The organism is Mycobacterium neumannii (assembly GCF_048452905.1).
Classification (GTDB): Bacteria; Actinomycetota; Actinomycetes; order Mycobacteriales; family Mycobacteriaceae; genus Mycobacterium; species Mycobacterium neumannii_B.
In genome coordinates, this window is sequence record NZ_JBCGVF010000007.1 from 85,260 (window position 1) to 142,745 (window position 57,486).

General features: G+C 67.6%; 50 protein-coding genes and 1 pseudogene. 18 read left to right on the forward strand and 33 right to left on the reverse strand.

The window, feature by feature from the left end:
• Positions 1–410: 410 nt before the first annotated feature.
• Positions 411–1,685, reverse strand: coding sequence for a tyrosine--tRNA ligase (gene tyrS, locus AAHH99_RS20720; protein ID WP_418770381.1), 1,275 nt, complete (start codon positions 1,683–1,685; stop codon positions 411–413).
• 18 nt (positions 1,686–1,703) lie between these two features.
• Positions 1,704–2,315, reverse strand: a complete 612-nt coding sequence (locus tag AAHH99_RS20725) for a DNA-3-methyladenine glycosylase (RefSeq protein WP_418770382.1) — start codon at positions 2,313–2,315, stop codon at positions 1,704–1,706.
• An 84-nt stretch (positions 2,316–2,399) separates the two neighbouring features.
• Here AAHH99_RS20725 and AAHH99_RS20730 point away from each other — a divergent pair, with 84 nt between their 5' ends.
• The 3 genes from AAHH99_RS20730 to AAHH99_RS20740 are packed head-to-tail and all read left to right on the forward strand — an operon-like array spanning position 2,400 to position 4,545.
• The gene (locus tag AAHH99_RS20730) at positions 2,400–3,173 is read left to right on the forward strand and encodes an ABC transporter ATP-binding protein (protein WP_418770383.1); all 774 of its coding nucleotides are present in this window, start codon (positions 2,400–2,402) and stop codon (positions 3,171–3,173) included.
• Entirely contained in the window at positions 3,098–3,925 is an 828-nt protein-coding gene (locus AAHH99_RS20735) for an ABC transporter permease (RefSeq protein WP_418770384.1), read from the forward strand. Before AAHH99_RS20730 ends, AAHH99_RS20735 begins: the two co-directional genes overlap by 76 nt.
• A gap of 5 nt (positions 3,926–3,930) precedes the next feature.
• On the forward strand, positions 3,931–4,545 hold the full coding sequence (locus tag AAHH99_RS20740) for a TetR/AcrR family transcriptional regulator (RefSeq protein WP_418770717.1): 615 nt from the start codon (positions 3,931–3,933) through the stop codon (positions 4,543–4,545).
• Here the strand turns inward: AAHH99_RS20740 and AAHH99_RS20745 are convergent.
• The 3 genes from AAHH99_RS20745 to AAHH99_RS20755 form a co-directional block, all read right to left on the reverse strand.
• On the reverse strand, positions 4,538–4,753 hold the full coding sequence (locus AAHH99_RS20745) for a Trm112 family protein (RefSeq protein ID WP_418770718.1): 216 nt from the start codon (positions 4,751–4,753) through the stop codon (positions 4,538–4,540). The genes AAHH99_RS20740 and AAHH99_RS20745 overlap by 8 nt on opposite strands.
• Complete coding sequence (locus tag AAHH99_RS20750) at positions 4,753–5,298, reverse strand: hypothetical protein (RefSeq protein ID WP_418770385.1); 546 nt, start codon at positions 5,296–5,298, stop codon at positions 4,753–4,755. The genes AAHH99_RS20745 and AAHH99_RS20750 overlap by 1 nt, the downstream gene beginning before the upstream one ends.
• A gap of 103 nt (positions 5,299–5,401) precedes the next feature.
• Positions 5,402–8,365 carry an acyl-CoA synthetase gene (locus AAHH99_RS20755; RefSeq protein ID WP_418770386.1) on the reverse strand — a complete coding sequence of 988 codons (2,964 nt, stop codon included), beginning with the start codon at positions 8,363–8,365 and terminating at the stop codon, positions 5,402–5,404.
• A 101-nt stretch (positions 8,366–8,466) separates the two neighbouring features.
• On the opposite strand from AAHH99_RS20755, the gene AAHH99_RS20760 reads away from it, so the two are divergent.
• Positions 8,467–10,245: an ABC-F family ATP-binding cassette domain-containing protein gene (locus AAHH99_RS20760; RefSeq protein ID WP_418770387.1), complete on the forward strand. Its 1,779-nt coding sequence runs from the start codon at positions 8,467–8,469 to the stop codon at positions 10,243–10,245.
• A 123-nt stretch (positions 10,246–10,368) separates the two neighbouring features.
• Here the strand turns inward: AAHH99_RS20760 and AAHH99_RS20765 are convergent, their stop codons facing one another.
• From AAHH99_RS20765 to AAHH99_RS20820, 12 genes are all read right to left on the reverse strand, one after another.
• Positions 10,369–11,244 (reverse strand): alpha/beta hydrolase, encoded by an 876-nt coding sequence (locus AAHH99_RS20765; RefSeq protein WP_418770388.1) that lies wholly within the window; start codon positions 11,242–11,244, stop codon positions 10,369–10,371.
• Positions 11,241–12,653, reverse strand: a complete 1,413-nt coding sequence (argH, locus tag AAHH99_RS20770) for an argininosuccinate lyase (protein WP_418770389.1) — start codon at positions 12,651–12,653, stop codon at positions 11,241–11,243. Before argH ends, AAHH99_RS20765 begins: the two co-directional genes overlap by 4 nt.
• Before the next feature lie 99 nt (positions 12,654–12,752).
• Positions 12,753–13,952 carry an argininosuccinate synthase gene (locus AAHH99_RS20775; protein ID WP_418770391.1) on the reverse strand — a complete coding sequence of 400 codons (1,200 nt, stop codon included), beginning with the start codon at positions 13,950–13,952 and terminating at the stop codon, positions 12,753–12,755.
• Positions 13,952–14,476 (reverse strand): arginine repressor, encoded by a 525-nt coding sequence (locus AAHH99_RS20780; protein ID WP_197505904.1) that lies wholly within the window; start codon positions 14,474–14,476, stop codon positions 13,952–13,954. Before AAHH99_RS20780 ends, AAHH99_RS20775 begins: the two co-directional genes overlap by 1 nt.
• Positions 14,443–15,387 (reverse strand): ornithine carbamoyltransferase, encoded by a 945-nt coding sequence (gene argF, locus AAHH99_RS20785; RefSeq protein WP_418770392.1) that lies wholly within the window; start codon positions 15,385–15,387, stop codon positions 14,443–14,445. Before argF ends, AAHH99_RS20780 begins: the two co-directional genes overlap by 34 nt.
• Positions 15,384–16,565, reverse strand: a complete 1,182-nt coding sequence (locus AAHH99_RS20790; RefSeq protein ID WP_418770393.1) for an acetylornithine transaminase — start codon at positions 16,563–16,565, stop codon at positions 15,384–15,386. The genes argF and AAHH99_RS20790 overlap by 4 nt, the downstream gene beginning before the upstream one ends.
• Positions 16,562–17,434, reverse strand: a complete 873-nt coding sequence (gene argB / locus AAHH99_RS20795; protein WP_418770394.1) for an acetylglutamate kinase — start codon at positions 17,432–17,434, stop codon at positions 16,562–16,564. Before argB ends, AAHH99_RS20790 begins: the two co-directional genes overlap by 4 nt.
• Positions 17,431–18,636, reverse strand: a complete 1,206-nt coding sequence (argJ, locus tag AAHH99_RS20800) for a bifunctional glutamate N-acetyltransferase/amino-acid acetyltransferase ArgJ (protein ID WP_418770395.1) — start codon at positions 18,634–18,636, stop codon at positions 17,431–17,433. Before argJ ends, argB begins: the two co-directional genes overlap by 4 nt.
• Positions 18,633–19,667 (reverse strand): N-acetyl-gamma-glutamyl-phosphate reductase, encoded by a 1,035-nt coding sequence (gene argC, locus AAHH99_RS20805; RefSeq protein ID WP_418770396.1) that lies wholly within the window; start codon positions 19,665–19,667, stop codon positions 18,633–18,635. Before argC ends, argJ begins: the two co-directional genes overlap by 4 nt.
• 47 nt (positions 19,668–19,714) lie before the next feature.
• Positions 19,715–22,213 carry a phenylalanine--tRNA ligase subunit beta gene (gene pheT, locus AAHH99_RS20810; RefSeq protein ID WP_418770397.1) on the reverse strand — a complete coding sequence of 833 codons (2,499 nt, stop codon included), beginning with the start codon at positions 22,211–22,213 and terminating at the stop codon, positions 19,715–19,717.
• On the reverse strand, positions 22,213–23,256 hold the full coding sequence (gene pheS / locus AAHH99_RS20815) for a phenylalanine--tRNA ligase subunit alpha (RefSeq protein ID WP_418770398.1): 1,044 nt from the start codon (positions 23,254–23,256) through the stop codon (positions 22,213–22,215). The genes pheT and pheS overlap by 1 nt, the downstream gene beginning before the upstream one ends.
• A gap of 76 nt (positions 23,257–23,332) precedes the next feature.
• Entirely contained in the window at positions 23,333–24,187 is an 855-nt protein-coding gene (locus tag AAHH99_RS20820; RefSeq protein WP_418770399.1) for an adenylate/guanylate cyclase domain-containing protein, read from the reverse strand.
• Positions 24,188–24,406: 219 nt separating this feature from the next.
• Between AAHH99_RS20820 and AAHH99_RS20825 the strand changes: the two genes are divergently transcribed.
• Positions 24,407–25,420, forward strand: coding sequence for an oxygenase MpaB family protein (locus AAHH99_RS20825; RefSeq protein WP_418770400.1), 1,014 nt, complete (start codon positions 24,407–24,409; stop codon positions 25,418–25,420).
• 5 nt (positions 25,421–25,425) lie between these two features.
• Positions 25,426–26,670 (forward strand): acyl-CoA dehydrogenase family protein, encoded by a 1,245-nt coding sequence (locus AAHH99_RS20830; protein WP_418770401.1) that lies wholly within the window; start codon positions 25,426–25,428, stop codon positions 26,668–26,670.
• Here the strand turns inward: AAHH99_RS20830 and AAHH99_RS20835 are convergent.
• Genes AAHH99_RS20835 through infC form a run of 4 tightly spaced genes read right to left on the reverse strand, consistent with a single transcriptional unit; the run spans position 26,667 to position 28,678 of the window.
• On the reverse strand, positions 26,667–27,425 hold the full coding sequence (locus tag AAHH99_RS20835; protein WP_418770402.1) for a TrmH family RNA methyltransferase: 759 nt from the start codon (positions 27,423–27,425) through the stop codon (positions 26,667–26,669). The genes AAHH99_RS20830 and AAHH99_RS20835 overlap by 4 nt on opposite strands.
• A 23-nt stretch (positions 27,426–27,448) precedes the next feature.
• The gene (gene rplT / locus AAHH99_RS20840; RefSeq protein WP_064346258.1) at positions 27,449–27,838 is read right to left on the reverse strand and encodes a 50S ribosomal protein L20; all 390 of its coding nucleotides are present in this window, start codon (positions 27,836–27,838) and stop codon (positions 27,449–27,451) included.
• Between the two features lie 37 nt (positions 27,839–27,875).
• Positions 27,876–28,070, reverse strand: a complete 195-nt coding sequence (gene rpmI, locus AAHH99_RS20845; RefSeq protein WP_418770403.1) for a 50S ribosomal protein L35 — start codon at positions 28,068–28,070, stop codon at positions 27,876–27,878.
• 20 nt (positions 28,071–28,090) lie between these two features.
• The gene (gene infC, locus AAHH99_RS20850) at positions 28,091–28,678 is read right to left on the reverse strand and encodes a translation initiation factor IF-3 (RefSeq protein WP_418770719.1); all 588 of its coding nucleotides are present in this window, start codon (positions 28,676–28,678) and stop codon (positions 28,091–28,093) included.
• A gap of 214 nt (positions 28,679–28,892) precedes the next feature.
• Between infC and AAHH99_RS20855 the strand changes: the two genes are divergently transcribed.
• The 3 genes from AAHH99_RS20855 (at position 28,893) to AAHH99_RS20865 (ending at position 34,116) form a co-directional block, all read left to right on the forward strand.
• Positions 28,893–29,291, forward strand: coding sequence for a DUF1844 domain-containing protein (locus AAHH99_RS20855; RefSeq protein ID WP_418770404.1), 399 nt, complete (start codon positions 28,893–28,895; stop codon positions 29,289–29,291).
• A 43-nt stretch (positions 29,292–29,334) separates the two neighbouring features.
• Positions 29,335–32,658: a bifunctional lysylphosphatidylglycerol synthetase/lysine--tRNA ligase LysX gene (gene lysX, locus AAHH99_RS20860; protein ID WP_418770405.1), complete on the forward strand. Its 3,324-nt coding sequence runs from the start codon at positions 29,335–29,337 to the stop codon at positions 32,656–32,658.
• Between the two features lie 96 nt (positions 32,659–32,754).
• Positions 32,755–34,116, forward strand: a complete 1,362-nt coding sequence (locus tag AAHH99_RS20865; RefSeq protein ID WP_418770720.1) for an alpha/beta hydrolase-fold protein — start codon at positions 32,755–32,757, stop codon at positions 34,114–34,116.
• A gap of 138 nt (positions 34,117–34,254) precedes the next feature.
• Here AAHH99_RS20865 and AAHH99_RS20870 read toward each other — a convergent pair whose 3' ends face one another.
• Positions 34,255–34,551, reverse strand: a complete 297-nt coding sequence (locus AAHH99_RS20870) for a DUF732 domain-containing protein (protein ID WP_418770406.1) — start codon at positions 34,549–34,551, stop codon at positions 34,255–34,257.
• A 116-nt stretch (positions 34,552–34,667) separates the two neighbouring features.
• On the opposite strand from AAHH99_RS20870, the gene AAHH99_RS20875 reads away from it, so the two are divergent.
• Positions 34,668–34,985: a hypothetical protein gene (locus AAHH99_RS20875; RefSeq protein ID WP_418770407.1), complete on the forward strand. Its 318-nt coding sequence runs from the start codon at positions 34,668–34,670 to the stop codon at positions 34,983–34,985.
• Here the strand turns inward: AAHH99_RS20875 and AAHH99_RS20880 are convergent.
• Together AAHH99_RS20880 and AAHH99_RS20885 are read right to left on the reverse strand one after the other, a co-directional pair.
• Positions 34,979–36,058 (reverse strand): hypothetical protein, encoded by a 1,080-nt coding sequence (locus tag AAHH99_RS20880; protein ID WP_418770408.1) that lies wholly within the window; start codon positions 36,056–36,058, stop codon positions 34,979–34,981. The two genes, AAHH99_RS20875 and AAHH99_RS20880, sit on opposite strands and share 7 nt — an antisense overlap.
• Complete coding sequence (locus tag AAHH99_RS20885; protein ID WP_418770409.1) at positions 36,055–37,368, reverse strand: hypothetical protein; 1,314 nt, start codon at positions 37,366–37,368, stop codon at positions 36,055–36,057. The genes AAHH99_RS20880 and AAHH99_RS20885 overlap by 4 nt, the downstream gene beginning before the upstream one ends.
• A gap of 83 nt (positions 37,369–37,451) precedes the next feature.
• Here AAHH99_RS20885 and AAHH99_RS20890 point away from each other — a divergent pair, with 83 nt between their 5' ends.
• Entirely contained in the window at positions 37,452–37,907 is a 456-nt protein-coding gene (locus AAHH99_RS20890; protein ID WP_418770410.1) for a hypothetical protein, read from the forward strand.
• On the opposite strand, the gene AAHH99_RS20895 is transcribed toward AAHH99_RS20890, so the two are convergent.
• The 3 genes from AAHH99_RS20895 to AAHH99_RS20905 all read right to left on the reverse strand — a co-directional run bounded on the left by AAHH99_RS20895 (position 37,908) and on the right by AAHH99_RS20905 (position 41,253).
• The gene (locus AAHH99_RS20895; protein WP_418770411.1) at positions 37,908–39,116 is read right to left on the reverse strand and encodes a CHAT domain-containing protein; all 1,209 of its coding nucleotides are present in this window, start codon (positions 39,114–39,116) and stop codon (positions 37,908–37,910) included. It lies immediately after the preceding gene.
• Positions 39,098–40,717, reverse strand: a complete 1,620-nt coding sequence (locus AAHH99_RS20900; protein WP_418770412.1) for a hypothetical protein — start codon at positions 40,715–40,717, stop codon at positions 39,098–39,100. The genes AAHH99_RS20895 and AAHH99_RS20900 overlap by 19 nt, the downstream gene beginning before the upstream one ends.
• Positions 40,718–40,779: 62 nt before the next feature.
• Positions 40,780–41,253 (reverse strand): lipoprotein LpqH, encoded by a 474-nt coding sequence (locus AAHH99_RS20905; RefSeq protein ID WP_064395685.1) that lies wholly within the window; start codon positions 41,251–41,253, stop codon positions 40,780–40,782.
• Between the two features lie 120 nt (positions 41,254–41,373).
• On the opposite strand from AAHH99_RS20905, the gene AAHH99_RS20910 reads away from it, so the two are divergent.
• Positions 41,374–42,540: a winged helix DNA-binding domain-containing protein gene (locus AAHH99_RS20910; protein ID WP_418770413.1), complete on the forward strand. Its 1,167-nt coding sequence runs from the start codon at positions 41,374–41,376 to the stop codon at positions 42,538–42,540.
• Between the two features lie 56 nt (positions 42,541–42,596).
• Here AAHH99_RS20910 and uvrA read toward each other — a convergent pair whose 3' ends face one another.
• Positions 42,597–45,506: an excinuclease ABC subunit UvrA gene (gene uvrA / locus AAHH99_RS20915; RefSeq protein ID WP_418770414.1), complete on the reverse strand. Its 2,910-nt coding sequence runs from the start codon at positions 45,504–45,506 to the stop codon at positions 42,597–42,599.
• A gap of 85 nt (positions 45,507–45,591) precedes the next feature.
• Here uvrA and AAHH99_RS20920 point away from each other — a divergent pair, with 85 nt between their 5' ends.
• The 4 genes and pseudogenes from AAHH99_RS20920 to lnt form a co-directional block, all read left to right on the forward strand.
• Positions 45,592–46,263 (forward strand): MBL fold metallo-hydrolase, encoded by a 672-nt coding sequence (locus tag AAHH99_RS20920; protein ID WP_418770415.1) that lies wholly within the window; start codon positions 45,592–45,594, stop codon positions 46,261–46,263.
• Positions 46,257–47,117, forward strand: a complete 861-nt coding sequence (locus AAHH99_RS20925; RefSeq protein WP_418770416.1) for an SDR family NAD(P)-dependent oxidoreductase — start codon at positions 46,257–46,259, stop codon at positions 47,115–47,117. Before AAHH99_RS20920 ends, AAHH99_RS20925 begins: the two co-directional genes overlap by 7 nt.
• A 93-nt stretch (positions 47,118–47,210) precedes the next feature.
• Positions 47,211–48,092, forward strand: coding sequence for a fructose bisphosphate aldolase (locus AAHH99_RS20930; protein ID WP_418770417.1), 882 nt, complete (start codon positions 47,211–47,213; stop codon positions 48,090–48,092).
• Positions 48,089–49,540 (forward strand): annotated as a pseudogene (gene lnt, locus AAHH99_RS20935) (apolipoprotein N-acyltransferase); the annotation flags it as partial. The gene AAHH99_RS20930 and the pseudogene lnt, both read left to right, overlap by 4 nt.
• On the opposite strand, the gene AAHH99_RS20940 reads toward lnt, so the two are convergent.
• Positions 49,494–49,934, reverse strand: coding sequence for a universal stress protein (locus AAHH99_RS20940; RefSeq protein WP_418770418.1), 441 nt, complete (start codon positions 49,932–49,934; stop codon positions 49,494–49,496). The pseudogene lnt and the gene AAHH99_RS20940 sit on opposite strands and share 47 nt — an antisense overlap.
• Positions 49,935–50,191: 257 nt before the next feature.
• On the opposite strand from AAHH99_RS20940, the gene AAHH99_RS20945 reads away from it, so the two are divergent.
• Positions 50,192–51,733, forward strand: coding sequence for a glycosyltransferase family 39 protein (locus AAHH99_RS20945; protein ID WP_418770419.1), 1,542 nt, complete (start codon positions 50,192–50,194; stop codon positions 51,731–51,733).
• Positions 51,734–51,771: 38 nt separating this feature from the next.
• The gene (locus AAHH99_RS20950) at positions 51,772–52,431 is read left to right on the forward strand and encodes a UdgX family uracil-DNA binding protein (protein WP_418770420.1); all 660 of its coding nucleotides are present in this window, start codon (positions 51,772–51,774) and stop codon (positions 52,429–52,431) included.
• Positions 52,432–52,464: 33 nt separating this feature from the next.
• Here the strand turns inward: AAHH99_RS20950 and AAHH99_RS20955 are convergent, their stop codons facing one another.
• The 4 genes from AAHH99_RS20955 to uvrB all read right to left on the reverse strand — a co-directional run bounded on the left by AAHH99_RS20955 (position 52,465) and on the right by uvrB (position 57,443).
• Positions 52,465–52,740, reverse strand: coding sequence for a hypothetical protein (locus AAHH99_RS20955; RefSeq protein ID WP_418770422.1), 276 nt, complete (start codon positions 52,738–52,740; stop codon positions 52,465–52,467).
• 181 nt (positions 52,741–52,921) lie between these two features.
• On the reverse strand, positions 52,922–54,358 hold the full coding sequence (locus AAHH99_RS20960) for an MFS transporter (protein WP_418770721.1): 1,437 nt from the start codon (positions 54,356–54,358) through the stop codon (positions 52,922–52,924).
• A 65-nt stretch (positions 54,359–54,423) separates the two neighbouring features.
• On the reverse strand, positions 54,424–55,218 hold the full coding sequence (locus AAHH99_RS20965) for a ribosome hibernation promotion factor (RefSeq protein ID WP_418770423.1): 795 nt from the start codon (positions 55,216–55,218) through the stop codon (positions 54,424–54,426).
• Between the two features lie 65 nt (positions 55,219–55,283).
• Positions 55,284–57,443 (reverse strand): excinuclease ABC subunit UvrB, encoded by a 2,160-nt coding sequence (gene uvrB / locus AAHH99_RS20970; protein WP_418770424.1) that lies wholly within the window; start codon positions 57,441–57,443, stop codon positions 55,284–55,286.
• Positions 57,444–57,486: the final 43 nt, after the last annotated feature.

Consider the following 57,486-nt stretch of genomic DNA (forward strand, 5'->3'; position numbering starts at 1 on the left):
CAAACAGACACCAAAAACTGGCATCAAAAAACACCACACCCACAAACGGGAAAACAGGGCATGGCAAAAAACAACAACAAACAAAAACCACCAAACACACTATTGAGTTCTCAAACAACACACCCGCACGGCCGCGCCACTAGTCCGCGGCTTTGTAGCCGCGTACTCGTAGTGCGGACGCTCAGGAACCCACCGAAGTGGGATTTCCCTCTGGGAGTCGCCGCGCTCTTCGGGCTTGGCCCGTGTCGCAGCGACGAGTCCATAAGTTACGTGAGGGAAAAGTAGGAGTCAAATGGCCTGATAGAACGGGTTTTTCAAATCGATACCCGTCGCGCGCACCGGGGTGCGTTGCTCCTACCGGGTGGTTCAACGCTTCCCCCCGCGTTATTGTTCCCGCCTCGCTCGAGCCCTCAAGCCACCCGTTCGATGCCGGCGATGTTGCGCTTACCGCGACGCAGCACCAGCCATCGCTCATGGAGGAAGTCGGTCGGCTGTGGAACCCATTCCTCGCTATCGACCCGGGCGTTGTTGACGTAGACGCCGCCTTCGGCGACGGTGCGCCTGGCCGCCCCCTTGCTCGGCGAGAGCCCACTGGCCACGAGCAGATCGACGATGGTATCGGGCCCGCCGGGCTTCAGCTGAGCTACGGCGGCCTCGCGCAGCGCGGCACCGAGTGTCGGCTCGTCCAGCTCTGCCAGTTCGGCCCGTCCGAAAAGGGCCTGGCTGGCATGCTCGACGGACTGCGTCGCGGCCTCGCCGTGCACCAACGTGGTGAGCTCGCGTGCGAGGCGTCGCTGTGCGGCACGTTCGTGGGCGCGCTCCGCGGTCGCCTGTTCCAGCTCGGTCAACTCGTCGGGCGATAGGAAGGTGAACCAACGCAGATAGCGGACGACATCGGCGTCGGCGGTGTTGATGAAGTACTGGTACCAGGCGTACGGGCTCGTCATGTCCGGGTCCAGCCACAGGCTGCCGCCTCCGGTCGACTTACCGAACTTCTTGCCTTCGGAGTCGGTCACCAACGGGGTGGTCAGGGCGTGGACCGTGGCTCCGTCCTTCTGACGAACCAGCCGGACGCCGGCGATGATGTTGCCCCACTGATCGGAGCCACCGATCTGCAGAGAACAGTGGTAGCGCCGGTGCAGCTCCACATAGTCGTTGGCCTGCACCAGCATGTAGCTGAACTCGGTATAGGAAATGCCCTCGCCCTCGAGGCGGCGCCGGACGGTGTCGCGGTCGAGCATGACGTTGACAGAGAAGTACTTGCCGACGTCGCGCAGGAACTCGATCGCCGACAGCGGGCCAGTCCACGACAAGTTGTTCTCGATGACGGCCCCGGTGTCGGTGTCGTCGAACTCGACGAAGCGCTCGAGTTGCCCGCGAATACGGTCCGCCCATTCCGCCACCGTGTCGGCCGTGTTCAGCGTGCGCTCTCCGGTATCGCGGGGGTCACCGATCATGCCGGTCGCGCCGCCTGCGAGAACGATGGGCCGATGGCCCGCCTGCTGGAAGCGGCGCAGTGTCAACAGCGGGATGAGATGGCCCGCATGCAGGCTTGGAGCGGTCGGGTCAAAGCCCGAGTAGACGGTGACCGGCCCGGCCCCAAGTGCTTCGGCCAGCGCGTCACGGTCGGTGGATTGCGCGATCAGCCCGCGCCACTCCAATTCGTCGAGGATCGACGTACCCATGCGTGCGATCTTTCCGTACTAGTCACTTCCTCCGGGAGCGGGTGCCCGTGGGCTCCGCCGATACGCCGACACCTCGGGCCGGCCTTCCAGCCAGAATCGCCAGGGACGGTCGGCGGCCTTGCTCACGCCGACGCGCGGCCCTTCGGCGGCCACATGCCGCTCCCCCAGCGTCAACTGGATCGGGCTGTCGGGGTCGAAGATGTCGATCCCGTTGTCTTCCATCGTGATTCCCAGTGCCGAGCACAGGTTGCCCGGCCCTCGGGCCAGCGCGGCGGGGCGGACCGACTCTCCGCGGCGGGCGTGCGCGGCGCTCAAACCCGCCTCGATGGCGGCGGCCCTGAGCAGCACGGCACCTGCCACGCCGTCGGTCGCGCACACGACGTTCGCGCAGACGTGGATGCCGTGGCTGCGATAGGTGTACAGCCGCCCCGGCGGGCCGAACATCACGCGATTGCGCGGCCCTGGTCCGCGGTACGAATGGGCGGCAGCGTCGGGCCACGGTCCGTCCGGTGGCCCGCCGTAGGCCTCGACCTCGACAATCATTGCGCTGACCCCCCGGCAGGTGAGGTCGGCGCCGAGCAGTCGATGGGCAGCGGTCAGCGGGTCGACCGACAACAGATCAGTGGCCACCGTCGACCGGGCCTTTTCGATTCATCGATGGCGATCCTACGGAGGCTCTTGACACGACAGCGCAGCGCGAGGATATTTCATCACATGATGACTTCATCGGCGGATGAATTATTCGACCGGCATGTCGCACCGGCCGTTGAGATCAAGAACCTGCGGGTCACCCGCGGTAATCGCCTGGCCGTCGATGACGTCAGCGTGGCGATCGCCCCCGGGACGATCACGGGCCTGCTGGGTCCGTCCGGCTGCGGGAAGACGACGCTGATGCGAAGCATCGTCGGTACCCAGATCGTCAGTTCCGGCACGGTGACGGTGCTCGGGAAACCGGCCGGCTCGGCCGGGCTACGTCACCGCGTCGGCTATGTCACCCAGAACCCCACCATCTACGACGACCTACGGGTCATCGACAACGTCCGCTACTTCGCATCGCTGTACGGCACCGGTGCCGACGCCGCCAACGATGCCATAACTGCCGTTGGGCTCAACGACCACCGAACAGCGTTGGGCGCCAACCTTTCCGGAGGCCAACGTACCCGGGCGTCTCTGGCGTGTGCGTTGGTCTCGCATCCCGATCTGCTGGTGCTCGACGAACCCACCGTGGGACTGGATCCCGTTCTACGCGTCGAGCTGTGGGCCCATTTTCAGCGCCTGGCCAGCCAAGGGACCACTCTCCTGGTCTCCAGCCATGTCATGGACGAGGCCGATCACTGCGGCGACCTCCTGCTCATGCGTGAAGGCCGAGTGCTCGCCCACACCACGCCCTCGAAACTACGAGAGGACACGAGATGTCAGTCACTGGAGGAAGCGTTTCTGTCCGTCATCAAGCACAGCACCGCAGCGAGCGCAGCCGGAGCCGGCTGAGCCCGCAGGCGTATCTGGCCACCACCGGTCGCATCCTGCGCCAACTCGCCACCGATCACCGAAGCGTCGCGATGATTCTCGTCGTGCCGAGCGTCGTCGTCGCCCTGATGTACTTCATGTTTCAGAACCTTCCGCACCCGCCCGGCGCACCGAGTCCGTTCAACACTGCGTGCCTGATCATGCTGGGGCTGTTCCCCCTTGTGGTGATGTTCCTCATCACGTCGATAACGATGCAGCGGGAACGGGTTTCGGGCACGTTGGAGCGGATCCTGACCACTCCCCTGCGTCGGCTCGACCTGCTGGCGGCGTACGGCACCGCGTTCTCGCTTGCAGCCGCAGCCCAGGCGACGATCGCGTGCGTCGTGTCCTACGCGTTTCTCGGCCTGCACACCGAAGGCAGCCCTGTGTGGGTCTTCACGATCGCGATCATCAACGCCATCCTCGGAGTCGGGCTGGGGTTGCTGTGTAGTGCTTTCGCGCGCACGGAGTTTCAGGCCGTGCAGTTCATGCCAGTAGTGATCGTCCCGCAGCTTCTGCTGTGCGGGATCATCGTGCCGCGGGCCATGCTGCCGGAGTGGCTGCAGTGGATCAGCAACGTGATGCCGGCAAGCTACGCTCTGGAGGCGCTGCAACAAGTCGGAGCATATGCGGAGCCGACGTTCACCGTCGTGCGCGACGTCGCGGTGGTCATCGGCTTCGCGAGCGTCTCCCTCTGCCTGGCGGCGGCCACTCTACGACGAAGGACACTGTGACCACGTTGACCACCAACGCCGAACGCAAGCGACCGGGGCGGCCGCCCGGGCCGTCCGATACCCGCGAACGGATCCTGAACAGTGCACGAGAGCTGTTCGCGCGCAACGGTATCGACAAGACGTCTATTCGCGCGATCGCCGCGGCGGCGGACGTCGACCCCGCGCTGGTACATCACTACTTCGGAACCAAAACCCAGCTGTTCGCCGCAGCGATCCACATTCCGATCGATCCCATGCAGGTCATCGGCCCGATACAGCAGGTCCCCGTCGAGGAGATCGGCCGCACGCTGCCGTCCCTTCTGCTGCCGCTGTGGGATTCGGAACTGGGTAAGGGTTTCATCGCGACACTGCGGTCGATCATCGCCGGCAACGACACCTCGTTGGTGCGGTCGTTCCTGCAGGAGGTGATCGCCAGAGAAGTCGGTTCGCGCGTCGACGATCCCCCGGGCAGCGGGCCGGTCCGTGTGCAGTTCGTCGCCTCGCAACTGGTGGGCGTGGTGATGGCCCGCTACATCCTCGAACTCGAGCCGTTCAAATCGCTGCCGGTGGAACAGATCGTCGACACCATTGCCCCGAACCTGCAGCGCTACCTCACCGGAGAGCTACCCGGCTTCACCTGACAGCGCGCTCCAGCATCCGCTGATGCTCGGCGTCGTCGGTGATGTCGATGGCCTCGTCGATCAGCAGCACCGGGATGCCGTCGTCGATGCGATACGCCCGGCGCAGCCGTGGGTTGTAGAGGAATTCGTCGCCGATGAGCAGCAAGGTGCCCCGGTCCTGCGGGCATACCAGGATGTCGAGCAGTTTCTCGTCGAGGGCCACGGCGATCAGCCGGCCGGGACGGGGACGGCGGGCGTGACGGGAATCCCGGCGATCGATCCGCCGCCGGCAGCGGCCTGCTGCGCGGCGCGCGCCTGCATCTTGCGCTGGTGGGTGATCGTTTCCTTGAGCGCTTCGACGAGCGGCGTCTGATTCGGCCGGTCCTCGAGGGCCTCCTTGAGCGCGGTGGCGTTCGCGTTGGACGGGCGGAAGCCCAGCTTGCGCAGCTTCACGGCGTCGTCGATCAGCACAGAGACCTGGCCGCCGCCGTCGCCCTGCCGGTACTCCTCGTGGATCATCTGCAGTACCTGGTCAGCGTTGACCTTCGGTGCTGTCTCTTCGGCCCTATTGCAGTCGTCGCCGGTGCACGGTCTCTTCGGGCTATCGGCTTGCGGCTCGGGCGCCTCGGTCTGAACGGTCGGCTCGGCGGGCTGCGCCAACGCCGTCGGACCCGCAACACCGGTGAGCACACCGACTGTCAACACGCCTCCGGCCATACCGCCGATGACGAGGCGGCGCCAGATGTCGCGTGGGCTACCGGTTCGCGATGTCATCAATCCTCCAGCTCGGTGGCGCGGTCGCCAGGCTGCCGACTTACCGCCAGCGGGAGCCTAACAGCGCTCGGCCTCGCCGGCAGGTCGTCATGACCGACCTTCGCTACTGGCCTTCGGCGATCTCGGAACGGACCGCCACGGTCAGCCGCTTGTACCGATTCGTATCGGGGTCGAGGTACCACGCGTTACGCGACGGCTTCGGAACGCCCTCCGCTTGCAGCGGGCTGACCAGCGGCCGGTATGACGCGCTGAGCGCCATTCCCGGCACCACGTGGACGATGTCGGGTGGTTCGCCGACGGCCAGGTTCGCGAGGGCCTCGGTAAGGTCGGCAGACGGAATGCTGCCGCCGGGCTGCAACTCCAACGCCGTGATGGCCAGCTGGCGTCCGTTGGCTTGCACCCCGTAGGTGACCGCGAGGTCGACCGCGCCGAGGCAGCCGACCGCATCGTTGACGGTCGATGAGTAGACGCAGCCACGGTCGGTCTGGATGACCAGTCCGCGGCTGTCGACAAGCCAGTAGTCGCCGTCGTCGTCGCGGCGGAACAGGTACTCCGTGGACACCCAGGTGTCGGCCGGGGCGAAAACGCCCCGCTTGATCGGGGCGGTCGGGTCGACCGGCCCGCGTGGACGGGCGAGCAGCACACCGACCTCGTTGGCCTCGGCACGGCGGACGAAGCCCTGTTCGTCCTCCAGAATCAGGTCCTCGGAGGGGTCGTAGGCCGCCAGCGCCAGTTCGCGTGCACCCGGCAGCGGGCGGCCCTTGCTGCCGATCTTCGCGCCGGACACGTTGGCCAGCACGGCTTGTCCGTCGGTGGTCGCGAAGAACTCGACGACGTGGGCGGGCTGGAAGATCTCGACCACACGCTTCCACAGTCCGGTCGGCATGCCCGAACCGATGAACAGCCGAACCGGGTGGCTGCCGTGCAGCGCGAACGACGGGTCGTCGATGACGTCGCGCAGCATCGCCCACGTGTAGCTGACGACCGTGACGCCGTACTGGCGAAGCTCGTTGAGGAACCGGTCCGGCCGCAGACTGCGCGACAGCGCGATCCGCGAGCCGCCGACGGTGGCGCCGCCGATCGCCACCAACAGGGCGGACTGGTGGTGTAGAGGCGTCAGGCAGTAAACGGTATCGCTGCGGCTGAGATTGGCCGCCGACGCGGTGCCGAACGCCGAGATCGCCCACCGAGCGTTGGTGATCTGACGAGCGACCAGGTCGCCGCTGATCGAGCTGAAACCGATGAAGGCGAGGTCGCGGGCCAGACCGGGGTTCGGCCGGTACCACCCGGGCAGGTCGACCGCTTCCGGATCGATCTTCTCCATGTCGATGACATCGCTGTCCTCGGGAACGTCGAGGTCGCGTGCCTCACCGCCGCCGAGCACCAGCACACGCATGTCGAGTCGCCGGGCGGCTTCGAGGTTGCTGGGGTCGGCGATGATGTCGGACACCGAGCCGAGCCGGGCAGCGGTGGGCAGATCGACATCCGGCGGCATGAGCACCGCCACCGCACCCAATCGCGAGAGCGCGGCGATCGCCACCAGCGCGCTGGGCCGGGTCTCCATCAGGACGCCGACGCGCGTGCCTTGGCGTACCCCGACCTCGATAAGGCCACGGACGACGTTGTTGATGCGCCGGTCCACGGCTTCGTAGGTGTGGACTCGGCCGTCGAACAGCAGGCAGTCACCGCGGGGGAAGTCGCGGGCCTGTTCGGACATGATGCGGCCGAACGAGATCCGGGTGTGCTCGTTGATCTGGCCGAGCCGGGCCAGGCGCGGCAGCGTGCGCGCCGTTTCGACGGCCAGGGCTCTGGCCGACTTGTTGGCGCTCACCACGGCATCGGCAGCCGAGCGGGCCAGGGTCCAAGCCATCTCGGTCGCCGCGGCGGTGCCGTGCGCCAGGCGTGAGCTGATCGAGACGCCGGTCTCGTTGGGTTCGGCTTGCTGCAGGGCCATCGCGTTGACGCCGTCGGGCCGCTCGCCGGTGCCGTCGAGCCACTTGACCCACTGCGCCACCGCCGGCCACGTCTGGCTTGATGCCTTCGATCCGACGACAAGCCCGAAATGGCCTGCGCGAATGAGGAATTCGTAGACATCGGCCTTCGGGGCGGCGCGCTTGATACCGCGCACCGAAGCCGGCTGGCCGATGTCGTCGACTTCACCCACCACGGCCAGCACCGGGCACTCGATATCCGACAGCGTGACCAGGTCACCGTGAATCGAGAAGCCGCCGCTCATCATCCGGTTGTGCGCGATGAACTGTTTCAGCAGCTCGGCAATGGCGGGGCCCGACCACGCGATCCAGCCCTCGGAGGCCAGGAACCGGCGTTGCTGCTCGCGGGGCAACAGGGCTTCGCGATCGTGTAGTTGACGCAGGAAGTCGAGGCGCGACTGGGCGGTCTTGATCGGGTCGAGCATCTGGAAGCCGGTGCGGGCGAGCCAGCCCGGGATGTCGATCCGGCTGAACACGTGGTCGGCCATGAAATCGGCGGCCGCGGGCGCGACGCTGGCGGGCAGGTTCATCGGTAGCGCGGCCAGGGTGTCGACCGGCGAGCCGAACGCGATGATGCTCGCCAGATCCTTCGACCTGCGGTAGGCGGCGACCTGGTAGGCGAACATTCCGCCCTGCGAGTAGCCGGCCAGGTGCACGTCGCGACCGGTGACCTCTTTGACGGTGTCGATGGCCTCGCTGAGCGCGACGACGTGGTCGGCCAGCGTGCGTTCCATACCGCCTTCGACCTTGTCGGGTGAGCCGAAGTCGATGACCCACGGGTCGATGCCCGCGTTGTGCAGGATGCCGACGGCGCCGTCGTCGCGGGTGACATCCCACATGTCGGCAGACATCATCATCGGATGCACCATCAGCACGGGTGGGCCGGGTTGCTTGGTTCCCGGCCTGGTATCCGGCGGGAAATAGCGCCGCAGCCGGTACATCGGCACGCTCTGGATGATCTGGAACGGCGAGGGCACGGCGCCGGTCTCCAGGCCGCCGTAGCGCAGCACTTCCAGCCCGTTCTGGGCGGTCGCCACCAGTCGTCCGACCGGCTTGGTTATCGCCGACAGATCCACGCCGCACGCTCCCCTTCTGGCCGCCACAGAACCCCCGATTCGGCCGACGTCATCATGGCACAGGGGCCCGGCCCGCAGGGCCGACCTATCATCGGCGGCTGATGGCGAACCTGATCAATGTCGAGCGCGCGACCGTCGGCTACGGCACCCGCACGCTTCTCGATGCGATCAGCCTGGGCATTGACGAGGGTGACGCGATCGGCGTCGTCGGGCGCAACGGCGACGGTAAGACCACGCTGCTGCAGATCTTGACGCTCACCCGCGAGCCGGATTCGGGTCGGGTGACCCACACTTCGGGGTTGTCGGTGGGCTATCTGCGGCAGAGTGACGACTTCGCTGCCGACGCCACCGTGCGCGACGTGATCGTCGGTGGCCGTCCCGATCACGTCTGGGCGGCCGAATCCGAGACCCGCGAGGTCGTCTCGCATTTGTTGGCCGACGTCTCCCTTGACAGTGCGGTCGGCCGGCTCTCCGGCGGCGAGCGGCGCCGGGTGGCGCTGGCCGCGGTGCTGATCGCCGGTCATGACGTCCTTGTGCTCGACGAGCCGACCAACCACCTCGACGTCGAGGTGATCGGATGGCTGGCCGCACACCTCAATCGGCGTCGGGCCAAGGCACTGGTGGTGGTGAGCCACGACCGCTGGTTCCTCGACGCGGTGTGCACAAGGACGTGGGAGGTGCATGCGGGCAGCGGAAAAGGGAAGGTGGACGGCTACGAAGGCGGTTACGCGGCCTACGTGCTCGCGCGGGCAGAGCGAATGCGGCTGGCGGCCGGCGCCGAGGCGCGCAGGCAGAACCTCATGCGCAAGGAGCTGGTGTGGCTGCGGCGCGGACCGCCGGCGCGGACGTCGAAACCGAAGTTCCGCATTCAGGCCGCCAACGAGTTGATAGCCAACGAGCCGCCGCCGCGGGACTCCCTGGTCCTGCAGCGGTTCGCCACCACCCGGCTGGGCAAGGACGTGTTCGACCTGCACCGGGTGCGGCTCGAGGTGGGGGACACCGTGGTGTTGGACCAGGTCGACTGGTCGATCGGCCCCGGTGCCCGGATCGGGCTGGTCGGCGTCAATGGCACCGGCAAGACGTCGGTGCTGCGACTGCTGGCAGGTGAGCTCGCGCCGGCGGCGGGCACGATCAAGCGGGGCGCGACGCTGCGGATCGGGCACCTCAGCCAGGCCATTGCCGAACTCGACGGCGCCGCTCGGGTGCTCGACGCGGTCGAGGACCGGCGAAGGATCACCCAACTGGCGGGTGGCGGCGAGATCAGCGCCGACACGCTGCTGCGGGACTTCGGGTTCACCGGCGACAAGCTGACGACGCGGGTGTCGGAGCTCTCAGGTGGTGAACGGCGCAGGCTGCAGTTTCTGCGGCTGTTGCTCGATGAACCGAACGTGCTGCTGCTCGACGAGCCCACCAACGACCTCGACATCGACACGTTGACCGTCATCGAGGATTACCTCGATGGCTGGCCCGGCACGCTGATCGCCGTCACCCACGATCGCTACTTCCTCGAACGGGTCTCCGATGTCACCTACGCCCTGACGGGAGGTGGCCGCTGCGAGCTGTTGCCGGGCGGAATCGAGCAGTACCTGGCGGACCGCGCCGCGGCCGCGTCACCAGCACCTGCATCGACGGCAAGTGCAGCGACGGCAGGTCCGCAAGGCGAAACGGCGTCGGCGCGGGAGCGACGCACCGGCAAGGAGATGGCGCGCATCGAGGGGCAGCTGGAAAAACTGGAGTCGCGCATCGCCGCACTGCACGAGTCCATGGCCGAGGCCGCCGCGGACCACGTCCGGTTGGGTGAACTCAACGTCGAGCTCCAAGAGCTGTTGAACCGCAAGGAATCTCTCGAAGAAGCGTGGCTGGCCGCCGCGGAGGGCTGACGCCGTAGTAGGAGGTCGAGATCTCGTTCCGCAGAGGGGCTGAGAACCTCGGCCTGGAAATCGAGGTCGACGACGGTCGTCTCGAGGTCAGCATCTGCAACGACGACGACTGATGCCGGGCGGCTAAGCGAGGACCCGGCGCAGGAACGCGATCTGATCCGCGATCACGCGCTGCCGGACGTCGTCGCGGTAGAAGTCGAAATGGGCGAGGTCGTAGCTCTTTAGCTCACCTCGGGGCGCGAGTTCGGCCAGTCGTGCCGCGTCGGCCTCTTGAGTTTCCTTGTCCCGCTTGCCGATGCACACCAACACGGGCGCACGCACGCGCGGTGCCTGGTCGTCGGGCTTGTACCGCATCATCGCGAACAGCGCTCGCGGTGCGACCTCGTTGCGCCACATCGCGCTCTGCATGCCCTCGATGGTCTGGTGCGCCTCGGAACTGGCAATGACCGCGAGCTCACCCGGATCGCCGATCGCTTTGATGTAAGCGGGCGATGCGCCCAGAGCGCCGCGGACGGTGTCGGTGGTCATCGCCCACAGCAGCCGCAGCGTGGCCGCCGTCGACCGGCCCTCAACCTTCTTCGGAAATCCGTTGAACGGGATCTGGGCGATCACGGCCGCGATCCGTGGGTCCCGTGCCGCCGCCGTGACCACATGGCCGCCACCGAGCGAGCTGCCCCACAGCACAATACGGTCGGGGTCGATACCGTTGCGGCCGCGCGCGAACGCGACCGCTGCGGCGATGTCGTCGAGTTGGCCGCCGATGTCGACCAGTTGCCTTGGCTCCCCTTTGCTTTCACCGAAGTTGCGATAGTCGAACGTAAGGGCCGCGTAACCGGAGTCGGCAAAACTCCGCGCGTTCGCCGTCAACGCCGGGGTGTCCTGTGTGCCGCCGAAGCCCTGACACAGCACCACGCACGGTCGGGGCTCGTCCTGGTCGCCGTTGTAGAGGTGGCCGACCAGAGTCGTCGCACCGGAGCTGAACTCGACGCGTTCGGTCATCTCCTCAACCGTAGCCGCAGCTGCTCAGCGGTCTCGTGCACGGTGCCGAGCTGCCGGGCGACCTGCGTCGGTGCGGTGCCGCCGCGGGCGTCGCGGGAGTCCACCGATCCCTCGACGGTGAGGATCTCACGCACCTGCGGGGTGAGTTCGGGATGGATCGTGGCGAGTTCGGCGTCTTCGAGTTCTTCCAGCCCGATCCCGCGCGTTTCGGCCGCGCGCACCGCGGCACCCGCAGCCTCATGCGCCACCCGGAACGGCACTCCCCTGCGCACAAGCCATTCGGCGACATCGGTGGCCAGGGTGTAGCCGAGCGGCGCGAGCTCGGTCATCCGATCGACGTCGAAGCGTAACGTCGCCACCAGCCCCGCCATGGCCGGCAGCAGGAGTTCGAGCTGCGCGACGGAGTCGAACACCGGTTCCTTATCCTCCTGCAGATCCCGGTTGTAGGCCAGCGGTTGCGCTTTGAGCGTCGCCAGCAGCCCGGTGAGGTTGCCGATCAACCGGCCGGACTTGCCGCGGGCGAGTTCGGCGATGTCGGGGTTTTTCTTCTGCGGCATGATGGAGCTACCGGTCGACCAGGCGTCGTGCAGGGTGACGTAGCCGAATTCGGTTGTGCTCCATAAGACGATGTCCTCGGCTAGCCGGGACAGGTCGACGCCGATCATCGAGAACACGAATGCCGCCTCCGCGGCGAAGTCGCGCGACGCGGTGGCATCGATCGAATTGTCGGCGGCGGTGTCGAAACCGAGATCCTCGGCGATCGCATCGGGATTCAAGCCCAGGGACGACCCGGCCAGCGCGCCGGACCCGTAGGGCGACACCGCCGCCCGTTTGTCGAAGTCGGCCAGTCGGTCGACGTCGCGCAGCAGCGGATGCGCATGCGCGAGCAGGTGATGCGCGAGGAGTACGGGTTGCGCGGATTGCAGATGCGTCTTGCCCGGCATGATCGCGGTCGGGTGAGCGGCTGCCTGGGTGGCCAACGCGTCGACGACCTGCAGAGCGCCGTCGGCGACGCGCCTGATCGCGTCGCGCAGCCACATCCGAAACAGCGTGGCCACCTGATCATTTCGCGACCGGCCCGCCCGCAACCGGCCACCGAGCTCCGCACCGACCCGATCGATCAGGCCGCGCTCGAGGGCGCCGTGCACGTCTTCGTCCGTCACCAGGGGTTCGAAGCTGCCGTCGGCGACGTCGACAGCCAGGCTGTCGAGGCCCGCGAGCAGCCCGTCGCGCTGATCGTCGGTCAGCAGCCCGGCGCCGTGCAGTACCTGCGCGTGCGCTTTGGATGCCCGGATGTCGTAGGGCGCGAGCACCCAGTCGAAGTGGGTCGACTTCGACAGGGACGCGAGCGCGTCGGACGGCCCGTCGGCGAACCGTCCGCCCCACAGCGAACCTTCGTTCGTGCTCATCTCAGGACCCTCGCTTCCCGCGAGTGACCGCGTTTGTACGCCCGAACCCGGCGTGTCGCCGTACAGACACGGTCGCTCGCGGTAGTGGATCGGAGGGCATCACGTGCTGAGGTCTCGGCGGGCCGCGATGCTCGACGACAGACCGTGGATCTGCACGAAACCGCGGGCCGCCGACTGGTCGAACGTATCGCCCTCGTCGTAGGTAGCGAGGTTGAAGTCGTAGAGCGACTCGGCGCTGCGACGGCCGTTCACGGCGATGTGTCCGCCGTGCAGCACCAGCCGGATCTCCCCGGTCACATGCTCCTGGGTCTTGGCGACGAAGGACTCGAGCGCGGTCTTCAGCGGCGAGTACCAGAGCCCGTCGTAGACCAGCTCCCCCCACTTCTGGTCGGTGTGGCGCTTGAACCGGCCGAGTTCGCGCTCCAGCGTGACATGCTCGAGTTCGGTGTGCGCGGTGATCAACACCATCGCGCCCGGCGCCTCGTAGATCTCGCGGCTCTTGATGCCGACCAGCCGGTCCTCGACGACGTCGAGCCTGCCGACACCCTGTTCACCGGCCCGGCGGTTCAACTCCTCGATCGCCTGCAGCACCGTCACCTGCCGACCGTCGATCGACACCGGCACGCCACGCTCGAAACCGATGATCACCTCGTCGGGTGTACTCCAGTTGACCGTCGGATCCTCGGTGTAGTCGTAGACGTCCTTGGTCGGGGCGTTCCACAGATGCTCGAGAAAGCCGGTCTCCACGGCGCGACCCCAGACGTTCTGATCGATCGAGAACGGCGAACGCTTGGTGACGTTGATCGGGATCGCGTTCTCCTCGGCGAACGCGATCGCCTTCTCCCGCGTCCACGCGTAGTCACGCACCGGCGCCAGCACCTTGAGATCCGGTGCCAGCGAAGCAAATCCGACTTCGAAGCGGACCTGGTCGTTGCCCTTGCCGGTGCAGCCGTGCGCGACAGTGCCGCCGCCGTGCTCCCGGGCCGCGGCCACGAGATGCTTGACGATCAGCGGTCGGCTCAACGCCGACACCAGTGGATAGCGGTCCATGTACAGCGCGTTCGACTGGATCGCGGGCAGGCAGTACTCGTCGGCGAACTCGTCTTTGGCGTCGACGACGACGGCTTCCACGGCGCCGCAGTCGATGGCGCGCTTGCGCACCACCTCCATGTCCTCGCCGCCTTGGCCGAGATCGATTGCGACAGCGACGACCTCGCGCCCGGTCTCCTTGCCGATCCAGCTGATCGCCACCGAGGTGTCCAGGCCCCCGGAATAAGCCAGGATGACGCGTTCGGACATCAGCAGGTCTCCTTTTGTCTAATGCTCTCGAGTTTCGTTGCCAGTTCGGCGCCGGTCATCGGCTCACGCGCGACGACCAGGATGGTGTCGTCGCCCGCGACGGTACCGACGACGAACGGAAGGGCCGCGCGGTCCATCGCGCTGGCAAGGTAGTGCGCCGCCCCGGGCGGGGTGCGCAGGATGGCCAGGTTGCCGCTGGAGTCGGTCGACACGAGCAGTTCGGCCAGCAGCCGCGACATCCGCTCGGTGCCACCGGAAACGCCGCGCACCGGACTGCCGTCCTCGGGGACGATGTACACGCCGACGCCGCCGTCGGCGCCGCGCAGTTTCACCGCGCCGAGTTCTTCCAGATCGCGCGACAGCGTGGCCTGCGTGACCTCGATGCCCTCCTCTGCCAGCAGGGCGGCCAGCTCGGTCTGGCTGTGCACCGACCGCGACGACAGGATCGCCACGATGCGGGCCTGCCGCCCGGCACGAGTCGCCGCGGAAGTCACTGCCCGGCTCCCGCCCGCTCCAGCAGCCACACCAGCAGCGCCTTCTGCGCGTGCAGGCGGTTCTCAGCTTCATCCCACACCGCGCTCTGCGCCCCGTCGATCACCTCGTCGGTGATCTCTTCACCGCGGTGCGCCGGAAGGCAGTGCAGCACGACCGCATCGGCGTCGGCACGGCCCAGCAGGGCTTCGTTGACCTGATACCGCCGGAACGGCCCCACTCGGTCGAGGCCGTCGTTCTCCTGACCCATCGACGTCCACGTGTCGGTGACCAGGACGTCGGCGCCGTCGGCTGCTGCGTTCGCATCGTCGGTCACGGTGACCGTCGCACCGGTTTCCGAAGCCCGTTTCTGTGCGGCGTCGACGAAGTCCGGATGCGGTTGGAAGCCGTCCGGTGCCGCGATCGTCACATCCACGCCCGCCGTGACACCGCCCAGCATGAGCGAGTGCGCCATGTTGTTGGCGCCGTCGCCGAGGTAGGTCATCCGCAAGCCCGCCAGCCTGCCCTTGCGCTCGGCCAGCGTCTGCAGATCGGCCAGCACCTGGCACGGGTGGAACTCGTCGGACAGCGCGTTGACGATCGGCACGCTCGCACCCACGGCCATCGCGGTCAGCCGGTCTTGTGCGAAAGTGCGCCACACGATCGCCTTGACGTAGCGCGACAGCACCCGGCCGGTGTCCTCCAACGTCTCGTCTCGACCCAGCTGAGTGCTGCGACCGTCGACCACGACGGCGTGGCCACCGAGTTGAGCGACGCCCAACTCGAAGGAGAACCGGGTCCGCGTGGAGTTCTTGTCGAAGATCACCGCCACCCCGCTCGGACCTTCCAAAGGGCGACGGCTGAACGGCTGGGCTTTCAATTCGGCTGCCAGAGCGAGCACCTCGGCCTGCTCGGCGGGGTTCAGATCGTCGTCACGCAGGAAGTGCCGGATGGTTGCGGTCATGAGGCGGCGCCTTTGTCGAGGACGGCGGGAAGCGCGGCGAGGAAGTCGTCGACCTGAGCCTCACTGATCACCAGCGGCGGGGCCAGCCGCACCACATCGGGAGCCGCGGCGTTGACCAGGAAGCCGGCGTCGCGGCCCGCGGCCTCGACGGCTTTGGCAGTTTCGGCGGTCAGCACAACGCCGAGCAGCAGGCCGCGGCCGCGGACGTGGTCGATCAACGGATGCCCGGTGGCCTCGATGCCCGTCGACAGCGTTTTGCCGAGCACGTGGGCGCGGTTGATCAGGTCGTCGTCGGCCAGCACCCGCAGCACCGCGAGTGCGGCGGCGGTGCAGACGGGGTTGCCGCCGAACGTGCTGCCGTGCAATCCAGGCGTCAGCAGCTCCGCGGTGGCGCCCGTCGCGATGCATGCGCCGATCGGCAACCCGCCGCCGAGGCCCTTGGCCAGGGTCACGACGTCCGGAGTGATCCCGTCGTGCTGATGCGCGAAAAACGCTCCGGTGCGGCCCATTCCGGTCTGCACCTCGTCGAGCACCAGCAGCGCGTTGTGCTGCGCGGTGATCTCGCGGGCGGCGACGAGGTAGCCGGCGGGCGGAACCACGACCCCGCCTTCGCCCATGATCGGCTCGAGGAACACCGCGGCGGTTTCGTCGTCGACGGCGGCTCGCAACGCATCGATGTCGCCGAACGGCACATGGGTCACGTCACCCGGAAGCGGCGCGAATGGCGCCTGCTTGGACGGCTGACCCGTGAGCGCAAGAGAGCCCATGGTGCGACCGTGGAAGGCGCCTTGCGCCGCAACCAGTTTCGTGCGCCCGGTGAGTCGTGTGATCTTGAACGCGACTTCGTTGGCTTCGGTGCCGGAGTTGCAGAAGAACACCTTGGCCGGCGCAGCAGGGCCCGCGCCGAGCAGCCCGACCAGCGCTTCGGCCAGCGCGACACCGGGTTCGGTCGCATACAGGTTAGACGTGTGGCCCAGCGTGTTGAGCTGAGCGGTGACGGCTTCGATGACCGCGGGGTGGCGGTGGCCCAGGATGTTGACCGCGATGCCACCGAGCAGGTCGACATAGGTCTTGCCGTCGACGTCGGTCACCACCGCACCGTCACCGCTGGACAACGCCAGCGGCGGGGTGCCGTAGTTGTTCATCATCACGGTCTGCCACCGCTGCAGCAGGGTCATGACGGCACCACTTTCGTTCCCGTCCCCTCGTCGGTGAGCAGTTCGACCAGCACGCAGTGCTCGACGCGGCCGTCGATGACATGTGCGCTCGGCACGCCGCCGGCCACCGCGCGCAGGCACGCCTCGATCTTGGGCACCATCCCGGCCTCCAGTGTGGGCAGCATTTGAGTCAGTGCGGCGGAGTCGATCTCGCTGACGAGTGACCCGCGGTCGGGCCAGTCCGTGTACAAACCCTCGACATCGGTGAGCATCAGCAGCTTCTCGGCACCCAACGCCTCGGCAAGTGCTGCGGCGGCCGTGTCGGCGTTGATGTTGTGTACCACCCCGCCGACGTCAGGAGCGATGGTCGACACCACCGGAATCCGGCCCGCGGAGATGAGATCGAGCAGCGAACCGGCGTTGACCCTCTCGACGTCGCCGACCAGGCCGATGTCGGTGGCCACACCGTCGACGGTCACGCTGCGCCGTACCGCGGTGAACAACTGGGCATCCTCGCCGGTGACCCCGACGGCGTACGGGCCGTGGGCGTTGATCAGCCCGACCAGTTCCCGGCCGACCTGACCGAACAGCACCATGCGCGCCACGTCCAGTACCTCGGGTGTGGTGACCCGGAATCCGCCCTTGAAGTCACCTTGAATGCCGAGGCGTTTGAGCATCGCGCTGATCTGCGGACCGCCCCCGTGCACGACGACGGGATGGACGCCGCAGTTGCGCAGGAAGACCATGTCGGCGGCGAACGCGGCCTTGAGCACGTCGTCGGTCATCGCATTGCCGCCGTACTTGATCACGACGATCTTGCCGTGCAGTTGTTTCAGCCACTCCAGTGCTTCGGCCAGAACCTTCGCCTTGACCGGGGTTTCGACGCTCATGAGCTGTACGCCGAGTTCTCTTCGACGTAACCGTGGGACAGGTCGGTGGTGCGGACGGAGGCCTGGGCCGACCCGTCGCCGAGGTCGATGGTGACGGCGATGTCGGCACCGGACAGATCCACGTCGCGTGAACCCGGCTGCGGCGCCCCGTCCCGCCAGACTGCAAATCCGTTGAAGGATACGGTGACCCGCTCCGGATCCACTTTGAACGGCGCCATGCCGATGGCTGCCAGCACCCGGCCCCAGTTCGGGTCCGAGCCGAACAGCGCGGTCTTGACCAGGCTGTCCCGCGCGACGATGCGGGCGCCGAGCAGTGCGTCGTCCTCGGAGGCCGCACCGGCCACCGTGATGGCGATCCGTTTCGTCACACCCTCGGCGTCGGCCTGCAGTTGCTGGCACAGGTCGTCGCACACCCGCAGGATCGCCTCGTCGAGTTCGCTCTGGCTGGGCTTGACCGCGCTGGCTCCGGACGACAGAAGCAACACCGAGTCGTTCGTCGAACAGCTGCCGTCGACGTCGAGGCGGTCGAAGGTGAGCGAGGTGGCCTTGCGCAGCGCCTCGTCGAGTGCGGCGGAATCGGCGACGGCGTCGGTGGTGATCACGCACAGCATGGTGGCCAGCGACGGGGCGATCATGCCTGCGCCCTTGGCCATTCCGCCGACAGTCCAGTTGTCGGCGTGGTGCAGCGCGACCTGCTTGGGCACGGTGTCGGTGGTCATGATGGCCCGTGCGGCCTCCTCGCCGCCGTGGAGTCCACCCGACAGCTCGTGCACGATCTCGGTCACGCCGGGGAGCACTTTGTCCATCGGCAGCCGGTCGCCGATCAGCCCGGTCGAACAGACCGCGACCTCGATCGCGCCGGTTTCGGTGCCCCAGTCGCTCAACGCCGCCGCAACCGCCTCGGCGGTGGCGTGAGTGTCCTGGAAACCCTGCGGTCCTGTACAGGCGTTGGCGCCGCCGGAGTTCAGGATCACCGCGCGCAGGCGGCCGGTGGTGAGCACTTGGCGGCTCCACAGCACCGGCGCGGCCTTGACCTGATTGCGGGTGAACACCCCCGCGGCGGCGTAGTCGGGTCCCTCGTTGAACACCAGCGCCAGGTCCAGCGCACCGGATGCCTTGATGCCAGCGGCGATTCCGGTCGCGCGGAAGCCTTCTGGGGCCGTGACGCCCTGGGTGCGAAGCAACCGGGTTCCGGAGGTCACGGTGCCATGCCCACGATCGAAAGCCCCTCGGTCTCGGGCCAGCCCAGCGCCAGGTTCATCGACTGCACCGCAGCGCCGCCGGTGCCTTTGACGAGGTTGTCGATCGCGGCGACGGCGACCAACGTCTTCGCGTCCTCGTCCAGGGCGACGGCCAGCTGGGCGGCGTTGCTGCCCAGCACCGAACCCGTCTTCGGCAGTTGCCCTTCGGGAAGCACATGGACGAACGGCTCGGCGTCGTAGGCCTTTTCGTAGGCGGCGCGGATCTCCGGAAGCGAGGCGTCCGTGCGCGCGGTGCACGTGGCCAGGATGCCGCGAGAGGTCGGTATGAGCACCGGCGTGAACGACACCGTCACGTCCTTATTGCCGACCGCGCGGAGCCCCTGGGCGATCTCCGGTGTGTGCCGGTGCTTACCGCCGATGTTGTACGCGCGTGCCGAGCCGATCACCTCGGCGCCCAGCAGATCGGGTTTGGCGGCCCGGCCCGCCCCCGACGCGCCGCTGACCGACACCACGGTCACGGCCGGCTCGATGAGGTCTTCTGCCACCGCGGGCCACAGCGCCAGCAGAGCCGCGGTCGGATAGCACCCGGGCACGGCGATCCGCTTCGCACCGCGCAGTCGGTCGCGCGCACCCGGAAGCTCCGGCAGCCCGTAGGGCCAGGTACCGGCGTACTCCGAGCCGTAGAACCGTTCCCAGGCCGCGGCGTCGGTGAGCCGGAAGTCGGCGCCGCAGTCCACTATCAGCGTGTCGTCGCCGAGTTGTTCGGCAAGCTGAGCGGAATGCCCGTGCGGCAACCCCAGGAAGACCACGTCGTGCCCCCGCAGCACCTCTTCGTCGGTGGCATCCAGCACGCGGTTGGCCAGGGGCAACAGGTGCGGATGGTGCTCGGCCAGGGAGGTGCCCGCACTCGCCGCCGCGGTCAGCGCACCGATCGTCATCCGGCCGTCGGCGTACGCGGGATGTCCGAGAAGCAGGCGTAGGATCTCACCGCCGGCGTATCCGCTGGCGCCCGCTACCGCAACTGAAACCATGCAGACGATTCTGCATGTTTATGCATACCCATGCAAATTCATTACGATCAGCGGCGTTGTTCGGCGCCGACCTGCTCTGTCGCGGCCTGCACGGCCGCTTCGCGCGCCGCGCTGGCCTCATCCTCGGTGAGCGTGCGATCGGCGGCACGGAACCGCAGCGCGAACGCCAGCGATTTGCGGCCCTCGCCGACCTGCGGGCCGGTGTAGACGTCGAACAACCGCACGTCTTCGAGCAGCGGCCCCGCGCCGGTCCGTACCGCCTCGACCACGGCGGCCGCTGCGACGTCCTCGTCGACAACGAGGCTGATGTCTTGAAACACGGCAGGAAACGGCGACACCCTCGGAGTCGGGAGTCGCTCGACGATGGGTATGGCGTCCAGATCCAGTTCGAGCGCACAGGTGCGCTTGGGCAGACCCGACCGCTCGACGACCGCCGGGTGCAGTTCACCGGCGTGGCCGACGACGGCCCCGCTCTGCCGGTCGCCCAGCACCACTTCGGCGCAGCGGCCCGGATGCCACGGCAGGTGCTGAGCGGCGCGCAGGGTCAGCTCGACACCGGCGGCGCGAGCGATCACGTGCACTGCCTCGAACACATCACCGGGCTGCGCCGCGCGACCCGGACCCCATGGGCCCGCGGGCTCGCGCAACCCCGCCACCACCAGGGCGACGTGCTGGGGCTGTCGCGGAAGCGACGCGTTCAGGGCGGCGATCTCGTCGTCGCTGGGCCGCCGGTCGGTCGGTATCCGTTCGAGGGAACGGCTGTCCGGCGTCGGTTGGACGACCTGCTGGATCGCGAACAAACCGACGTCCACGGTTCCGCGAGACACGTTGCGGCTCAGTGCCTCCAGTAGCCCTGGAAGCAGGGTGGTGGCCAACTGCGGGCGGTCGGAATCCAACGGGTTGAGCACGTTGGTCGTGGTCCGGCGGGTGTCGTTGGCGGGCAGGCCCCACTGCTCGAAAACGCCCGCCGGCAGAAACGGGGTGGGCAGGATCTCCACATACCCGTTGAGTCCCAACGACTTACCGATCGCACGCCGTCGCCTCTGCACCGGGGTAAGCCCGCGACCGGCCGGGGCCAGCGGCAACACCGACGGAATGGTCTCCAGATCCTCGAGGCGCAGCACCTCTTCGACGAGGTCGGCGGGCTGAACCAGGTCGGGACGCCAGCTCGGCGGGGTGACGGTGAGCGTGCCCTCGGCGGCGACGACCCGTGCGCCGATCTGGGTGAGCCGCCGTTCTGCGGTGCCTGGGGCGTAGTCGACACCGGCGGTGCGGTCGGGCAGGTCGGCCGCCATCGTGACGGGCGGTCGCGACCAGTCGTCTCGGGGTGGCTCGCCGCGCCAGTCGGTCAGCGTGGGTTCGACCGTGCCGTTGGTGATCTCGGCGAGCAGCGCGGCGCAGCGGTCCAGCGCGGCGACCGAGATCGCCGGATCGACGCTGCGTTCGTAGCGCCGGCCAGCCTCGCTGTACAGGCGCAGCCGTCGCTGCGTGCGCGAGACGGCGGCCGGGTCCCACACGGCGGCCTCGAGCAGGACGTCGGTGGTGGTCTCGCGCACCTCGGTGGTGCCCGCACCCATCACGCCGCCGATCGCGGCGGTCGCTTCGTCGTCGACGATCAGCACATCGGCCGGGTCGAGGCGGCGTTCGACGTCGTCGAGGGTGACCACGGTCTCCCCCGGTTCGGCGAACCGCACGCGGAATCCGCCGGTGATCAGGCTGCGGTCGTGGGCGTGCATCGGGTGGCCGAGCTCGAGCATCACGTAGTTGGTGACGTCCACGGCGGGAGAGATGGCCCGGATGCCGGACAACAGAAGCCGTCGCTGCAGCCACCACGGCGAGACGGCGCCGGGATCGATGCCGGTCACCGGGCGCAGTCCGAAGCGCTGGACACCAGTGCCCGGGTCGATCGACACGGGCAGCGCCTCGCCCTCGGCCGGTAGCGGGGCGACGTCGGCGGGGTCCACGTAATCGAGGTCGTAGGCGGTGGCGATCTCGCGGGCCAGACCGCGCACCGACAGGCAGTAGCCGCGGTCCGGCGTGATGGCCAGGTGGAAGACGACGTCGTCAAGGCCGAGGAGATCGGCGGCGGCGGCGCCCGGCTCGGCGGTGCCGGCAGGTAGCACCAGGATTCCCGAATGGTCGGTGCCCAGGTTCATTTCGGCCGTCGAGCAGATCATCCCGTCGGAGATCCGGCCGTAAGTCTTGCGGCTGGCGATGGTGAAGTCGCCGGGCAGCACCGTACCGGGCAGTGCCACCACGACCAGATCACCGACGGTGAAGTTGGTTGCGCCGCAGACGATGTCACGTGGCTCGGCTTCTCCGACGTCGACCTTGACGGCGCGGATCGGCTTCTTGAACTCGGTGAGCTCCTCGATGGCGGCCACCCGCCCCACCGTCAGCGGGCCCGTGACGGGGCCGACCGGGATGACCTCCTCGACCTCATGGCCGATGCGGATCAACGTCTCTTCGAGGTCGGCAGGGTTCACGTCCCAACCCGGCGCGCTGGCCCGCACGACGTCGCGCAGCCAGCTGTACGGCAGCCGCATCAGGCCCCTACCCCGAACGGCAAGGAGAACCGTACGTCACCTTCGACCATGTCGCGCATGTCCGGAATTCCGTTGCGGAACTGCAGGGTTCGTTCCAGACCCATACCGAACGCGAAGCCGGAGTAAGCATCGGGATCGATCCCGCAGGCGCGCAGCACGTTCGGATTGACCATGCCGCAGCCGCCCCACTCGACCCAGCCGGCTCCGCCCTTCTTGTTCTCGAACCAGATGTCGACCTCGGCCGACGGCTCGGTGAACGGAAAGAAGTGCGGACGGAACCGGGTGCGGGCCTGCGGGCCGAACTCGGAGCGGGCGAACGCATCTAGCGTGCCGCGCAGATGGGCCATCGTCAGTCCCTTGTCCACCGCGAGGCCTTCGACCTGATGGAAGACGGGAGTGTGGGTGGCGTCGAGTTCGTCGGTGCGAAACGTACGGCCGATCGAGACGATGTAGACCGGCGGCTCGCGTTCCAGCAGGGTGCGGATCTGTACCGGTGAGGTGTGCGTGCGCAACACCTGCCGCGACCCCTCGGGCGCGATGTGGAAGGTGTCCTGCTCGCTGCGCGCGGGATGGTCGGGAGCGAAGTTCAGCGCATCGAAGTTGAACTGCTCGGTTTCGACCTCGGGTCCCTCGGCGAGTTCCCATCCCATCGCGACGAACGTGTCGGCGATGCGCTCGCCCAGAATCGTGATCGGGTGCCTGGCGCCGACCGGTTGCCGGGTCGTGGGCAGCGTCACATCAATACGCTCGGCCACCAGCACCGCGGCATCGCGCTCTGCCCGCAGCGCCGCCAGCCGCTCGTCGTACGCGCTCTGCGCCTGTGTACGGGCGACGTTGACCCGTTTACCCGCGTCGGCCCGATCGGCCTTGGCCAGCGACCCAAGCGACTGGCGCGCCAACGCGATCGGAGACCGGTCGCCGAGATGCTCGGTTTTCGCCCGCGCGAGCGCATCGAGGTCGGCGGCCGCGTCGAACGCACGCCGAGCAGCGCTGACGGCCTCGGTCAGCGCTTCTTCGGACAGGTCTGCGGGCTGATCAGCCACCCGGCGATCATAGGCGATGCGCCCGATGGCCCTCGAACGCATGCCGAGGCCGGCACGCGCCGCAGGCCGCCGACCGCTATTCCGCTGCGGGCTGCTCCGCGTCGTCTCTGCCATCCGGCGGGTGCCTGAGAGTTTTCAGTCGATACATGACGAAATCGGCCGGGACACCGTCATGTTTCGAAGCGAAGAGCTGTCGACGGAGGCGTTTGGCCTCGACGCCGAGCGAATCGAACTTCTCGGCGGGGATGCGGTCCAGTGTGGTCTGCGACACCACCAGCTCCCCGCGGGTCGCGCGGTCCATCACGCGGGCGGCGATGTTGACGTCAACTCCGACCCAGTCCGACCCGATGCGTTGGGGATGGCCGGTATGCACACCGACCCGCATCCGCGGTGTAAACCCGTCGACGTCAATGCTTTTCACCCCGTCGCGCGCTGCGATCGCGGCCTGCACCGCCGTCATCGGGTCGAGGAAGACCGCCATGAGGCCGTCTCCCATGCGCTTGACGATCTGCCCGCCGGCCTCCAACAGGGGCGGTTCGGCCACCTGGGACACGCGGCGCAGCAGCCGCAGCGTGGCCTCGTCGCCCGCGTCGAGTGACCACGTCGAGAAGCCCACGAGATCGGTGAAGACCAGCGTCGCCTCGCGGTTGGCCGGTTTCCCGGACACGCGCTCGGTGAGGGCCTGCCACACTTGCAGCGCGCCGAGGCTCACCTCGCGGGTGGCGACGTTGTGTTGAAGCAGTCGATCTGCGGCGCGGGCGGCAGCGCGAGGTCCGCCCACCCCGTCGACCGACAAGGGATCCCCGAACTCCGGATCACCGGGCAACGCGCGCCGCGTACGTCGCAGGAACGCGATGATGTTCTCGTTGCGATTGGTGTTCTTCAGCCAGCCCAGGGGTCCGGTCGACCGCTCGAACGGCTCGACATCCACGCCCGCAAGCCTAAGCGGGCCGCTTGGCGCCGAGCAATCTCCTAATGCGAAGCGGTCGTCCGAATGACGAAACCGGAGCCAGCGAAGGGGCTGGTCACGGGTTTGTGGCGGGCCAGTAGCCGCTGCATAACGTTGTCCGGCAACGCGCCCCGCAAATCGTAGACAACGTTGGTTGTCAACATTATCGTGGAGTTTGACCCCGATTCAGCGAGGAATCAGATGACCGTGAGCAGCACCGCCAATCCCCTGGGTCCCGAGTCGTTGACCTGGAAGTACTTCGGCGACCTGCGCACAGGGCTGCTGGGTGTGTGGATCGGCGCCGTCCAGAACATGTACCCGGAACTGGGCGCGGGCGTCGAGGACCATTCGATCCTGCTGCGCGAACCGCTGCAGCGTGTCGCACGCTCGGTGTATCCGATCATGGGTGTGGTCTACGACGGCGAACGCGCGCCGCAGACCGGCGAGCAGATCAAGAGCTACCACACCACCATCAAGGGTGTGGACACCGAGGGCCGGCGCTACCACGCGCTGAACCCCGAGACGTTCTACTGGGCGCACGCCACCTTCTTCATGCTGATCATCAAGACCGCCGAGTACTTCTGCGGCGGGCTGACCGAGGCCGAGAAACGCCAGCTGTTCGACGAACACGTGCAGTGGTACCGGATGTACGGCATGAGCATGCGGCCGGTGCCCGAGAGCTGGGAGGAGTTCCGCGAGTACTGGGACCGCAAGTGCCGCGAGGAGCTCGAGATCAATCGTGCCACCCTCGACATCTTCTCGATCCGGATTCCCAAGCCCTGGTTCGTGTTGATGCCCACCGGGCTGTGGGATCAGCTCTTCAAGCCGATGGTCGGTGCGCAGCGCTGGATCGCGGCGGGCGTGTTCGACGACGCCCTTCGCGAGAAGGCCAACATGCGCTGGACGCCCGGAGACGAGGTACTTCTTCGCCTGTTCGGCAAACTGGTGGAATTCGCGTTCGTGGCGGTGCCCGACGAAATCCGTTTGCACCCAAGGGCTTTGACGGCCTATCGGCGTGCCCAGGGCCGGCTTCCCTCCGACGCTCCACTGGTCGAGGCGCCTGCGTTCATGGCGCCCCCGAGCGACCGGCGCGGGCTGCCGATGCACTACGTCCCCCCGCGCAAGTCGCTGCTCGATCGGGCCGGGTCGCTGGTGCACACGACGTTCTCTTTGGCGGGGCTGCGTCCGGCCCGCGGACGCCATAAGGCAGCCTAGAGGGCATGCTCGAATGGTCTGATGTCGATCTCGCCGTGCGCGATGCCGTCCGCGAGTTCGTCGACAAGGAAATCCGCCCGCACGTCGACGCGCTGGAAAGCGGCGAGATGGAGCCCTACCCCATCGTCCGCAAGCTGTTCGCGACGTTCGGCATCGCCGATATGGCGCGCGAGTCGCTGAACAAGCGCCTGGCCCGGCTGCGTGACGGTGGCGGCTCATCGGAGAAGTCCTCGGGCGGCGGGATGTTCGGCGAGGGTTCCGGCGGCATGGGGTTCGTTGTGGTCAGCGAGTTGTGCCGGGTGTCGATGGGCCTCGTCACCGGCATGGGCGTCAGCCTAGGGCTGACGGTGCCGACGATCATGAGCCGCGGCACGCTGGCCCAGCAGGAGCGCTGGCTGCCCGATCTGGTCACTTACGACAAGGTCGGCGCATGGGCGATCACCGAGCCCGATTCGGGCTCCGACGCGTTCGGCGGCATGAAGTCCTACGTCGTGCGCGACGGCGACGACTACATCCTCAACGGCCAGAAGACGTTCATCACCAACGGCCCCGACGCCGACGTCGTCGTGGTCTACGCAAAGCTCAGTGAAGATGAAGCGGGCGACGCCAGCGTCGACAAGCGCGACCGCAAGGTGCTCACCTTCGTGCTCGACCGCGACATGGAGGGTTTCGTGCAGTCGAAGCCGTTCCGCAAGATGGGAATTCACAGCTCACGCACCGGCGAGCTGTTCTTCAACAACGTGCGGTTGGGCCGGGACCGGTTGCTCGGCGAGACCGAGGACAACTCCGCCGGTGACGGGCGCGCCAGCGCGCGGTCGAGCTTCAGCGCCGAACGCATCGGCGTCGCCGCGATGTCGCTGGGCGTGATCGAGGAATGCCTACGGCTGTGCGTCGACTACGCCAAGAGCCGCACGCTGTGGGGTCAGGAGATCGGCCAGTTCCAGCTGATTCAGCTCAAGCTCGCGAACATGGAGGTGGCGCGGATGAACGTGCGCAACATCCTGTTTCGCGTGATTGAGGCGGCGCAGGCCGGTGTGTCGATCTCACTGCCGGAGGCGTCGGCGATCAAGTGGTACTGCTCGCAGGCCGCCACCGACGTCGCGATGGAGGCGGTGCAGCTGTTCGGTGGCAACGGCTACATGACCGAGTACCGCGTCGAACAGCTTGCGCGCGACGCCAAGTCGTTGATGATCTACGCCGGCAGTAACGAGGTGCAGATCACCCACGTGGCGCGGGGCTTGTTGAGCTAGGAGCGGCGGTGCGCGCGTGCGCTCTGGTACAGGCAGATCGCCGCGGCCGCCGCCACATTGAGGCTCTCAGCGGCCCCCGGCATCGGGATGTGAACGCGACGGGTGGCCGACGCCGCCAGTCCCGCGGGCAGACCATGGGCCTCCGGCCCGAACAACCACGCCGTCGGTTCGACCATTGCGGCCTCCAGAGCGGGACTGTCCAATGACATCTCGCCGTCGACGGTCGTCGCCAATATCTGCAGGCCGGTGCCGGCGAGCTCCGACACCGCCGAACCGGGATCGTTCTCGGTGACAACGGGTATCGAGAAGATGCTGCCTGCGGACGCGCGCAGGCACTTGCCGTTGTAGGGGTCCACGCTGTGCCCGGCGAACACGACGGCGTCCGCCCCCATCGCGTCGGCGATCCGGATCAGCGTGCCCGCGTTGCCCGGCTCGGAAATTTCGACCGCGACCGCAACCAGACGCGGCGAGGCGGCCACCACCTCGCCCAGCGACGTCTCCGGTGTCGCGCACACGGCGACCAGGCCGACCGGAGTCACCGTCTCCGACAACGCTTTCGCGGCCCGTTCTGTCACCAAGTGCACCGGGACATCGGCCAGCATCGCACCGAACCGGTGCGCGGCATCGTCGGTGGCGAACACCTCGGATACGAGTCCGCGCCGCAACGCCGCCTCGACGAGGTTGGGCCCCTCGGCGAGGAAGCGTGCGGCGCGGCGTCGCCCGACGTGGCGGTGCAGCTTGACCGCTGCGACCACCCGGGCGGAGCGTTCGGTGAGCGTCAGGCAGCCTCGCCCGACGGCGCGTTCACGTCCTCGGGCAGTGCGCCCTTGGCGACCTCCACCAGCGCGGTGAACGCCGCGGGATCGCTGACGGCGATCTCGGCGAGGTTCTTGCGGTCCACCTCGACACCAGCGGCCTTCAGCCCCTGGATCAGGCGGTTGTAGGTGATGTCGTTGGCGCGGGCCGCGGCGTTGATACGCGAGATCCACAGCTTGCGGAACTCGCCCTTGCGGGCGCGCCGGTCACGATAGGCGTAGTTGAGCGAATGCAGCTGCTGCTCTTTGGCCTTGCGGTAAAGCCTTGACCGCTGGCCCCGGTAGCCCTTGGAGGCCTTGAGGATTGTCCGCCGCTTCTTCTGGGCGTTGACTGCGCGCTTGACGCGTGCCATGGGAATGTCCTTCGTTCAGGTCGTACGTGTTCGTCGGTCAGCCGTTGAGCATCTTGTTGATGCGGGCGTTGTCGGCGGCCGACACAACGGTGCGACCGGCGAGTCGCCGAGTGCGCTTGCTCGACTTGTGCTCGAGCAAGTGGCGGCGGTTGGCCTTCTGACGCACGATCTTGCCGGTTCCGGTGCGACGGAACCGCTTGGAAGCGCCGCTGTGGGTCTTCGCCTTGGGCATAGGTCCTCTGCTCTGTTGTTCTAACTGTTTCGGTCGGGTGCTGAGGCCGGCTCTGCGGAGCCTTCGGCCTGTTGCGCCGCCTTGGCGCGAGTCTTCGCGCCGCGGTGCGGGGCCAGCACCATCGTCATGTTGCGGCCGTCCTGCTTGGCGGACGTCTCGACGAAGCCATAGTCGGCGACGTCGGCGCCCAGCCGCTGCAGGAGACGGAAGCCCAACTCGGGTCGCGACTGTTCGCGGCCGCGGAACATGATCGTCACCTTGACCTTGGACCCGGCCTCGAGGAAGCGGATCACGTGACCCTTTTTGGTCTCGTAATCGTGCGGGTCGATCTTGGGACGGAGCTTCTGTTCCTTGACGACGGTCTGCTGCTGGTTCTTGCGAGACTCGCGCGCCTTCTGAGCCGTCTCGTATTTGAACTTTCCGTAGTCCATGATCTTGCAGACCGGGGGTTTGGCATCCGGGGCTACTTCGACGAGATCGAGATCGGCATCCGCGGCGACGCGGAGGGCATCTTCGATGCGCACGATGCCTACCTGTTCACCGCCCGGTCCGATCAGGCGGACTTCAGGTACGCGGATGCGCTCGTTGACGCGGGTCTCAGTGCTGATGGGGCCTCCTATGTTGTCCTCTAGGAGCCCACTCCGTCAGCTCTGCTCAACGAACAGAAAAGCCCTGCTCATAGCAGGGCCCACAGCCGACCAGGACAGGCAATATGTTGCCTGTGACCGGACCGCTGAGCCGGTTTGGCCAGCGGTGGGAGGGGGACTCCACTTGCTGTCCCTGGCGTTTGCCGGGACGGTCGCGCATGCCAGTCTAACAGGCGTGACCGATGACCCGAACTCAGCTGACCCGCCAGATCCAAACGGTACAGACGGCTCAGGTGATCTGAACGGCACCGCCGTTCGTGAACTCGCGGAGATCCCCGCCGTCGAGGTGATCACCCGGTCGGCCGTGATGCTGATGAGCGCGGCGGCCGAGAAGCTCGGGTTGTCGGCCGACAATCCCGACGAGAGCCCGTACCGCGATCTCGACGAGGCCCGCCGGTTGATCACCGCGCTGGCCGGGTTGGTCACCGCGTCCGCGGAGTATCTCGGACCCCATGCCGGACCGGTGCGTGACGGCCTCAAGACGCTGCAGCTGGCCTTCCGTGAGGCCAGCGCATCGCCGGACGAACCAGGGCAGGGTCCCGGCGAGAAATTCACCGGACCCGTCTGGTCGTGAGTCGCCACCCATTTGGGGTCCCAACCGAATAATGTCGCGGCCTATGACCGTCGCTAGCCTGCCCTTCACCCGCCGCAGGTCGAGGTTCTGGTGGGTGCCCGCGGCGGCGGGCTGGACGGTCGGCATCATCGCCACGCTCTCGTTGTTGGCGAGCGTCTCGCCGTTCGTGCGCTCGGTCATCCGGGTTCCGCGCGAGTTCGTCAACGACTACATCTTCAACTTCCCCGACACCAGCTTCGCCTGGGCGTTCGTGCTGGCGCTGCTGGCCGCGGCGCTGGCGGCGCGCAAGCGGATCGCCTGGTGGATCCTCATCGCGTACATGGTGGGCGCGATCGTCTTCAACATCGCGGACCTGGTGTCAGGCGACGAGTCGGTGGTCGAGGAGATCGGCGAAGTCATCGGCCTGGCCTTCCACGTCGCCGCGATCCTGTTCCTGCTGCTGGCTCGCGGAGAATTCTGGGCGAAGGTGCGCCGCGGCGCCCTGCTGAAGGCAGCGGTCGTGCTGGTCGCAGGGATGGCGATCGGCACCCTGATCGGATGGGGCCTGCTCGAACTGTTCCCGGGCACGCTGACCAGTGACGACCGGTTCTGGTACGCGTTGAACCGGGTCAGCGCGTTCGCAGGTGCCGACTCCTCGAATTTCACCGGTCATCCGCACGTTCTGATCAACGCTGTGCTCGGCCTCTTCGGTGCACTGGCCCTCATGGTCGCAGCGATCGTGCTGTTCCAGTCCCAGCGCGCCGAGAACGCGCTGACCGGCGAGGACGAATCCGCGCTGCGCGGGCTGCTGGAGTTGTTCGGCAAGAACGACTCGCTCGGGTACTTCGCGACGCGCCGCGACAAGGCGGTGGTGTTCGCGCCCAACGGGCGGGCCGCCATCACCTACCGCGTGGAAGTCGGTGTGTGCCTGGCGAGTGGGGACCCAGTCGGCGATCCCAAGGCGTGGCCGGCGGCGATCGAAGCATGGCTCGCGTTATGCCAGACCTACGGCTGGGCCCCTGGGGTGATGGGCGCGAGCTCGGCGGGCGCCGAGGCGTTCCGCGAGGCCGGGCTCAACGCCTTGCAACTCGGCGACGAGGCCATTCTGTACCCCGACAATTTCCGGCTGTCCGGGCCGGACATGCGCGCGGTCCGGCAGGCCGTGACCCGGGCGCGGCGTGCGGGTGTGAGCGTGCGAATCCGCAGGCACCGCGACCTGGGCGCCCAGGAGATGGCCGACGTCATCGCCCGCGCCGAGGCCTGGCGCGACACCGAGGACGAACGCGGCTTCTCGATGGCACTCGGCCGGCTCGGCGACCCGGCCGACGGCGACTGCCTCCTGGTGGAGGCGGTCCAGACCGCGGGCGAGACAGACGAAGTCGTCGCCATGCTGTCGCTGGTGCCCTGGGGCACCAACGGCGTCTCGCTGGACCTGATGCGGCGCGCACCCCACTCTCCCAACGGCACCATCGAGCTGATGGTCAGCGAATTGTGCATGCAGGCCGAAGACATCGGCATCACACGGATCTCGTTGAATTTCGCCATGTTCCGCTCGGCGTTCGAACAGGGCGCTCAGCTCGGGGCCGGCCCGGTCGCCCGGCTGTGGCGCAGCCTGCTCGTGTTCTTCTCCCGGTGGTGGCAGCTCGAGACGCTGTACCGCTCGAACATGAAATACCACCCGGAATGGGTGCCGCGCTACGCCTGCTACGACGACGCCCGACTGGTGCCCCGGGTCGGGGTGGCGTCGGTGATCGCCGAAGGGTTTCTGGTGCTGCCCTTTTCGCGGCGTCACGAACAGCCGCACACCGGACACCATACGGCGGTGCCGCAGGATCTGATGGCGACCGGATTGCTGCACCACGACGGTACGGCCCCCGATCTCAGCGGGCTGGCGGCGGATCTGCCCGATGCCGATGAGCCGCGGCTGCCTGAACAAGTGCGAGTGCGCATGGCCAAGCTGAAGGCGCTGCAGGACAACGGAATCGATGCCTATCCCGTCGGTACGCCACCGTCGCATACCATCGCCGAGGCGTTGGAAGCCGATGTTGCCGACGGCGACGTTCCGGTGACGGTGGCGGGGCGTGTGCTGCGCAGCCGCGACTACGGCGGCGTGCTGTTCGCCCAGCTGCGCGACTGGTCCGGCGAAATCCAGCTGCTGCTGGACAACTCGCTGCTCGAATCGGCGACGACCGCCGACTTCACGCACTCCATCGATCTCGGCGACCTCATCGAGGTGTCCGGCACCGTGGGCTACAGCAAGAAGGGCACCCGCTCACTTCTGGTGCGTGACTGGCGGATGATCGGCAAGTGTTTGCGTCCACTGCCGGACAAGTGGAAGGGGTTGACCGACCAGGAGGCCCGTGTGCGCGCCCGCTACGTCGACCTGGCGATCAACACCGAGGCTCGCGACCTCATCCGCGCGCGCAGCGGCGTGCTGCACGCGATTCGGGAAACGTTGGTGGGCGAGGGGTTCCTCGAGGTCGAGACGCCGATCCTGCAACAGATCCACGGCGGCGCGAACGCCCGGCCGTTCCTCACCCACATCAACGCCTACGATCTGGACCTCTACCTGCGGATCGCTCCTGAGCTGTACCTCAAGCGGCTCTGCGTGGGCGGTGTCGAGCGGGTTTTCGAGCTGGGCAGGGCGTTCCGCAACGAGGGCGTCGACTTCAGCCACAACCCCGAATTCACGCTGCTGGAGGCGTATCAGGCGCACGCGGACTACAACGTCTGGATCGACGGCTGCCGGCAGCTCATCCAGAACGCCGCCGAGGCTGCCAACGGTGCCCAGGTGTTCTACCGGCCGCAAGAAGGCGGCGGACTCGAGCCCGTCGACATCTCCGGTCAGTGGACGGTCAGGACCGTGCACGATGCGGTGTCCGAAGCCCTCGGTGAACAGATCGGCCCCGACACCGAACTGCCGCGGTTGCGCAAGCTGTGTGACGCCGCGGCCATTCCGTACCTCACGCACTGGGATGCCGGCGCGGTGGTGCTGGAACTCTATGAGCGGCTGGTCGAGGACCGCACCGAATCGCCGACGTTCTACAAGGACTTCCCGACGTCCGTGTCGCCGCTGACCCGTCCGCACCGCAGCATTCCCGGCGTCGCCGAGCGCTGGGATCTGGTGGCCTGGGGAGTCGAACTCGGCACCGCCTACAGCGAACTCACCGATCCGGTCGAGCAGCGACGCCGGTTACAGGAGCAGTCGCTGCTGGCTGCGGGCGGCGATCCCGAGGCGATGGAACTCGACGAGGACTTCCTGCAGGCGATGGAGTACGCGATGCCGCCCACGGGCGGTCTGGGCATGGGTGTCGACCGCGTCGTCATGCTGATCACCGGGCGCAGCATCCGCGAGACGCTGCCGTTCCCGTTGGCCAAGCCCCGCTGACAGCTCCCCCACAGCGCGCCATAAGGATTACCGGTCACCTTGTACTGCGTGACACTGGTGACACTGGCTCATTCGCTGCGTGGGCACCTGTCGTTGATGCATGGGTGGATTCCCACCACTGTGCAGATTGTCTCGGTGATCGTCCTGATCGCCGCCATCGGATGGCGAACGCGCCGATGGCGGCTGGTGTGGGTGCCGTGGGCCGCTCTGTGCGGCATCGCGCTCGCGATGGCGACATACGCCTTCATTGCGTCGGAAGGGCTTTCTGACAACCCAGCGCCGCGATCGCTGTGGGTGTGGGTGGCGCTGACGGGTGCGGCAGGCGCCGTGTTGGTCGCGGGTTGGCGGGGCGCGCGGTGGTGGCGACGCGGCCTCTCGTTGGTGTCGCTGCCGCTGTGCCTGCTGTCCGTCGCGTTGGCTGTGAACCTCTGGGTTGGTTACGTCCCCACCGTTGGGGCCGCGTGGAATCAACTGACCGCCGGACCGCTGCCCGATCAGACCGATGCGGCGATCATGCTGGCGATGCAGCAGCGGCACCAGCTCCCGGTCAGGGGCACAGTGGTTCCCGTCAACATCGGCGACAGGGCATCCAGTTTCAAGCACCGCGGTGAACTCGTCTACCTGCCGCCCGCGTGGTATGCAACCAATCCGCCGCCGCCGCTTCCGACGGTGATGATGATCGGCGGTGAGTTCAACACCGCTGCGGATTGGGTACGCGCCGGCAATGCGGTCGCCACCGCCGACGGTTTCGCCGCCGCGCACGGCGGGTATGCCCCGGTGCTCGTGTTCGTCGACGCCGGCGGCACGTTCCGCAACGACACCGAATGCGTGAACGGCAGGCGGGGCAATGCCGCCGACCATCTCACCAAGGACGTCGTCCCGTTTGTAATCTCGACGTTCAAAGTGAGTGCCCGGCAGTCGAACTGGGGCATCGTCGGATGGTCGATGGGGGGCACCTGCGCCGTCGACCTGGCGGTGATGCATCCCGAGATGTTCGGCGCCTTCGACGACATCGCCGGGGATCTGAGCCCCAACTCCGGCACCAAGGATCAGACGATTGAACGCCTGTTCGGCGGGAATTCAGGGGCCTACGCGGCGTTCGACCCGATGACGGTGATCAACCGCCACGGTCGCTATTCGAACCTCGAGGGCCGGTTCGACGTCAATACGATTGACGCAGGCCCACAGAAGGATGCGGCGAACGTGCTGTGTGGCCTCGCCGCAGCCAACGGCATCAACTGCTCCGTCGTGGTCCAACCGGGCAAGCACGACTGGCCTTACGCCGCACAGGCTTTCGCGACGGCGCTGCCGTGGCTGGCGGCGCGACTCGGCACGCCGGACCTCGCGGCCGTCCCGGTGCCGGCCGCGCTTCGCAGCGTCGCAAGACCAACGCCACTGCCCGAAGGACCGCGTCAGCCTCCCGTGCGCGCCGACGCCCCGATCGGGAAGCCGAAGTAGTCGTCGGGCTGTTCGGCACGCCTGCCGCGAGAATGTGCTGGCACCAGCCACGTCACCGTACGCAACGAAACCGAAAGCGCAACACGCATTTCGACAGGCGAGGCCCGGAAGCGCCTGCGGGCGACCGCGTCGGAAAAGCTACGACGGGCAGTAAGACTGGGTCGCGGCACCGACGAAGAACCCGCTCTGGTCCAGGGTCCATTGGGCCGGTTCGCTGATCTCGACCGCGACCTGTTCGGGCTTCTGCCCGGCGGCCACGTAATCGCATACCGCGTGGGCGAGGGTGATTGCGTCCTTGGGTGTCGAGAACGGGATTCCCTCTTCTTCGAGCACGCTGACGAAGATGTCGTCGGTCTCGTCGGCCAGGGCCGGTGCGGCTGTGCCGAGCGCCATGGCGACGCCGACAACCGTTGAAAAGATGATGGTGCCGCGCATGGTGGTTCCTTTCGCAGTGATGACGGCAAGACGCTACGCGCAGCGTTCGAGCGGCGCCGGACTTTCGTCAAAATTGTCACAACCGCCTTGACCTGCGAGGGGGTAGCCTGGACGACATGCCGGGCGACACCACTCCGGAACGGGATCAGCAACCCGCCGTCGAGGCCGAGGTCGTGGACCCGAAACCCGAGTCCACCACGCCGGTCGAGCCGGTTGACAGCGGCTACACACCGGGTGGTGTGCCGACGTTCGACGCCGTCCGGGAGAAGGTCGAGACGCGCTACGGCACCGCGATCGGCGCCTCCGAGCTCGCGGGTGAAACCCCCGAGGGTCGAAGCGTCGCCGAGCAATACGACGAGCGCCAGCGAGCAGCGGCCGAGCGTCTGGAACAGATCCGCGAGCAGATGCGCAAACAATCCGACGAATCTCAGTAATCCGACTCGGCCGCAAGGATCTCGGCTAAGAACGCATCGGGTCCGGGTCGATCCATTCGGGACCGGGCGAACGCGCGGACCCGGTCGCGGGTCTGTGCCGACTCGTCGACATCGGCGCCCACCACCACCCTCGCGCCGCGCCAGTCATGGTTCCAGGCAACCGCTTCGGGAATCGGTGTTCCGTCAGTGTCGGTAACGGGAAACGACGCGCGCCCGTCCGCGCCGAGTGCGCCCGCCCCGCCGACGGCCCCCGACACCAACCGCACCGTGACCCCGTCGGGTGAGCCCAGACCCGTCAATTCCACCCCGACGACCGCGCTCACACCGTCGCCGACCGCTTCCACCGACCATTCGACGGTGTCCTCGGCGGCGTCGAAGACACCCGGTGGTACGGCCGCCCAATTGAGCGAGGCGGTGCCGCCGGCGATGACCGCGGCACCCCGGGCTCGCGAATCCGCCCCTGCGGCAAGCGCATAGTCGGCGCGCCGACCGCTCACCGGGTCCGCATCGAGTGCGACCCCGACGTCGTCGGCCACATCGCGACACAGCTCGATGAGCGCGGTGATCCGTGGATCACCTTCGTGCGCAGCAGCGTTCAGTGCCGCGGCGTGCGGCGCAAGCAGATGGGTGATCTCCGAGTCGAAGGTGTCGTCGCCGAAGTAGTCCTGCGCCGCGGCGGTCAGCAGCGCGACTTCGGCATCCAGGAGCGCCCCGTCGAGCGTCGCGATCGCATCGCGCTGGCTCGCCGGCCACCAGCGCCGCAGCCAGTGGCCGAGCGCGAGGCGGCGCAGCGGTTCGAGCGCATCGGGTAGCAGGGCCACGCCGGTCACCTCGACGCTGTCGGCTGCGGCGCGGTCACCCAGCGCGGAGATCACGGCGTGGTGGCCCGCCTCGCCGACCACCCGCCACAACCAGTCCGCCCGTGCCGGATCGGTGAACGCGATCTGGGCATCCGTCGGCTCGTCGACCGTCCACGACAGCACCGCACCGCTGACTTCGAGAACGGCCACCACCGGTGCCGGGGCCACCAGCGGTCCCGTCGTCCACAGGCCCGAATCCGCCATCAGCCTCATCCCGCCACCTGCAACTCGAGCATCGTCTTGATCCGCTGGCGGTGGTCCAGGCTGACCGACCTCGCCACCCCTTCCAGCACCGCTCGAACCTCATCGACATCGCCACAGGGCTCCTGCCACACGTCGCGGCCGTGCAGCCGGGCCCACAACCGGCTCAGGTACGGGCGCGCGAACATCGCCAGCTCGTCGATCACCTGCTGCTGGCGCGGATGGATCGGCCCGCCGGCGGCCAGGTAGCGGCGCGCATGCAGCACATATGCCTCTTTGCGGAGCCGCGCCTGAATCTGGCGGGCCAACTCGTAGCGGGGCTCGGCGCCATGCGCCAGCGGCGCGAGATGCACCGCGACCTCGATTCCCGCGACCAGCGCGGCCTGCTTGTCTTCTCCGATCAGCCCCCAGGGGGCACACGCCCGGTCGACCTCCTCGGCGCACAATGTCGGCACATCGGGAAGTTCGTCGCGGTCCATCGCCCTTCGCAGAGTTGCCCGCACCCTGTCGATCACGCTGCGGTTCAGGGGCCGGACGTTGTCCGGGCCACCGATGACGCTCGGCTGCGGTTGTGGTTCAACAGAACTCAGACCGAGGTCGACGATCGACCATGGCAGCTCGGCCGGTCCGCTGCGCGCCTTGGCTCCGAGGTTGTACGGCGCGGCATCGGCGATCAACGCCTGCCACACACGCTGTCGCGCGGCCGCGGCCGAGTGGCCTTCGGCGGGGCCGAGCACCGTGGTCAGTCCGGACATGAACGGACCGGTGATATCGGTGCCCGCGCGAACATCTCGCCAACTGCGGCTCAGCTGCATCTCCAGTTCGGCGATGACGTTCTCGTCGGACACAAACCGGTTCAGCACCTCGATGGCGGGGCGGTCGCGTTCGCCGTGGATCTCGCGCAGCACCTCCTCGGCAGCCTGGGCAACGGAACCATGTTGTGCGGGGGGTCCTTTCGTCACGGCCAGCTCGAAACACACCGGGAAGTACAGCTCTTGGGCATTGCCCGACGTGATGCGCAACCGGCGCCGCTCTCGTTTGAGCACGTCGAACCAGGCCGCGGTGTCCCGCAGTTGCGCACTGTGCCCGACGATCGCGTCGTACATCGCCACGGCCACGTCGGGCGCCAGGAACGGCGCCGAGAATTGGGTGTTCGATCGCAGCCGCAGGACCAGCGGATCGATGATCCGTTTCACCGTTCGCCGCAGCGGCCCGCCGTCGTCGCCGCTGAGCACCTCGACACCGGGCCCGATGGCGCGCCAGGCGCGGTCGATGACCGCCCGGCGCGGATGGGCGACGGCGACGGCCGTCCCGGTGCTCATCAGGACAGGATAGAAGTAGGTTCCGGGTGTAGACAGCAGGAAAGTTGGGTTCGGTAGCGGCGCGGCCGCCCGATCCTTAGGTCATGTTCACTGCGCTGTTCGCGTTCGTCTGCATCGTCTACATCGGCACGACGGCCGCTTCGTTACTACCCGCTTGGAAGCTCTCCCGAGTGGATTGCGGTGAGGCCGACGAGCGCCTGGCCACCGCGGAGGACATCCTCGCCGCGCGAGCGGAGTTCGACCGGACGATGGTGCGCAAGGGCCTGCTCACCCGCGACCGACTCGAGTTGATCCGCAACGGCATCCGCTCACCGGCGGTCGTCACCGCGATGCGGCCCACGGGGCAGGCGCTCGAGGACTGCCGGGAGGTCGAACTCGATGTCATGGTCATAAAGCCTGAAGGCGGGCAGTTTCCCGCCCGGGAGACCGCGTTGGTGCCGGCGTCCGCGCTGATCAAGGTCTTCCCTGGCAGCGTCATCGACACCTACTACCGTCCCGGTGACGAGACCGCCGTGGCGATCTGCGTGGCGCCGGTGTGATCAGCGCGCGCCGTCGACAGCGAAGCTGGCCAGCGCCGCCCAATACAGCGGGCTGGCAGTCAGATCGCCACCGCGCCAGTCTCGCATCCGGCTCCGCTGCCAGCGGTTCACCGCCCGACCGGCCTCATCGGCCTCATGGGCGCGGTCGACGGCGACGATCGCCTCGCTCATCGGATCGGCCTCGGATGCGGCGAACTGCCGGTAGCCCGCCGTCGTCGGCAGCGACCACAACGTGGCAGTGACCAGTTGAGCGCCACCCAGGACCATCGCCGCCACCAGCCCACTGGCCTCGTCGAACTGATAGTCCCCACCGGATGCACACGCCAGCAACGCAACCCGTGGAGGAAACGGCAATCCCGCCGCCATGAGCTCACCAGCGGTGAGCGGCCGCTCGTCGGCGAGGTGCAGCGCCGCGCGGTCCGCGTGGCCGGCGTCGCCGTCGGCGGCGGTGGCGTGCCCGACGTACACCATGCGACCGGGCTGCCGCGCGAGCTGACCGGCGAGCCAACCGCGGTCGGCGTCGGTACGCCGGAACAACTCGGTGACGGCCGCCACGTCCGGCAGCACCGCGCGGCGGTCGGCGAGATCAGCGAAATGACGAGCCAGGGCGGTATCGGGCGACGGTCTGCCGAGCACGGAGCCCAACGCCGCGTCCGGGCGCTGGCCGGGCACGCGCGGGTCGAGCACCAGCAGAACGGGGTTGTCGCTTCTGTCCTTCCAATCCACCGGCGCCCGCGGCGAATTGACGATGTTGGGTGGCACGGCCATCATGACCTCGGCCAGCTCCATCAGCCGGATGCCGTCATCCTCCGGCGCCGCCAGCAGACCCCAGGGCATCCTGGCCAACCGTGCGCTCGGCGACACGAACAGCGTCGCGCGCGGTGACGCCGCATACTCGACGAGCAGCTGCCAGGCGGCGGGGGCGATCAGTAGTTTGCCCAGTGCGCGGGCGAGTTCGAATTCGGTTGTGGGCGCGGCGAAGGCGCCTCGGGCGATCGCGCGGTTGAGTGCGTCGCTACGGTTTTCGGTGCCGATGGGGTCGGGCAGCGCCTCGGCCAGCCGCTGTTCGGCTGTAACGAGATCCGGCTGTTCGACCACCCAGGTGACGGTTCGCGACGGGTCTCCCACGACCCGCAGCCCGGCGTACGTCGCCACCCCGACGTCGGCGAACCGCAGGACGAGAGTCTCGGTCAGGGCCACGTGCACCACGCGGGCTCGTCCGCGGTCACGTCGCGGCCGTACCGCTCGGCTGCCAGGGCGCGGTAGCGGCCGATGATCGGCGCGGTGGCCGGGTCCATCACCAGCGGCGGCAACGGTCCGAGTCTGGTCAGCGACGCGCTCGCGGTGACCGCCGGTCCCGCGGCGACCAGCGCGTACTCGTCCGCGGACTCCACGGGTACGGCCGCCGTGGCCGTGCCCGCCCAATCCATGGCGTCGGCGGAAGCGGGTTCTGCGGTGAAGGTTCCGCGCGCGCTGTGGTATTCGATGAGCTCACTGACCAGCTCGGTGTTGCCCCACTCCCATGCGACGGCGAATGCACCGGCGAGGATCGGAGCGGAAACGTAGGTCGCCCACCGCATTCGGGCGTCGGCATCGGGGATCGCGTACCGCACCGAGTCGACGGCCATCGCGGCGGGAAGTTTGAGTTCGGCGGCCTTCTGGAGCTTTTCCGCCGCGTGGACGGGATCGGCCAGTGCGTCGGCCCGCCAGATGTTGCCGAGCTGGTCGTCGAGGCGGGCGTACTGCAGCCAGCTGTGGCGGGGCCAAGCGTCGAGCAGTTCACGCGCCTGTCCGACGCGCTCGAGTGCTGCGGCGAAGTCTCCGCGGAAGATGTCGACCCAGCTGCGCTGCAACAGGATCCGGTGGATGTGCAGGGGCTTCTCGATCTCACGCCAGTGCCGTTCGGCATGGCCGAGTCGTTCGTCGGCGTCGTCGAGCGCGTTCACGGAGATGCTGATCAGCCCGAAGTACAGCCAGCACCGCGAGACGTCGTGTGCGCGAAGATGTTCGGCGATAGCCGGATATGCCTCGTGGACCAACGTCTGCGCCTGTGGCCGGTCGCCAGCCGACCACGCCGCCGTCGCACGTTCGAGTTGGGTTCGCGCCACTGCGAGCCTCCACCCACGCGCCTCCGCGCGTGCCCCCGCCCGCCGCAGCCAGGGCTCGGCCGCAACGAGCCGGCCGGTCTCGACGCAGAACCTGCCATACCCGGTCGCCCCCAGGACGAGGAGGTGATCGTGGTGCTCGCCACCGTCGCCGAGACGGTCGATCACGTCGATCACCCGCTCCCACAACGGGATCGACTTCACATGCAGGTCGTCGTCGCACAGCGCGACCGCACACAGGATCTCGGCGTAGGTGACCAGGAATCGGTGTTCGGCTGCGAGTTCGGCGACCGGCTCGTCGTCTGTCAGGGCGATCAGCGCGGCCTCGGCGGTCTCATGGTCACCGTGCGCTGCGGCCAGTCCGGTCTGCAGGAACTGCGCGCGCCGCGAGTACCGGCGCACCATCAGCTCGATCTTGGCCGTCGACATCGTCACCTGTGCCGCGGCCTCGGGGTTGGTACCCGCAAGGATCGCCGAATAGACGGCCAGGCATTCGCGCATCCGGTTCAGGCACTGCTCGGTGCCGTTGTATGCGGTGCGGACGAGGTAGATCTCGCCGAGCAGCGCGTACACCTCGAGCATCCAGTCGTCGCGGCCGGCCTGCTCGATCTGCGGCACCAGAGACAACAGGAGATCCTTGGCCGCCTCCTCGTTGGCGGCGAACGCGAGGTGACGCGCACGCTCGAGGTCCGTGGGGATCGCCACCGCGCAATCATAGAAAGCGGCGGGCATGCCTGGCACGCCCGCCGCTTCAGGAGGTGGATCGCTCAACTGCAGTTGACCTTGACGGTGAACGGCTTGGTGATCGACCCTGCCATCGGGTTCGAGATGTCGGCGCCCGCCGCTTCGCCGGTGATGGTGTAGGTGTCACCGTCGACCTTCACCTCGGCCGAACCGACCTTGGCACCCATGGTGTTGCTGACCGCGAGGGCGTTTCCGTCGACCACCATGCCCAGCGACTCCACCTTCGGATTCGCCTCATCGCTCATCACGATGCCCAGGCCCTGCTGGCCGCCGATCGCGCCGCTGGCGACGTTGATCCGGCCGCCCTGCTTCACGCAGGTGACGGTGTTGAGGTCGAGGCCCTCGAGATCCTTGCCATCGACCTTCACCTCCGTGCTGCCGCCGCTGCTCACGCCCGCCGCGCTGGCCGCAGGGGCGCTTCCCTTGTCGTCCGAACAGCCCACCAGTACGGTGGCGCCAGCGACCAGTCCGATCAGACCCACAACAACGCGATTCATCGATCTACCCTTCGTTGGGACGTCGCCCCGATGGCGCCCGTCATGGCGGTAAGTCAAAACCGCACCGGTCGCTACCGATCCCAAACTTTTGTCGGGGCCCGCCGGTACGGTTCGCAGGCGATGCGCAGATTCACGGTCGCCGAACGGCGAGCACGGCTGGCCCGTCGGCACTTCCTCTGCGCGCCTGCGGACTCCGTCGGTGCCGTCGTCGACGGTGTGCTCGGGCTGCACGCGACCGATCCGGCGACCCCGTACCTGTCGCTGTGGGCGCGGCTGGCGGGGTTCCGTGTCGCCGATCTGGACGCCGAACTCTACGATCGGCGCACGCTGGTCAAGCATCTCGCGATGCGCAGGACGCTGTGGACCGTCCACGCCGGCGACATGCCGCTGATACAGTCCGCGGCAAGCGATCGGGTCGCCGACACGGAGCGTCGCCGGCTCATCGCCGACGCGCAGAAGGCCGGTGTCTGCACCGATGGCGACGCGTGGCTCGATGCGGCCCGCACGGCGGTCCTTACGCATCTCAGCGAGCATGGGGCGACGAGTGCGAAGGATCTGCGCGAGGCGCTGCCGGAGTTGGCAGGGTCGTGGGATCCGGCTCCGGGTAAGCGGTGGGGCGGCGAGACCTCCCTGGCACCGCGCATCCTGACCGTGCTGGCGGTGCGCGGCGACATCATGCGCGGTCCCAACGACGGGAAGTGGACGACGTCGCGACCCCGTTGGGTCGCCACCGCCGACTGGATCGGCACCGGCGATGCCGCCGACCCGCAGACGGCCCGCTCCCAGCTCGTGCGCCGCTGGCTCGCCGCGTTCGGCCCGGCCACCGTGACCGATATCAAGTGGTGGTTCGGCAACACGTTGACCTGGGCGCGAGAGGCGTTGCAGGACATCGGCGCGGTCCAGGTCGACCTCGATGGCACGCCGGGCTTCGTCCTACCCGACGATCTCGACGTCGAACCCCAACCCGAACCGTGGTGCGCACTGCTGCCCGGTCTGGACGTCACGACGATGGGCTGGTTCGACCGCGGCTGGTACCTCGGACCGCACCGAGCGCAGGTATTCGACCGCAATGGCAACGGCGGCCCCACGGCATGGTGCGCCGGCAGGATCGTGGGTGCCTGGGGTCAGGACGACGCCGGGCGGGTCGAGCTGCGGTTGCTCGAGGACGTGGGCCGCTCGGCGCAGGGCCGACTGCAAAGGCAGGCCGACCACCTGACCCAGTGGCTCGACGGTGTACGGGTCAGCCCGCGGTTCCCATCGCCGCTGTCGAAGGCTTGCCGAAGCTGAAGATATGCACGAGATTGCGCTGAATACTCGAACACAAGCTCAGTTTCGACAGGTAGTCAGGCGCTGACCTTGCTGCGTTTGGCGTTGCGCGCCTTGGGTTTCGGCCGTTCCACGCCCAGGCACTCAGCGAGGAAGTGGCCGGTGTAGCTGTCGGGATTGGCGGCGACATCCTCGGGGGTCCCGGACGCGACCAGGGTGCCGCCGCCCGCTCCGCCCTCGGGCCCCATGTCGACGATCCAGTCCGACGTCTTGATCACGTCGAGGTTGTGCTCGATGACGATGACCGTATTGCCTTTGTCGACAAGCCCATTGATGACCTTGAGCAGCTTTCGGATGTCCTCGAAGTGCAGGCCGGTGGTCGGCTCGTCGAGGATGTACACCGTGCGCCCCGTCGACCGCTTCTGCAGTTCGGAGGCCAGCTTCACGCGCTGCGCCTCACCACCGGACAGCGTCGGGGCGGGCTGACCCAGCCGCACGTAGCCCAGACCGACGTCGACGAGCGTCTTGAGATACCGGTGGATCGAGGTGATCGGCGCAAAGAACTCGGAGGCCTCTTCGATCGACATGTCGAGGACCTCGGCGACGGTCTTGCCCTTGTAGTGCACCTCGAGCGTCTCGCGGTTGTACCGGGCGCCGTGGCACACCTCGCACGGCACGTACACGTCGGGAAGGAAGTTCATCTCGATCTTGATGGTGCCGTCGCCGGAACACGCCTCGCAGCGACCGCCCTTGACGTTGAACGAGAACCGCCCCGGTTGATATCCGCGCACCTTGGCCTCGGTGGTGGCCGCGAACAGCGTGCGGATCTTGTCGAAGACGCCGGTGTAGGTGGCGGGGTTGGACCGCGGTGTGCGGCCGATCGGTGACTGGTCCACGCGGACCAGCTTGTCGAGCTTGTCGAGCCCCGTGACCCGGGTGTGGCGACCCGGCACCTGCCGGGCCCCGTTGAGCTTGTTCGCCAGCACCGACGCCAGGATGTCGTTGACCAACGTCGACTTACCCGAGCCCGAAACGCCGGTGACCGCGGTCAGTACGCCGAGGGGGAAGGACACGTCGATCTCGCGCAGGTTGTGCTCGCGGGCCCCGACGACCGTCAGCAGCCGCTTCTTGTCGACCGGCCGCCGGATCGCCGGCACCTCGATCTCTTCCTTGCCCGAAAGGTAGGCTCCGGTAAGCGATTCCGGGTTCTTCAGCAGCTCGTCATAGGGTCCGCTGTGCACGATCTGACCGCCGTGCTCGCCCGCCGCGGGGCCGATGTCGACGACCCAGTCGGCATGGGCGATCGTGTCGAGATCGTGCTCGACGACGATCAGTGTGTTACCCAGATCGCGCAGCCGGACCAGCGTGTCGATCAGCCGGCGGTTGTCGCGCTGGTGCAGTCCGATCGACGGTTCGTCGAGGACGTAGAGCACCCCGACGAGGCCCGACCCGATCTGGGTGGCGAGCCGAATGCGTTGCGCCTCACCGCCGGACAGCGTGGCGGCGGCCCGCGAGAGCGACAGGTAGTCCAGTCCGACGTCGAGCAGGAAGCCCAACCGTGACTGGATCTCCTTGAGCACCTGCCCCGCGATGGCCTGCTCGCGTGCGCCCAGCGTCAGCGCGTTGAGAAACTCCGAGCACTCCGCGATCGACAGCTCGGCGACCTCGGCGATGGACTTCGGCCCGAACTCCCCCGCCGTCAGTGTCACCGCGAGGATTTCGGGCTTGAGCCGCGTACCCTCGCACTCCGGGCAGGGCACGTCGCGCATGAAGCCCTCGTAACGCTCCTTCATCTGCTCGGAGTCCGTCTGCTCCATCCTGCGCTGCAGGAACGCCATCACGCCCTCGAAATCGGCGTAGTACGAACGGGTTCGGCCGTAGCGGTTCTTGTACCGCACGTGCACCTGCTCGTCGCAGCCCTCGAGGATCGCCCGGCGCGCCTTGGCGGGCAACTTCTTCCACGGCGTGTTCACATCGAACCCGAGCGCGTCACCGAGCCCCGCCAGCATCCGGGTGAAGTACTCCGCGGTCTGCCCCATCGACCAGGGCGCGATCGCTCCCTCCGCCAGGGTCAGGTCCGGGTCCGGCACCACCAGTTCGGGATCGACCTCCTTGCGGATGCCCAGGCCCAGACATTCGGGGCAGGCGCCGTAGGGCGAGTTGAACGAGAACGACCGCGGCTCGAGATCGTCGACGGCCAGCGGATGCCCGTTGGGGCAGGCCAGCTTCTCGGAGAACCGCTGTTCGCGGTGCGGGTGGTCGTCCTCACGGTCGACGAACTCCAGCACGACGATGCCGTCGGCGAGATTCAGCGCCGTCTCGATCGAGTCCGTCAGCCGCTGCTTGGCACTCGCCTTCACCGTCAGGCGGTCGACGACCACCTCGATATCGTGTTTCTCCTGCTTCTTCAGCTTCGGCGGATCGGTGAGCGGATACACCACACCGTCGACGCGCACGCGGCTGTAGCCCTGCGTGTTCAGCTTGTCGAACAGGTCGACGAACTCGCCCTTGCGGGTGCGCACCACCGGTGCGAGCACCTGGAAGCGCAGCCCCTCGTCCATGGCCAGCACCTGATCGACGATCTGCTGCGGCGTCTGCCGGGCGATGCGCTCACCGCAGACTGGGCAGTGCGGGGTGCCCGCGCGGGCGTACAGCAGCCGCAGGTAGTCGTAGACCTCGGTGATGGTGCCGACCGTCGACCGCGGGTTGCGGTTGGTCGACTTCTGGTCGATGGACACCGCGGGCGACAACCCCTCGATGAAGTCGACGTCGGGTTTGTCCATCTGACCGAGGAACTGGCGGGCATAGGCCGACAGCGACTCGACGTAACGGCGCTGGCCCTCGGCGAAAATCGTGTCGAAGGCCAGTGACGACTTCCCCGAACCGGAGAGGCCGGTGAAGACGATCAGCGCGTCGCGTGGTAAATCAAGATCGACACTTCGCAGGTTGTGCTCGCGCGCACCCTTGACGACAAGGCGGTCAGCCACCCGGTTCCTCCCGAAGACATAGTTCAAAAACCACTCTATGTGGACCCACCGACAAGCCCGAGACAAGGCGGATACGGTGAAGAACATGACCGTCGTCGACGACAACTACACCGGCCACGTCGAACCAGGAACCGCGGCCAGGCGCACGCTCGGGGGCGCGTCGATCGTCAAGGTCTCCGTCGGCCCGATGGACAACAACGCCTACCTGATCACGTGTTCCCGAACCGGCGAAACGCTCCTGATCGACGCCGCCAACGATGCGCCGATCCTGCTCGAACTGATCGAGAAGCACGCCCCGAAACTGTCGCTGATCGTGACGAGCCACCAGCACTTCGACCACTGGCAGGCGCTGGAAGAAGTGGCCAAGGTCACCGGGGTGCCGACGGCCGCGCACCAACTCGACGCCGACCCGCTGCCGGTCCGACCCGATCGGATCCTCGCCCACGGCGACACCGTCGACATCGGTGAGTTGTCCTTCAACGTCATCCACCTGCAGGGCCACACCCCCGGCTCGGTCGCGCTCGCGCTCGACGGCGCCGACGAGGCCACCCACCTGTTTACCGGCGACTGCCTGTTTCCCGGCGGTGTCGGCAAAACGTGGGAGGACGGGGCTTTCGACCAGTTGCTGGGCGATGTGACCCGCCGCGTCTTCGACGTCTACGACGACTCGACGGTCGTCTACCCGGGCCACGGCGACGACACCACGCTCGGCACGGAACGGCCGCATCTGACTGAGTGGAAAGAACGCGGTTGGTAGACGCGCCGATCGCGGTCGTCACAGGTGCCAGCCGCGGCGCCGGACGCGGGATCGCGCACGCGCTGGGCAGCCACCGCTGCACGGTGTATGTCACCGGGCGCACCGAGCGCGCAGGCGAGTCCGTGCTCGACGGCACGATCCACGAGACCGCCGAACTCGTTACGGCCGCAGGCGGCACCGGAATCGCCGTTCGCGTCGACCATGCCGACGACGATCAGACGAAGGCCCTGTTCGAGCGGGTCGAACGGGAACAGGGCCGGCTCGACATCCTGGTGAACAACGCGGTGATCATCCGCGAGGAGATGATGGGCCGAACCCGGTTCTGGGAAGAGCCGGTCAACGTCATCGACACCATCGAGGTCGGCCTGCGCAGCAGCTACGTCGCGACCGTGTACGCGGCCCCGCTGATGCTCGCGCAGCGGCGCGGCCTGGTGGTGTTCACCTCCGCACCCGGCGCCGCCCACTACGTGTTCGGTCCGGCATACGGCGTTCACAAAGCGGGCACCGACAAGATGGCCGCCGACATGGCGGTCGACTTCAGAGACTTCGGCATCGCGACGGCGTCGATCTGGATGGGCGTGCTGTTGACCGAACGCTTCAAGAAGCTCGTCGCGGGCGCGCCCGACAAACTCGCTCATCTGCTCGACAACACCGAGACACCGGAGCTCACCGGGCATCTGATCTGGGCCCTGTTCAACGACCCCCAGCTGATGGGCAACAGCGGCCAGACCTTCGTCGGCGCGGAGTTGGCGGCGCAGTACGGCATCGAAGACGCCGGAGGTCGCAGGCCGCCGTCGTACCGGGACCTGCACGGAATTCATCCGATCCGCCAATTCGATCGCGTCCTGCGGTGACACCGAAGTGTGCCCTCGGCGCTATTGAGCAGCCATCTGGCGCTCGGCCGTGCGAACTTCGATAGATTGCCTGGTGACGAAGAAAGGGCAGACATGAACACCGATCAGTTGAAGAAGGCGCAGAGCGGCGCCGGGTTCATCGCGGCACTCGACCAGAGCGGCGGCAGCACCCCTAAGGCGCTGAAGCTCTACGGCATCGCCGAGGACGCCTACTCCGGCGACGACCAGATGTTCGACCTCGTGCACGAGATGCGCACCCGCATCATCACCAGCCCCGCCTTCGACGGCGACCGCATCATGGGCACGATCCTGTTCGAGCAGACGATGGACCGCGAGATCGAGGGCCGTCCGACCGCCAATTACCTGTGGAACGTCAAGAACATCGTTCCGTTCCTCAAGATCGACAAGGGTCTCAACGACGAGCAGGACGGCGCGCAGACGATGAAGCCGATGCCCGGCCTCGACGATCTGCTCGACCGCGCCGCGGCGAACGGGGTCTTCGGCACCAAGGAGCGTTCGGTCATCAAGCTGCCCGGCGCCGGTCTGGACGCGGTCGTCGCCCAGCAGTTCGAGGTCGCCGAGCAGGTACTCGCAAAGGGCCTGGTGCCGATCATCGAGCCCGAGGTCGACATCAAGAGCCCGAAGAAGGCCGAGGCCGAGGAGCAGCTCAAAGCCGCGCTGCTCGACGGCGTCGGCAAGCTCGGCGACAAGAAGGTCATGCTCAAGCTCACGCTGCCCGACACCGACAACCTGTACAAGGATCTGGTCGAGCATCCGAACGTGCTGCGGGTCGTGGCGCTGTCTGGCGGCTACAGCCGCGACGAGGCGAACGAGAAGCTGTCGCGCAACATCGGTGTCATCGCGAGTTTCTCGCGCGCGTTGACCGAGGGTCTGACCGCCCAGCAGAGCGACGAAGAGTTCAACTCCACGCTCGACCAGGCGATCGCGAGCATCGCTAAAGCGTCGAGCACCTGATCTCGCTGCGGGGCTACGCGTCGGCGGTCCTCGCCGGCGCCTTCCCCGCGCTCGCGTTCCCGGCGCCCGCCCTGTGGTGGCTGGCCTGGATCGGGCTGATTCCGCTGCTGCTCGTGCTCCGGGCGGCGCCGACGGCTGGACAGTCCGCCGCGCGAGCCTGGTTGGCGATGGCGGCGTTCGTCGGCGTCACCCAATACTGGCTGTGGCCGAGCACCGGTCCCCCGCTGCTCGTGCTCGCCGCCGGACTCGGTGCGCTGTGGCTGCCCTTCGGGTGGGCGGCGCACCGCCTGCTCTCCGGCGACGTCGATGCCGTTCGAGCCGTCAGCGCCGCGGCGGTATTGCCCAGCCTGTGGGTGCTCGCGGAAGCGGTCCGATCGTGGGACCGGCTCGGCGGGCCGTGGGCGGTCCTGGGCGCATCGCAGTGGAATCAACCCGCCACACTGGCGCCCGCCGCGCTGGGCGGCGTGTGGCTCGTCAGCTTCCTGGTGGTGGCGGTCAACACCGCGGTTGTCGCGGCCCTGGTGCGGCGTTCGGCGGCGCCGGCCGTGCTGGCCGTGGTTCTTCTGGCGGTCGGTCCGGCCTGGTTCTGGTGGGGGCCGGCACCCACGTCCGGCCCGACGGTCCGCGTCGCGCTCGTCCAACCGGGTGACATCGCCGAATCCACGTCGCGACAGGCCGCGAGCGAGGCCCTGACCTCAGAACTGGCCGGGCAACCACTCGACTTGGTCGTATGGGGCGAGAGCAGTGTGGGCGCCGACCTCGCGGCCCACCCGGAAGTCGCCGCGCGGCTCGCCGGCCTTTCGCGGCGCGTCGGTGCGGACCTGCTGGTAAACGTCGACGCCCGGGCGGCATCGGGCGGCATCTACAAGTCGGCGGTACTGGTCGGACCGAACGGTGTGCAGGGCTCGTACGCGAAGACCCGACTGGTCCCCTTCGGCGAATACGTGCCGCTTCGGCCCCTGATCGGTTGGGCCACGTCGAACACCCAGGCCGCGGGGGAGGACCGCCGCCGCGGGGACGGCCCCGTCGTCCTGCACACCGACGCCGTCGCGATCGGACCGCTGATCAGCTTCGAGACGATGTTCTCCGACCTCGCGCGGGCAGCGGTCCGGCGGGGAGCGGAGCTCCTCGTTTACCAGAGTTCGACGTCGTCATACCAAGGCAGTTGGGCACAACCGCAGTTGGCGACTATGCCCGCCGTACACGCGGTCGAAACGGGCCGTCCCGCGGTCCACGCCGCGTTGTCGGGAGTCAGTTCGGCGTTCGACACTCGCGGCCGCCGGCTGGCATGGATGCCCGCCGCCGAGCGCGGGGTCAGTGTCGTCGACGTCCCGCTGGACGCGCGGACGACCCTCTATCAGCGGTGGGGTGGCTGGACGATCGTGGCGGCGCTGGTGGTGGTTACGGCGTGGTGTGCACAATCAGCACGTCGGTCTTGGAGCGGCGTGCGACGTTGGCGGGAACGGAACCGAGCAACCGGCCGGCGATCGTGGAGAGGCCGACGTTACCGACGACCAGCAGATCCGCCTTGACCTCCTCGGCGAGTTCGACCAGCGCGTCGACGGGGGCGCCGACGATGGCCTTCTCCTCGACGTTCGTGGCACCCGCCTGGTGAGCGCGCTCTTTCGCCTCGCGCAGGATCGCGTAGATCGGGGCGTTGCCGGACATCTTGTAGCCCTCGTCCTTGAGCACGTCGGCCGCGCGCTGATCTTCGTTCTGGGGGAAGTACGCCGTGGCGATGACCAGCTGGGCGTCACCGGCGATCTGACCCGCTTTCTCGACCGCGCGCAGCGACGAGTCCGATCCGTCCGTGCCAACCAAGACGGTCTGATAGGCGCTCATCCATATCCTCCCAGTTTCAGTTCGTTGCCACCCGGAACAGTAGCCGCTCGAGTGGCATTTGCCTGCGATTTCGTCCTACTTCGCACCCAACGTCACGCTGGACCGGCCCAGGTGACGCCGCCTACACCCGGCCGCACGAAGCGATCGCCAGCGGCGTCGGGACCTCGGTCGTCGTGACTTCCGTACCCCTTCGGCGAGCGCTGCGGGAGTGCGCACGCTAGCGTTTTGCCGTTCGCGGGAAGGGTGGGTAGCAGGGCGTGGATCTGTCGCTGGGACCGCAACGTTTCGCGCGTCTCGACCGGTCGGGATCCCTTCGCGCCGGCCGGTTCGACGCCGCGCTGACGGCGCTGTTCGCGGTCGCGGTGTCGGCGGCGGGTGCGGCTCGGCCGTCGCTGTGGTTCGACGAGGCGGCCACGATCTCGGCCTCGACGCGGTCGATTCCCCAATTGTGGGGCCTGCTACACAACATCGACGCGGTGCACGGCCTGTACTACCTGTTGATGCACGGGTGGTTCGCGGTGTTTCCGGTCACCGAGTTCTACTCCCGGGTGTCGAGCTGCCTGGCGGTAGGGCTGGCGACCGGCGGCGTCGTCGTCCTGGCGCGTTGCTTCGCCTCGCGGACGACGGCCGTATGTGCGGGCATCGTGTTCGCGATCCTGCCCCGCGTCACGTGGGCGGGCATCGAGGCGAGGTCCTATGCGCTGACCGCGGCCGCGGCGGTCTGGCTGACCGTGTTGTTGCTGCTCGCGGTCCGCCGCAACGCCAGATGGCTGTGGGTCTGCTACGGGCTGGCGCTGGTCGGGTCGTCGCTGCTGAACATCTTCGTCCTGCTGATGGTGCTCGTGCACGCCGTGGTGCTGGCCGCGGTGACGGCCCGGCGAGCGGTCGCGCGCCGGTGGATCGTGACGGCCGCGGTGGCGATCGCGGTCCTGGCCCCGTTTCTGGCGTTCAGCAGGACGCAGGTCGCCCAGGTGCGGTGGATCTCGCCGCCGGGTTGGCACACGGTCGCAGAAGTGGTGCAGGAGCAGTACTTCGACCACAGCGTGGCGTTCGCGGTCTCGGCGGGGCTGGTGCTGGCTCTGCTTGCGATGCGGCGGCTCCGGCCGACAGATGCCGGCGTCCGGTCACTGGTGGCGATGAGCGCGGCGTGGATCGTACTCCCGACGGCCGTGCTGCTGCTCTACTCCGTGTGGTCAGAACCCGTCTATTACCCGCGCTATCTGACCTACACCTCGCCGGCGATGGCGCTGCTGTTGGCGGTCGGCATCACCGCCATCGCCAGATCGCGCGAGTCCGTCGTGGTGATGCTGACCATGCTGGCGGTGGCCGCGACCCCGAACTATCTGCTCGACCAACGAGGTCCGTACGCCAAGGAGGGAATGGATTTCAGCCAGGTGGCCGACGTCCTCACGACGCACGCCTCCCCCGGCGACTGCCTGGTGCTCGACAACACCACCAATTGGGCGCCCGGCCCGATTCGCCCGTTGACGGCCGCACGCCCCGAGGCGTACGCGGCCCTCGTCGACCCAGGACGCGGTCGTCGCGCAGCGGAGCGAAACCGCTTGTGGGACGCCCATCTTGGGATCTGGGGTGTGGCCGACCGGCTTCGGCCCTGCACCGTGTTGTGGACGATCTCGCAACGTGACGCCACCGTCCCGGATCGGGCGAGCGGGCCCGCGCTGGATCCGGGACCGCGTCTGCGCCGCGCGCCTGCGTACCGGGTACCGCAGGCGATGGGTTTCCGGCTCGTTGAGCGCTGGCAGTTCAGCTTCGCGCAGGTGGTCAAGTCGACCCGGTAGCGCGAGTGGCGGCTTTTAGAACCGGGTAACCGTTTCTCATGCCCGCAAGGCCAGCCCACACCGCCACGGAGTTCGTGCCCGACACCCGCGATCTCGATGTGCTCGCCGACGCCGCGCACGGTTGCAAGGGATGCGATCTCTACCTCGACGCGACGCAGGTGGTGTTCGGCGGCGGTTCCTCCACCGCGGACATGATGCTGGTCGGCGAACAGCCCGGCGATCAGGAGGACAAGGCCGGACAGCCGTTCGTCGGCCCCGCGGGCAAGTTGCTGGACAAGGCGCTGGTTCAGGCCGGTATCGACCGTGAACGGGTGTACGTGACCAATGCGGTCAAGCATTTCAAGTTCACCCTGCCCGAACGCGGCAAGCGGCGGATCCACAAGACCCCGGGCCGCTCGGAAGTCGTGGCATGCCGACCGTGGCTGCTGGCCGAGCTGGATGCCGTCAGACCCGAGGTGCTGGTGCTGATGGGTGCGACCGCTGCACAGTCGCTGCTGGGCAGCAAGTTTCGGCTGACCGCGCACCGCGGCGAGGCGCTGGAACTCCCGGCGATCGAGGAGCTCGACGTCGCACCGGAAGTCGCCGTGACCGTGCATCCGTCATCGGTGCTGCGCGGGCCACCGGAGGATCGGGAGAAAGCCTTTGACGCGCTGGTGTCCGATCTGCGGTTCGCCGACGCCCTGCGTGCACGCGGCTGAACCGTTGGCGTGGAGCGACGGAGCCAGAGGCCGCTAGCAGGCGGCCGGCGGCACCCACATCGAGACGGCGGGAGGCACCCAGGCGCAGGGACCGCCGTAATGCGGGCCGTAGTAGGCCGGGCCGTCCCAGCGCGGACCACGACGCTTATCCCAGTCGTCCCAGTCGTCCCACTTGTCGAGCTTCCAGGTCACGCTTGGTGTGCTGGGCACCGTTTCCTCGGCGTCGGCGACACCCGCTCCGACGCCCAAGGCAGTGAACGCCAGTGCACCGACGAGTCCCGCTTGCACTCCGACCTTTTTTACGCTCACGACCAATCCCTCACTACTGCAACAAATTATCGGTTTCGACCCACGTCGATCTTATACTCGCGATCCTCCCGTCGGCGATCCCGCCTGCACCCGGCGTGGCTCATTTCGCAGCAGCAAAGTGACGCGCAGTCCTGCGGAGAGTGCGCTGAATAAAGCTGTCGCACAGCTCAGTTGAGAGACGTTAATTTGCCCGCCGGAGACGGTCGCGTGAGCTTCGGCGCCCTCGGCTAAAGCGGTTCACCACCGGCCGTCCGCTTCGCGTCGACGCGATCAAGCCCACCGCGGCGAGCCCGGCGAATGCCGCGAGTAGCCACCGCGCCGGCGTGGCGTCGCCGCTGTCGGTCATGTTCACGAGCACCCCGGCCAACCCCGCGCCGAAGGCGCCGGAAATCAGTTGCACGGTGTTGATTGCCGCAGCCGCGGTGGGCCCCTCCGACGAGTCGTCCACCCGGCTCATCGCCCATGCCGACAGATGCGGCCACGCGATCCCGATCCCGGCGCCTGCCACAATCAGCGCGACCGCCCAGACCGCTACCGCGGCGGCCGATGCGTCGTCGCGCATGGCCAACGCCGTGAGGGCGAGGCCGGTGGCCATCACCGCCGGTGCGACGGCGACCGTGCGCTTGATCGCGCGCGGGTCGCTCATCGAGGCGCTGCCGATCTCACCGACCGTCCATCCGAGCGCCAGGCCCGCCCCGAGAAAACCAGCCGCGGCGGGCGTGAGATCGGCCAGTCGCTGACCGAACAGCGGGATGTACATGTCCGCCATCGTTGCGGCCATCAACACAGCGAGGGTCAGATAAATCCACTTCAGCGGCCCGCGCCCGAAAGTGCTGGGCGGCAACACCGCTGCGGGTTGGCGCCGATCGACGAACAAGAACACCGCCACCATGACGGCGCCCAAGCCCAGCAACGCGACCGTGAGCCACACATCGCGCGGGATACCGGCCGCGCTGACGGCCAACGCCGCACCACCCAACAACATCAACGACCACACGGGAATCGGTGTCCGTGGCGTATCGACGTCGGCGCCCGTACGTCTGGGCAACGCCAACGGGACCAATACACCGATGGCCACGGTCAGGATCGCCAGCGCACCGAAAGCCCAACGCCACGAACCATACTGGGAGAACAGACCCCCGGCGGCGGGACCCAGCAGCGTCCCGACGCCCCACATCGCCGACACCAACGCCGACGCCTTGGTCCACAACCACTCGGGCAACGCCGTATTGATCACCGCATAGCCCAACCCGGCCAGCAGCCCGCCGGCCAGCCCCTGCACCGTGCGGCCGACAAGCAGGGCTTCCATCGTGGGCGCCGCCGCGCAGGCCAGGCTGCCCAGACCGAATACGCTGAGCGCCCCCAGATACGACACCCGCGGCCCGAAACGCATCAACGTCGAGTGCACGGTGGTCGCCGCGACCACCGAAGCGACCAGGTACACCGTCGTCACCCATGCGTACAGCCGGTAACCGCCGATGTCGGCCACCGCGCTGGGCATCAGGCTGATGGTGAGGAACTCGTTGGTGGCGTACAGCGCGACGCCGCCGGCGAGGACCGTGCTGGCGCCGAGGTACTTCGGCCCCAACAGGTCGCGCCAGCGTCCCGCAGGGGTCATCGGCGCGGTGTCGGTCACGCCGGACACGCTACGAGCTCAACCATCGTTCAGGTCAAGCGGCGACCTCAGCCGGCAGGAGTGATGAGCCCGTAGTGGCCGTCGTAGCGGTGGTAGAGCACGGCTGCACGACCTTGCGCCGCGTCGATGAAGAACATGAACGGCAGCCCGAGCAGGCCCATCCGCTCGGCGGCCTGCTCGACGGTGTGGAATGGCGGCGGGTGCGGGCTGATCGTCAGCGGCAGTTCAAACGGTGCCAGCTCGTCTTCCGAGGCTGGATCCACCTGCGCCAGCCGGTATTCGGACGGGCCGCCCTTGTAGAGGACGCTCGCCATCTCAGTGCGCTCCTCGGTGAACAGGTGGAAGTCGTAGTCGAGCAGGTCCATCTCCATCGCCGCTTCGTCCACGGTGCACGGCGCCAGCGTGAACGACTTGCGCCGCACAATCTGGCGCTCCTCGGGCGGAAGGGCAACGCGGTTGGGTTGCTGCGCGGAATCGTCGGTGTCCTGCGGAGCCCGTACCGTACGGCCGTCGCGGCGAGCCTGCCAGTGCTCGGCGGCACGCCGAAGTTGGGTTCGGAGGCGCTCCCCGAGGCGGTCGATCGCGTCGCGCGCGGTGTCGCCCGAGGCCTGAGCGCGGACCAGTCGGCCGTCGACGTCGAGATTGGCTTGCGCAATGACCGGACGTACCAGCTCCGGGTCGCCGTGGCGCGTCAGCTTCACATGGGCATGAATCAACGGTCGGTGCGCGAATCGGCTGACATCTTCGATCTTGCCCCGCGCGTATTCGGCTGCGCCGGGAAAATCACCGCGCGACGTCACGTTGATGTGGACTGGCGATTCGATATCCGGTCTGTCACTCATACTTTCGTTTGTACGCGAGCCGACCGGGCGGGACTAGGGCCGAAGGTCCCGACGGTCTCGTCGGGCTACTTCAGACCCGCGGCGTCCATGCCGCGCAGTTCCTTCTTCAGGTCGTGAATCTCGTCGCGGATGCGCGCGGCCAACTCGAACTGCAGATCCCGCGCTGCGGCCATCATCTGTTCGGTCAGGTCCCTGATCAGGTCGGCCAACTCGGCGCGCGGCATGTTCGAGGTGTCACGGCCCTCGATGATGCCTGCGCTGACCGCCCGCCCGGGCTCGCCTTGCGCCCGGCGGCCGCGTGACGCGTTCCGTCCGGAACCGCCCACCTCGACGGCTTCATCGTCGCTGGCCTCCCTATATACCTGGTCGAGGATGTCGGCAATCTTTTTGCGCAACGGTTTCGGATCGATCCCGTGGGCCTCGTTGTAGGCGATCTGCTTGGCACGCCGGCGCTCGGTCTCGTCGATGGCTTCTCGCATCGAATCGGTGATGTTGTCGGCGTACATGTGCACCTCACCCGACACGTTGCGCGCGGCCCGGCCGATGGTCTGGATCAGGCTGCGGGTCGACCGCAGGAACCCCTCCTTGTCCGCGTCGAGGATCGCGACCAGCGACACCTCCGGCAGGTCGAGACCCTCGCGGAGCAGGTTGATGCCGACCAACACGTCGTAGTCGCCGAGGCGCAGTTGGCGCAGCAATTCGACGCGACGCAGCGTGTCCACCTCGGAGTGCAGGTAGCGAACCCTGATCCCCATCTCGAGCAGGTAATCCGTCAGGTCCTCGGCCATCTTCTTGGTCAGCGTGGTCACGAGCACCCGCTCGTCGCGCTCGGTGCGCGTGCGGATCTCGCCGATCAGATCGTCGATCTGCCCCTTCGTCGGCTTCACGACCACCTTCGGATCCACCAAACCCGTTGGGCGGATGACCTGTTCGACGACCTCACCGCCGGACTGGCTGAGCTCGTACGGTCCCGGCGTCGCCGACAGGTACACGGTCTGCCCGATGCGGTCGGCGAACTCCTCCCAGGTGAGCGGGCGGTTGTCGACGGCCGAGGGCAACCGGAAACCGAAATCGACCAGGTTGCGCTTCCGCGACATGTCACCTTCGTACATGCCGCCGATCTGCGGCACTGTCACGTGCGACTCGTCGATGACCAGCATGAAATCTTCGGGAAAGTAGTCGAGCAGCGTCGCGGGCGCGGAGCCGGCGGGCCTGGCGTCGATGTGACGCGAGTAGTTCTCGATGCCCGAGCAGAAGCCGACCTGACGCATCATCTCGATGTCGTAGTTCGTGCGCATCCGCAGCCGCTGCGCCTCCAGCAGCTTGCCCTGGCCCTCGAGCTCGGTCAGCCGCTCCTCGAGTTCTTGTTCGATGGTCGAGATCGCGTGCGCCATGCGCTCCGGGCCCGCGACGTAGTGCGTTGCCGGGAAGATGCGCAGCGAGTCGACCTTGCGGACGACGTCGCCTGTCAACGGGTGCAGGTAGTACAGCTCCTCGATCTCGTCGCCGAAGAACTCGATGCGGACCGCCAACTCCTCATAGGACGGGATGATCTCGACGGTGTCCCCACGCACGCGGAAGGAGCCGCGGGTGAACGCCATGTCGTTGCGGGTGTACTGCACGTCGACGAGCAGCCGCAGCAACGCGTCGCGTGGCACCTCGTCACCGATCTTGAGCTCGACGCTGCGGTCCAGGTAGGACTGCGGTGTGCCCAAACCGTAGATGCAGGACACCGAGGCGACGACGACCACGTCACGGCGGGACAGCAGGCTCGAGGTCGCCGAATGGCGCAGCCGCTCGACGTCGTCGTTGATCGAGCTGTCCTTCTCGATGTAGGTGTCCGTCTGGGCGATGTACGCCTCGGGCTGGTAGTAGTCGTAGTACGACACGAAGTACTCGACGGCGTTGTGCGGCAACATCTCCCGCAGTTCGTTCGCCATCTGCGCGGCGAGCGTCTTGTTCGGTTCCATCACCAGCGTCGGCCGTTGGACCCGCTCGATGAGCCACGCCGTCGTCGCCGACTTACCGGTACCCGTGGCGCCCAGCAGCACCACATCGTGCTCCCCCGCCTTGATCCGGCGCTCCAGCTCGTTGATGGCGGCCGGCTGGTCGCCCGCCGGTGAGTAGGGGCTGACCACCTCGAAGCGGTTGCCCGTGCGCACGATCGCATCGACGGGGCGGTACTCCGAGTGCGCGAGCACGGGGTGTTCAGTAGCGAAAGCCATAATCACTCAGGGTAAGCGCGCACTCCGACAAGTTCATTCCCGC

Bases quoted from the DNA above. Each gene is read 5' to 3' on its own strand.
- tyrS (WP_418770381.1), bottom strand. From the start codon at position 1,685: ATGGGTACGTCGATCCTCGACGAATTGGAGTGGCGCGGGCTGATCGCG.
- AAHH99_RS20730 (WP_418770383.1), top strand. From the start codon at position 2,400: ATGATGACTTCATCGGCGGATGAATTATTCGACCGGCATGTCGCACCG.
- AAHH99_RS20735 (WP_418770384.1), top strand. From the start codon at position 3,098: ATGTCAGTCACTGGAGGAAGCGTTTCTGTCCGTCATCAAGCACAGCAC.
- AAHH99_RS20750 (WP_418770385.1), bottom strand. From the start codon at position 5,298: ATGACATCGCGAACCGGTAGCCCACGCGACATCTGGCGCCGCCTCGTC.
- AAHH99_RS20760 (WP_418770387.1), top strand. From the start codon at position 8,467: ATGGCGAACCTGATCAATGTCGAGCGCGCGACCGTCGGCTACGGCACC.
- AAHH99_RS20765 (WP_418770388.1), bottom strand. From the start codon at position 11,244: ATGACCGAACGCGTCGAGTTCAGCTCCGGTGCGACGACTCTGGTCGGC.
- argH (WP_418770389.1), bottom strand. From the start codon at position 12,653: ATGAGCACGAACGAAGGTTCGCTGTGGGGCGGACGGTTCGCCGACGGG.
- AAHH99_RS20775 (WP_418770391.1), bottom strand. From the start codon at position 13,952: ATGTCCGAACGCGTCATCCTGGCTTATTCCGGGGGCCTGGACACCTCG.
- argF (WP_418770392.1), bottom strand. From the start codon at position 15,387: ATGACCGCAACCATCCGGCACTTCCTGCGTGACGACGATCTGAACCCC.
- AAHH99_RS20790 (WP_418770393.1), bottom strand. From the start codon at position 16,565: ATGACCCTGCTGCAGCGGTGGCAGACCGTGATGATGAACAACTACGGC.
- argB (WP_418770394.1), bottom strand. From the start codon at position 17,434: ATGAGCGTCGAAACCCCGGTCAAGGCGAAGGTTCTGGCCGAAGCACTG.
- argC (WP_418770396.1), bottom strand. From the start codon at position 19,667: ATGGTTTCAGTTGCGGTAGCGGGCGCCAGCGGATACGCCGGCGGTGAG.
- pheT (WP_418770397.1), bottom strand. From the start codon at position 22,213: ATGCGGCTGCCGTACAGCTGGCTGCGCGACGTCGTGCGGGCCAGCGCG.
- AAHH99_RS20825 (WP_418770400.1), top strand. From the start codon at position 24,407: ATGACCGTGAGCAGCACCGCCAATCCCCTGGGTCCCGAGTCGTTGACC.
- AAHH99_RS20830 (WP_418770401.1), top strand. From the start codon at position 25,426: ATGCTCGAATGGTCTGATGTCGATCTCGCCGTGCGCGATGCCGTCCGC.
- rplT (WP_064346258.1), bottom strand. From the start codon at position 27,838: ATGGCACGCGTCAAGCGCGCAGTCAACGCCCAGAAGAAGCGGCGGACA.
- rpmI (WP_418770403.1), bottom strand. From the start codon at position 28,070: ATGCCCAAGGCGAAGACCCACAGCGGCGCTTCCAAGCGGTTCCGTCGC.
- lysX (WP_418770405.1), top strand. From the start codon at position 29,335: ATGACCGTCGCTAGCCTGCCCTTCACCCGCCGCAGGTCGAGGTTCTGG.
- AAHH99_RS20865 (WP_418770720.1), top strand. From the start codon at position 32,755: ATGCATGGGTGGATTCCCACCACTGTGCAGATTGTCTCGGTGATCGTC.
- AAHH99_RS20870 (WP_418770406.1), bottom strand. From the start codon at position 34,551: ATGCGCGGCACCATCATCTTTTCAACGGTTGTCGGCGTCGCCATGGCG.
- AAHH99_RS20875 (WP_418770407.1), top strand. From the start codon at position 34,668: ATGCCGGGCGACACCACTCCGGAACGGGATCAGCAACCCGCCGTCGAG.
- AAHH99_RS20880 (WP_418770408.1), bottom strand. From the start codon at position 36,058: ATGAGGCTGATGGCGGATTCGGGCCTGTGGACGACGGGACCGCTGGTG.
- AAHH99_RS20885 (WP_418770409.1), bottom strand. From the start codon at position 37,368: ATGAGCACCGGGACGGCCGTCGCCGTCGCCCATCCGCGCCGGGCGGTC.
- AAHH99_RS20890 (WP_418770410.1), top strand. From the start codon at position 37,452: ATGTTCACTGCGCTGTTCGCGTTCGTCTGCATCGTCTACATCGGCACG.
- AAHH99_RS20905 (WP_064395685.1), bottom strand. From the start codon at position 41,253: ATGAATCGCGTTGTTGTGGGTCTGATCGGACTGGTCGCTGGCGCCACC.
- AAHH99_RS20910 (WP_418770413.1), top strand. From the start codon at position 41,374: ATGCGCAGATTCACGGTCGCCGAACGGCGAGCACGGCTGGCCCGTCGG.
- AAHH99_RS20920 (WP_418770415.1), top strand. From the start codon at position 45,592: ATGACCGTCGTCGACGACAACTACACCGGCCACGTCGAACCAGGAACC.
- AAHH99_RS20930 (WP_418770417.1), top strand. From the start codon at position 47,211: ATGAACACCGATCAGTTGAAGAAGGCGCAGAGCGGCGCCGGGTTCATC.
- AAHH99_RS20940 (WP_418770418.1), bottom strand. From the start codon at position 49,934: ATGAGCGCCTATCAGACCGTCTTGGTTGGCACGGACGGATCGGACTCG.
- AAHH99_RS20950 (WP_418770420.1), top strand. From the start codon at position 51,772: ATGCCCGCAAGGCCAGCCCACACCGCCACGGAGTTCGTGCCCGACACC.
- AAHH99_RS20960 (WP_418770721.1), bottom strand. From the start codon at position 54,358: ATGACCCCTGCGGGACGCTGGCGCGACCTGTTGGGGCCGAAGTACCTC.
- AAHH99_RS20965 (WP_418770423.1), bottom strand. From the start codon at position 55,218: ATGAGTGACAGACCGGATATCGAATCGCCAGTCCACATCAACGTGACG.
- uvrB (WP_418770424.1), bottom strand. From the start codon at position 57,443: ATGGCTTTCGCTACTGAACACCCCGTGCTCGCGCACTCGGAGTACCGC.